This window comes from Actinomadura nitritigenes, assembly GCF_017573545.1.
Lineage (GTDB): Bacteria > Actinomycetota > Actinomycetes > Streptosporangiales > Streptosporangiaceae > Spirillospora > Spirillospora nitritigenes.
In genome coordinates this window covers 1-55,911 of record NZ_JAGEOK010000020.1, presented here as the reverse complement: position 1 = coordinate 55,911, position 55,911 = coordinate 1, and the positions used below count along the sequence as shown (strand labels likewise).

The window sequence follows — 55,911 nt, the reverse complement described above, 5'->3', positions numbered from 1 at the left end:
GGCGGTCGCGCCCATGAGGTTCCGAGGCCGCGCCAGGAGCGGAGTCTCCAACGGGACGGCGGCACCGCCCCCCGCCGAACCCGCCTGGCCTCCCCCGGCCCTGGTCATCGACGCGCTCGGCCGCAAGTGCCCGATCCCGATCATCATGCTGGCGGAGCGGATCCGCGAGGTCCCGGTCGGCGAGGTCATCGCGGTCCTCGCCGACGACGCCGCCGCGCGCACCGACGTTCCCGCCTGGTGCCGGATGAAGTCGCAGGACTTCGTCCGCGAGGAGACGCTCCCGCAGGGCGGCTGGGGCTTCCACATCCGCCGGACGTACTGACGCCACGCCGTCGCCGGGGGCCGCGCGGGCGCGGTCCCCTGCGACGCGCCGCTCACGCGTTGGGGCAGGTGAGGTGCGGCTCGACGTCGGCGGCCGCACCGGCGCCGTAGGCGGCGGAGAGCCGGTCGAGGAACGCCCGCCGCGACAGCGTGTACTCCTGCGGGCCGGCGGCCTCCAGAGCGTGGGCCGCGACGGTGCTGCCGACCTGCGCGGCGCGCTCCAGCGGCAGGCCCCAGGCCGTCGCCGACAGGAAGCCGGAGCGGAACGCGTCGCCGACGCCGGTCGGGTCCACGACGTTCTGGACGGGGACGCAGGGCACGTGCAGGCCCTCCTCCCCCTGCCGGTCGATGACGACGCCCTTGGCGCCGAGGGTGGTGACGCGGATCCCGACCCGGGACAGCACCTCCTCGCCCGACCAGCCGGTCTTCTCCTCGAACAGCGCCTTCTCGTACTCGTTGCTGAACAGGTACGCGGCGCCGTCCAGGAGGCGGCGGACGTCCGCGCCGTCCATCCGGGCGAGCTGCTGGGACGGGTCGGCGGCGAACGGGATGCCGCGCGAGCGGCACTCGTCGGTGTGCCGGAGCATGGCCTCCGGGTCGTTCGCGCTGATCAGCACGAGGTCGAGGCCGCCGACGCGATCGGCGACCGGGCCGAGCTCGATGGAGCGGGCCTCGCTCATCGCGCCGGTGTAGAAGGAGGCGATCTGGTTCTGGTCCTGGTCGGTGGTGCACAGGAACCGGGCGGTGTGGTGCAGCTCGGACACGTGCACGGAGGCGGTGTCGACGCCGTGCCGGTCCAGCCAGGAGCGGTAGTCGGCGAAGTCGTCGCCGACGGAGCCGACGAGGATGGACTCCTTGCCGAGGCTCCCCATCCCGAAGCAGATGTTCGCGGCGACGCCGCCGCGGCGGATCTCCAGCTCGTCCACCAGGAAGGACAGCGAGACCCGGTCGAGCTGGTCGGGCAGGAGCTGGTCGGAGAACCTTCCGGGGAAGGTCATCAGATGGTCGGTCGCAATGGAGCCAGTCACGGCGATGCGCACGCGTCGCTCTCCTCGTCGTGGTCGTCCGGCTTGTCACCGGCTGTTTCAACCCGGAAAGACTACTTCCCATCGGACCACACGACGCGGCGGGTGCGCATCCCGGCGGTGCGGGGCGGGCATGCGAAAGGGGCGGCCCGGACGTCTCGTCCGGCCGCCCCTCCGCCGGCCCGCGGGCCGGCGGTGCTCCGTCAGTTGAAGGAGTCGCCGCAGGCGCAGGAGCCCGACGCGTTCGGGTTGTCGATCGTGAAGCCCTGCTTCTCGATCGTGTCGACGAAGTCGATGGTGGCGCCGGTCAGGTAGGGCGCGCTCATCCGGTCGACGCGCACGTTCAGCCCGCCGAAGTCCTGGATCTGGTCGCCGTCCATCTCCCGCTCGTCGAAGAAGAGCTGGTAGATCAGGCCGGAGCAGCCGCCCGGCTGCACGGCGACACGCAGCGCAAGGTCGTCGCGGCCCTCCTGCTCGAGCAGGCCCCTGGCCTTCTCGGCGGCGGCGTCGGTGAGGATGACGCCCTGCTGCGTGGTCTCCTGCGTGGTCTCGCCTGAAACCGTCATGTGTTCAGCTCCCGGGTCTCGCTGCGCCGCGATGCGGCGGACTGTCGCTTGTCCTCGAGGACGACTTACGCCTCTTCCCGTAGGACAACGTACCTCGCCACAAGCCCATTCCGCGTATCGCCCGTGTTTAACGCCGCAGGGCGGTGCGGCCTACGTCACACCTCCCCCGCGGCGATGGTGTGCCATCATTAGTCGTCAGAGCGACGATAAGTCCCGTCGCAGGAGGGAGACTCCCGTGACCACCCCAGTGCGCGACCTTCCGCTGCTGCTCCTGGGCGAGGGCTCCGACCCGGCCAGCGAGCGCGGCGTGGACTGCCCGGGCGAGCTGCCCCCGGCGTCCGACCCCGCGCTGGTCGAGCGGGCCCGCGCCGCCAAGGCGGCCCTCGGCGACTCGGTGTTCGTCCTCGGCCACCACTACCAGCGCGACGAGGTCATCCAGTTCGCCGACGTCACCGGCGACTCGTTCAAGCTCGCGCAGAAGGCCGCCGCGCGCCCGGAGGCGCCCTACATCGTGTTCTGCGGCGTGCACTTCATGGCCGAGTCCGCCGACATCCTCACCGCGCCGCACCAGAAGGTGATCCTGCCCGACCTCGGCGCCGGCTGCTCCATGGCCGACATGGCGACCTTCGACCAGGTCGAGGAGTGCTGGGACGTCCTGGAGGACGCGGGCGTCGCCGACGACGTCGTCCCGGTCACGTACATGAACTCCTCGGCCGACATCAAGGGCTTCGTCGGCCGGCACGGCGGCGTGGTGTGCACCTCGTCCAACGCCAAGCGCGCCCTCGACTGGGCGTACTCCAAGGGCAAGAAGGTGCTGTTCCTGCCCGACCAGCACCTCGGCCGCAACACCGCCGTCCTGGAGATGGGCTTCTCGCTGGACGACTGCGTCGTCTACAGCCCGCACCGCCGCGAGGGCGGCCTCACCCACGAGCAGCTGCGCGACGCCAGGATGATCCTGTGGCGCGGCCACTGCTCGGTGCACGGCCGGTTCACCAAGGAGTCGGTGGACGAGGTCCGGGCGCGCGTGCCCGGCGTCAACGTGCTCGTCCACCCCGAGTGCCGGCACGAGGTCGTCACGGCCGCCGACCAGATCGGCTCCACCGAGTACATCATCAAGGCGATCGAGGCCGCCGACCCCGGCACGTCCTGGGCGGTCGGCACCGAACTGAACCTCGTCCGGCGCCTCGCGAACGCCCACCCGGACAAGAACGTCATGTTCCTCGACAAGACCGTCTGCTACTGCTCCACGATGAACCGCATCGACCTGCCGCACCTGGTGTGGTCGCTGGAGTCGCTGGTGCGCGGCGAGGTGGAGAACGTGATCACGGTCGACGAGGACACCGCCCGCAACGCCAGAGCCGCACTCGACCAGATGCTCGCTCTGCCTTGACAAACCTGGCCCAGGGGGCTCGCCTGGCGGCTCGCCCCCTGACCAGGCTTGGGCGAGCGCGACCTCGCTTCGCGAGCTTCCCGGCGGGGCTCGCCTCCGGCGTCGCCCCGCCGGTCAGATAGCGCGCTCGCGCGATGGCCGCGGCCTTGCCCCGGTCAGATCGCAGAGTTTTCGACCCAGTGGACGAGCAGGTCGTCGTTGCCGGAGAACTCCAGGGCGGAGTCGCCGAGCTTGCGGCGGCCCCACAGGAACAGGAAGACGTCCGAGGCAGCGCCGCGGACGGTCGCGTCGGCGGCGCCGGGCTCGCCGGGTCCGTCCGGGGCGTCGTGGCGGCTCCACTCGAAGCGGTCCGGCAGGAGGCGGAACAGCCAGCGGGAGCCGAGGTCGGCGGCCTCGAACGCCAGCACCTCGCCGTCGCCGCGCAGGTTCTCCACCTTCGGCGCGAACGCGGCGGCCCGCTCCAGGTTCTCCAGCAGCTCGTCCATCCCGTCGGCGGCCGTGTCGGGGGCGACGGCGGGCGTCCGGCCGCAGGCGATCTCCAGGTCGGCGCGGTGCACGGCGGTCTCGAACAGCATCCGCCGGGACCAGAAGCGGACGTGCTGGTCGACGCCCCACGCCCACACGGGGGCGTCCGGGTCGGCCGCCCGCAGGATCTCCAGGAGCCGTCCGGCGCCCTCGGTGTACCAGGGCAGGTGGTCGCCCGGCACCACCGGGAACGAGACGCCCAGCTCGCGCAGGCTGAGCCGGCGCGGGGCACCCACCCGGACGGTGCCGCCCGCCCACCGGTGCATGGCGCCGAGATGGCGGACCAGCTCGGCGACGGACCAGCCGGGGCAGGACGGCACGGGCTCCTCGAGGTCGGCGCCCGCGGCGATCTCGGCGAACGCGGCGGCCTCCGCCTCCAGCGCGTCGCAGTGGCGGGCGTGGTCCCAGGGACGTCCGGTCATTACGCCTCCCGCATGAGCCGACCGTGGACGTTCGATCACAGACATACCCCGCATCAGCCCACAGATCAGAGCGTCCCGGACCGGAGTGCGCGGGGGCGGCCCGTCACAGGCCGGGGGCGCCCCACACCGGGAACCAGCGGCCGAGGTCCGCCTCGAACGGCAGGTCGGCGCCGACCGCGCCGCGCACCTGCAGCTCCAGGGCGTTGTCCCGCTTGTCGCCGGGCAGCGGCGCGAACGGGTAGAAGGTGCCGCGCTTGTACAGGTAGACCAGCGCGAGCCGCTGCCCCTCCGGGCCGCGGAAGCCGGCGAGCGAGCACAGCAGGTGCGGGCCGAACCCGCCCGACTCCAGCGTGGAGTTCACCGCGTGCAGGTCGGTGACCAGGTCGGGCAGCTCCTCCGGCGGGTGCGTCGCCAGCAGCCACGTGTACCCGTAGGAGTCGGTGCTGATCTCGACCTTCGGCCCCTCGTCGGCGTCGAGCAACTCCTGGACGTCGGCCTGGAGCCGCGCGAACGCGCCGCCCTCGGCCGCCCGGAAGCAGACCGAGCCGAGCCCGGTCGGCTTGAACCCGGTCGCGGCCTCCAGTGTGATCGCCGCCGTGGACAGCCCGAAGAGCTGGTCGAGGTCCGGCTTGACCGGCTTGGACCGGCCGAGCAGCGTGTCCAGGAAACCCACGGGTCAGACTCCCCTGCTGAGCTGGTCGGAGATCTTCGACAGCTGCGCGAGCCGCTTGTCGAGCGACGGGTGCGTCGAGAACAGGTGCGAGATCGTGAAGCCCTTGCCGAACGCCGGGGCGAAGAAGAAGGCGTTGAACGCCTGCGCCGAGCGCAGGTCGTTGGTCGGGATCCGGGCGATCTCCCCGGACACCTTGGTCAGCGCGCTCGCCAGCGCGGACGGGCGGCCGGTCAGCAGCGCGGCGGCCCGGTCGGCCGACAGCTCCCGGTAGCGCGACAGCGCCCGGGTGAGCAGGAAGCTGACCGCGTAGGCCACGGCGCTCACCGCGACCACGGCGAGCAGGATCAGGCCGGTGTTCTGGTCGTTGTCGCGGCGGTTGAAGCCGCCCCACAGGCCCCACTCCAGGCCGAAGCGGGTGATGAGGCCGGCGCAGATGCCGAGGAACGAGGCGATCGTCATGACCGCGACGTCCTTGTGCGCGACGTGCGCCATCTCGTGGGCGAGCACGCCCTCCAGCTCGACCGGGTCGAGCCTGCGCAGCAGCCCGGTGGTCACGCAGACCACGGCCTTCTTCTGGTTGCGGCCGGTCGCGAACGCGTTCGGCACGTCGGTGTCGGCGACGGCGACGCGCGGCTTCGGCGCGTCCGACATGGCGCAGATGCGGTCGATCACGCCGTGCAGCTCGGGCGCCTCCTCCGGCGAGACCTCCCGGCCGTGCATGGCGAACATCGTCAGCTTGTCGGAGAAGAAGTACTGCGCGAACAAGAACGCGAGCGCGATGACGAGAGCGACCACCCCGAACTTCGGAGCGATCACGAAGAAGGCCGTCACGAAGACGACGTAGACCAGTCCCAGCAGGAACATGGTCACGAGCATGCGTGACGTCAGCCCCCGGTCGGAGGCGTAACGCGTCGAGGCCATCCGGCAACCCCCAGTTTTCTTTCCCCGATTCACTTGTGAGAACGCGCGAGCCCCGGTTTTTGTGCCAGGCACCGCCGGAGTCCCGCGCGAATCGTCCTGGAGGACGACCGGCCCCTGGCCGCCCCGCCGGGCGGCCAGGGATCTAGTCCGGGATCAGCCCCTCGTCGCCGAGCATGGCGCGCACCTCGTCGATCGCCGCGTCCGCCGGCGGCAGGATGAGCTCGGACGGCGCCAGGCTGTCGGCCGGCAGCGGCTTGCCGACCTTGCGCACGCTCTCCAGCAGGGCGTGCAGCGCGGTGCGGAACGCCGTCTCGTCGCCGGCCTCGATGGCCGACTCGAGCTCGCCGTCGAGGGTGTTGAGCTCGGCCAGGTCGCCGTCGGCGACGTCCAGCTGCCCCTCGCCCATGAGGCGGACGATCACTGCGCACCCCCGGGCTGCTGCGGCCACGGGGCCTGCTGCGGGGTGTCGTGCTGCTGCTGGGGCTGCGCCGTGGGCGAGCCCTGGTTCAGCTCCTTGGGCGCCGGGCCCTGGCCGAGTTCGGCCTTCAGGCGCTCCAGCTCGAGGTCGACGCCGGGGCCGGAGCCCATCCGGTCGAGCTCCGCCTGGATGTCGTCGCGGGGGCCGGAGAAGTCCTCGAGCGCGCCGGAGGCGAGCAGCTCGTCGATGGCGCCGGCGCGCGCCTTCATGTTCTCGGTCTTCTCCTCGGCGCGCTGGATCGCCAGGCCGACGTCGCCCATCTCCTCGGAGATGCCGGAGAAGGCCTCGTTGATCTTGGTCTGCGCCTCGGCGGCGGTGTACGTCGCCTTGATCGTCTCCTTGCGGGTGCGGAAGGAGTCGACCTTGGCCTGCAGCCGCTGGGAGGCGAGCGTGAGCTTCTCCTCCTCGCCCTGCAGCTGCTGGTACTGCGCGCGCAGGTCGTTCAGCTGGGAGTCCAGCCCGGACCGGCGGGTCAGCGCCTCGCGGGCGAGGTCCTCGCGGCCCACCTGCAGCGCCTTCTTGCCCTGGTCCGTCAGCTTGTTCTGCTGCTGCTCGAGCTGGTTGATCTGCAGCTCGAGACGCTTGCGCGAGGTGGCGACGTCGGCGACCCCCCGACGGACCTTCTGCAGCATCTCCAGCTGGCGCTGGTAGGAGTAGTCGAGCGTCTCGCGAGGATCCTCAGCCCGGTCCAGGGCCTTGTTGGCCTTGGCCTTGAAGATCATCGACATTCTTTTCATCACGCTCATCGCGCGGCGCCGGTCCCTTCGTGCTGTGCCTCAGTCGCATACTGGGCTCAATGACCACTGCTGGGGTTCTTATCACCCTACGCGTTAACGCGCGAGGCAGCCACGATGTTCGCAGCCGGTAGGCTGACCCCGTGTTCAAGCGTCGTACCCCGGAAGCCCCGCCGAATCCTCCTCAGGTAGTAACGCCGAAGCCGGGAGGCAAGGGGCGGCCCACGCCGAAGCGGAGCGAGGCCGAGAAGCGCCGCCGCCAGCCGATCACCGCGCCCTCCACGCGCAAGGAGGCGTACAAGAAGGTGCGGGAGCGGCAGGCGACCGAGCGCGAGCGCGCCCGCGCCGGCATGGCCCGCGGGGACGAGAAGTACCTCCTCAAACGGGACAAGGGGCCGGTCCGGCGGCTCGCCCGCAACTACGTGGACGCGCGCCGCACCGTCGGCTCGTACCTCATGTACGGGATGTTCGCGATCGTGCTGCTGAGCCTGCTGCCGATCCCGGCGGCCAAGCTGCTGGTGCTGTTCGCGCCGCCGCTGCTGCTGATCGTGGTGTTCGGCGAGGGCCTGATGCTGAGCCGGGGCGTCAAGAAGCTCGCCGCCGAGCGGCACCCGGACGAGGACACCAAGGGCGTCGGGCTCTACGCGGCGATGCGCGCGATGCAGATCCGCCGGCTGCGGATGCCCGGCCCGCAGGTGAAGATCGGCGAGAAGGACAAGGTCTGACGCGACGCCCCCGGCGCCTCTCCGCGCCGGGAACGTTCCGCCGGCGGCGCACCCGCCGGGACCGGCGGTGATCTCCGCGGGGCTAGGGTCGTGGGCATGGAGTTCCGATACCTGGGCCGGAGCGGTCTGAAGATCAGCGAGATCGCGTACGGCAACTGGCTCACCCACGGCTCCCAGGTCGAGGAGGACGCGGCGCGCGCGTGCGTGCGCGCGGCCCTCGACGAGGGGATCACCACCTTCGACACCGCGGACGTCTACGCCGGGACGCGCGCCGAGGAGGTCCTCGGACGCGCCCTGAAGGGGCAGCGCCGCGAGGGGCTGGAGATCTTCACGAAGGTCTACTGGCCCACCGGGCCCGGCGTGAACGACCGGGGCCTGTCCCGCAAGCACATCATGGAGTCGATCAACGGCTCGCTGCGCCGCCTCGGCACCGACTACGTGGACCTCTACCAGGCCCACCGGTTCGACTACGAGACGCCGCTGGAGGAGACCCTCCGCGCGTTCGACGACCTCGTCCGGCAGGGCAAGGTGCTGTACGTCGGCGTGTCGGAGTGGCGCGCGGAGGAGATCGAGCGCGCCCTGAAGATCGCCGACGAGATGGGGTTCGACCGGATCGTGTCGAGCCAGCCGCAGTACTCGATGCTGTGGCGGGTCATCGAGGAGGAGGTCGTCCCGCTGTCCGAGCGCGAGGGGATCGGCCAGATCGTCTGGTCGCCGATCGCGCAGGGCGTGCTGACCGGCAAGTACAAGCCGGGGCAGGCGCTGCCGGAGGGGTCGCGCGCCACCGACGACAAGGGCGGCGCCGACATGATCAAGCGCTACCTGAACGACGACCTGCTGACCCGCGTGCAGAACCTGAAGCCGATCGCCGACGACCTCGGGCTGTCGATGGCGCAGCTGGCGATCGCGTGGACGCTGCAGAACCCGAACGTGTCGGCGGCGATCGTCGGCGCGTCGCGTCCGGAACAGGTCGCGGACAACGTGAAGGCGGCCGGGGTGAAGCTGGACGCCGACGTGCTGAAGCGCATCGACGACGTGCTCGGCGACGCGGTGATCCGCGACGCGTCCAAGACCGTCAGCCCGCGCACCCGCCCGTGAGCTGAGGCGCGCCGGACGGCGGAAGGGGCCGCGGGACGCCCGTCCCGCGGCCCCTTCCGCTCGGTGCGGGCCCTTCCGCCCCGGCGGGCCGTCCCACGTCACTCCGGGTCTTGCAGGCTCATCTCGTAGACGACGGTCTCGCCGTCCAGCAGCGTCACCTTGTCGACCTCGCCGGCGCGCAGGCTCCGCCAGTTCTCGCCCAGCCAGCTCTCCGCGTCCGACTGGGTGGTGAAGGTCTCCTCGGACGTGCCGACCGTCCGGCCGTCGGCCTTCTCCAAACGCCAGCTCCACGCCATCGCGCTCGACCTCCCTCGTCGCGGGTGAGACTAGCCGTTCCGGTCAGGACGCGGCCTCGATGGCGCGCCGCAGGGCGTCCGGCGTCTGGGTGTCGGACGAGGCGAGCAGCCTGCCGTTCACCCGCACGGACGGGGTCCCCTGGACGCCGGACGAGATGTAGGACTGGCTGACCCGGCCGACGTCGGAGGCGTACCGCTGCCCGGTGACGCAGTTCCTGAAGTCGTCGCCGGTGAGCCCGAGGGGCGCGGCCCAGGCGAGCAGGTCGGAGGTCGCGTACCCCTCGCTGCTCTCGGACGGCTGGTGCGCGTAGAGGGCGTCCTGGTAGGACAGCCAGCGCGCGCCCTCGCGGACGCACCGCAGCGCGGACGCGGCGCGCGTCGAGTTGCCGTGCTGCGGTTCGGTGCCCGCGCCGAAGATGACCATCGGGTGGAAGACGACCTTCGCCTCGCCCGCCACGGCGACCTGCTTGAGCATCGGGTCGTTGGTGCGGTCGAAGTTGCCGCAGGGCGGGCAGGAGAAGTCCTCGTAGATGTCGACGACCGGGGACGTGACGCCCGGCCTGGCCATGGTGAGGCTGCCGTCGGGGTTCGGGAGCGCCTCCGCGCCGCCGGCGATCCGCCCGGTCTGGTAGCCCGTCCCGTCCGAGCCGCCGTCGGCGCGGTCCCCGCCGTCCTTGCCGCCGCCTCGGGTGAGCAGGACGACGGCGGCGACCGCGACGAGAACGAGCACGAGACCGCCGCCGATCAGGGCGATCAGCAGGCCCGGGCCGCGGCGCGGCGGGGGCGGCGGGCCGGGCTGCCAGGGCCGCCCGCCGGGCGGGGGCACGGTGATCGGCGGCGCCGGCGGGGCGCCCGGGGGCACGGGCGCGGGGCCGTTCGGCGGCACGGGAGGGGGGCCGTAGGGCGGCTGCGGCCCCTGGTCCGGCCAGGGCGGGGTCGGGGGGTTGCCCACCGGGGGTCTCCTTCTGCCGGGAGGTCGTGATCCTTCCAGGTGAGCGTATCCAGGTGGGCCCGTAGAGTTTCGGACCGTTATGGACATCGAACTCCGCGGTATCGCCGCGCCGGGCGGCTGGCCTGGTGACGGCTGCCGCTGCGCGTCCTGCGGGCGGCTCCGGGCCGCCGGGGTGCGGCATGAGCCGGCCACCGTGCTCCTCGACGGCGTCCCGGCCGAGGACCTCCCCCGCACGCGGGTCCCCGGCGGGCTCGACGTGCGGGCCCCCGGCGGAGGGCGGGTCCTGATGGCGTCCGGGCCGGGCGCGCGGCCGGAGCCCGTGCCGGACGCGCGCTACGACGCCGTCCTGCTCGACCTGGCGGGCTCGCCCGAGCATCTCGGCCACCTGCGCCGCATCGGCGCGGTGACGGCCGATACGCGCGTCATGGCCGTCCACGTGGACCACCGGATGCCGTCGCCGGCGGAGCTGGCGCGGCGGACGGCGTTCTGGGCGCGGCCGCAGGACGGCCCGTTCCGGACGCTGCTGCTCGGCGGGTCGCGGTCGGGCAAGTCGGCGGAGGCCGAGCTGCGGCTCGCGGGCTCCCCCGACGTCCTCTACGTGGCGACCGGCCCGGTCCGCGACGACGATCCGGAGTGGGGCGCGCGGGTCGAGGCGCACCGGCGGCGCCGTCCGGCCTGGTGGCGGACGGCGGAGACGACCGACCTGGCGGGCGTGCTGGCGTCGGCGTCCGGGGCCGTCCTGGTGGACGGGATCGGGACGTGGCTGGCGGCGGCGATGGACGAGGCGGGCGCGTGGGACGACCCGCGGCGGGTGCTGCCGGCCCTGGACGCGGTGGTCGAGGCGTGGCGCGGCACCGCGGCCCGGGTGGTCGCGGTGTCCGACGAGGTCGGGCTGTCGCTGGTGCCCGCGACCCCGTCCGGGCGGGCGTTCCGCGACATGCTCGGGCTGGTGAACCAGCGGCTCGCCGCCGAGTCGGAGGAGGCGGCGCTGGTGGTGGCGGGCCGCGTCCTGGAGCTGCCGTGAGGGGCGCCTGGGCCGGGGCGCGGCTGGCGGTGACGCTGCTCACGATCGTTCCGCTGCGGACGCCCGAGGTGAACCGGGACACGGGCCGGGCCGCGATGCTGGCGGCGCCGCTCGTCGGGCTGCTCACCGGCGGCGCCGCCGCGCTGGTGCTGCTGCTGGGCGACGCGCTGGACCTGTCCGGGCTGCTCGCCGCCGCGCTCGCGGTGGGCGCGGCGGCGGTGCTCACCCGGGCGCTGCACCTGGACGGCCTCGCCGACCTCGCGGACGGCCTGGGCAGCGGGCGGCCCGCCGGGGACGCGCTCGCGATCATGAAGCGGTCGGACATCGGCCCGTTCGGCGTCGTGACGCTGCTGCTCGTCGTGCTGGCCCAGGTCGCGGCGCTGGCGTCGGCGCCGCACGCCGCCGTCGCCACGCTGATCGCCGGCGTGACGGGCCGGCTGGCGCTGCCGTGGGCGTGCCGGGAGGGGGTTCCGGCGGCCCGCCCGGGCGGGCTGGGCGCGCTGGTCGCGGGGACGGTCCCGGCGCGCGGCGCGCTCGTCGCGACCGTCGCGGTCCTGGCCGCCGCCGGGGCCGCCGGAGCGGCGTCCGGCGGCCTCGGCGGCGCCCTGCACGGGCTCGCGGCGGTGGTGGTCGGCCTGGCGGCCGCGCTGCTGATGCTCCGGCACGCCGTCCGGCGGCTCGGCGGCGTCACCGGCGACGTCTTCGGCGCGCTGGTGGAGATCGCCGCGACCGCCGCCCTGCTGGCCCTGGCCGCGCTCCCCTGACGGGTCAGGGGGCGCCCCGGCGGGTCAGGAGATGAGGGCCCGGCGGGCGTGGGCGCGGACGTCGGCGTCCGGGTCGGACCGCGCGGCGCTCAGCGCCTCGGTGGTCTCGGCGGTGCGCGGCTGGGCGGACAGCGCGATCACGGCGGCCTTGCGGACGTCGAGGTGCGGGTCGTCCAGGGCCTTGATCAGCGGGACGGACGCGGTGCCCGGGTCGGCGCCCGCGAGGCCCCGCGCGGCGCCGGCGCGGACCTGCCACGCCGGGTCGTGCAGCGCCGCCGCCGCGGCCGCGTCCAGCGGAGGCGGGCAGCCGACGCCCGCGAGGGCCTCGAAGGCGGCGGCGCGGACGAGGTCGTCGGCGTCGCCGGCGAGGCGGCCGAGGACGGCGGCGGACGCCGGGGCGCCGATCGTGCCGAGCCCGTGCGCGACGGCGATCCGCACCTCGCGGGACGCGTCGCCGGCCGCGCGCGCCACCCCGTCCGCCGCGTCGTGCGCGACCAGCCCGCGGACGGCCTGCAGCCGGACGCGGTGGTCGGGGTCGCCGAGCGCGGCGGCGAACACGTCCGCGCCGCCGAGGCGCAGCGCGCGCAGGACGTCCAGGACCGCGGCCCGCACCTGCGCGTCCGGGACGCCCAGGGCTCCGCTCAGCGCGTCCCGGACCTCCCCCGTCGCCGGCAGCACCTCGACGAGCTCGCGCAGCGCCGTCGCGGCGGCGTGCCGGACGGAGCCGTGCGCGTCGCCGAGCGCGGTGGCGAGCGCCCCGGCGACGTCGTCCGGGGCGACCTCGGTGAGGGTGGCGACGGCGGCGCGCCGCACCTTCGGGTCGGGGTCGGACAGGTAGGCGGCGACCGCGCCGACGTCCGGTTCGGTCTCGGCGAGCCGCTGCAGCTCCAGGAGCCGCGGGGACCGTCCGACCGCGGCCGTGCGACGGGGCCCCTCGGCCGGGCGGGCCGCGGCCGCGACCCGTGCGGCGGACCCCGCCCCGAGGACCTGCGGCTCGGCGCCCTCGGGGACGGTGAACTCCTCGACGGGCACGAGGTACGGGGCGACCGGCCGCTTGACGAACTCCATCGCGCCGTCGTCGCGGCGCCGCAGGTTGAGGTGGAACATCCACTCGGCGTCGTCGCGTTCGGGCAGGTCGGCGCGGTCGTGGTAGAGGCCCCAGCGGCTCTCGGTGCGGGTGAGGGACGACCGGGCGGCCATCTCGGCGCAGTCGCGGATGAAGGTGACCTCGGCGCAGCGCATCAGCTCGTGCGGGGTCCGCGCGCCCATCCCGGCGATCTCGGTCTCCATCCGCGCGAACGTCTCGACGGCGATGTCGAGCCTGGTCCGCGTCTTCGGCGGCGCGACGTAGTCGTTGACGAACCGGCGCAGCTTGTACTCGACCTGCGGCTGCGGCGGGCCGCCGGGGTTGCGCAGCGGGCGGTAGATCAGCTCGTGCGCGGCCCGGATCTGGTCCTCGGGCAGCTCGGCCGGCCCGCCCCGGCCGGCGGGCAGGTGGGCGGACGCGTGCGCGCCCGCGAGGTCGCCGAACACGAACGCGCCGATCATGTAGTTGTGCGGCACGCAGGCCAGGTCGCCCGCCGCGTACAGGCCGGGGACGGTGGTGCGGGCGTTCTCGTCCACCCAGACGCCGGACGCCGAGTGCCCGCCGCACAGCCCGATCTCGGAGATGTGCATCTCCACGTCGTGCGTGCGGTAGTCGTGGCCGCGGCCCGCGTGGAACGTGCCGCGCGTCGGCCGCTCGGTGCTGTGCAGGATGCCCTCGAGCGCGGTCAGCGTCTCGTCCGGCAGGTGCGTGAGCTTGAGGTAGATCGGCCCGCGCGCGGAGTCGATCTCCCGTTTGACCTCGGACATCATCTGCCCGGACCAGTAGTCGCAGTCGACGAACCGGGTGCCCTCGGCGTTGACCTGGTACCCGCCGAACGGGTTGGCGACGTAGGCGCAGGCGGGCCCGTTGTAGTCCTTGATGAGCGGGTTGATCTGGAAGCACTCGATGCCGCTCAGCTCGGCGCCCGCGTGGTAGGCCATCGCGTAGCCGTCGCCCGCGTTGGTCGGGTTCTCGTACGTCCCGTACAGGTAGCCGGACGCGGGCAGGCCGAGCCGGCCGCACGCCCCGGTCGCCAGGATCACCGCCCCGGCCGCCACGGTGACGAACTCGCCGCTGCGGGTGTCGAACCCCACCGCCCCGACGGCGCGCCCGCCCGACGTCAGGACGCGCACCGGCATCACGCGGTTCTCGATCCGCACCTTCTCCCGGATGGAGCGCTGCCGCAGCACCCGGTAGAGCACCTTCTTGACGTCCTTGCCCTCGGGCATCGGCAGCACGTAGGAGCCGGAGCGGTGGACGCGGCGCACCGCGTACTCGCCGTGCTCGTCCTTCTCGAACTTCACGCCGTACCTCTCGAGCCGCTTCACCATGGCGAACCCGCGCGTGGCGGTCTGGTGGACGGTCCGCTGGTCCACGATGCCGTCGTTGGCGCGGGTGATCTCGGCGACGTAGTCCTCCGGCGTGGCCTTGCCCGGGATGACCGCGTTGTTCACGCCGTCCATGCCCATGGCGAGCGCCCCGGAGTGCCGGACGTGCGCCTTCTCCAGCAGCAGCACGGACGCGCCGTGCTCGGCCGCGGTGATCGCGGCCATCGTCCCGGCGGTGCCGCCGCCGATCACCAGCACGTCGGCGGCCAGCTCGCGCCGCTCGGTCGCGGCGGGGATCTCCATCACACGATCTCCTTCATCTCGGTCTCCCGCGCATCGGTGTCCCGCGCACCGGTGTCCCGCGCATCGGTCTCCCGCGCCTCGGCACGCGCGCCCAGCGCCGCGAGGACCTCCTCGCGGGGCGCGCGCGCTGGGAACCGCGCGGTGACGCCGCCCGCGCCGAGGACGGCGATCCGGTGGCCGATCAGCAGCGCCTCGTCGACGTCGTGGGTGACGAACACGACGGTCGCGGGCGCGTCGGCGATCACGTCGAGGAGCAGCCGCTGCATGCTCGCGCGGGTCTGCGCGTCGAGCGCGCCGAACGGCTCGTCCATGAGGATCGCGCGGGGCCCGGCGGCGAGCGTCCGGGCGAGCTGGACGCGCTGGCGCATCCCGCCGGACAGCTCGCGCGGCAGCCGCCCGGCGGCGTCCCCGAGGCCGACCCGGGCCAGCCAGCGGTCCGCCGCCGCGCGCCGCTCCGCCCGCCGCACGCCGCGCAGCGACAGCGCCAGCTCGACGTTGCGGCGCGCGGTCCGCCACGGCAGCAGCGCGTCGTCCTGGAACATCAGCGCCCGGTCGGCGGACGGCCCGGTGACGGGCTCCCCGCCGGCGAGGACGCGCCCGGACGCGGCGGGCAGCAGCCCGGCGAACGCGCGCAGCAGCGTCGACTTCCCGCAGCCGGACGGGCCGAGCACGGCGAGGACCTCGCCCGCCTCGGCGGTCAGGTCGAGCCCGGTGACGACGGGCCGGCCGCCGTAGGCGAGCGTCACGCCCTCGGCCCGCAGCTCGATCGCGCTCCCGGCGCCGCGCGGGGAGGCGGGTCCCCGGGCCCTCCGGTCCGCTCCGCCCGTCATGAGCGCCCCTCCCTCGGCAGCCAGCGGGTCAGCCGGCGGCCCGCCAGCTCCACGGCGGCGGAGGTGAGGTAGCCGAGCAGCCCGATGGTGGCCATCCCGACGAGCACGCCGGGGTAGTCGACGATCGTGTACGCCTGCCAGGTCCGGTAGCCGACCCCGAAGTCGCCGGAGATCATCTCGGCGGAGATCACGCAGATCCACGCGACGCCCATCCCGATGGACAGCCCGCCGAACACGCCGGGCAGGATCCCCGGCAGCACGACCCCGGACAGGACCCGGACGCGGCTGCCGCCCAGCGTGCGGACGGCGTCCTCCCACACGAGCGGGAGGGCCTTCACCGCGTGCCGGGTGCCGACCAGGACGGGGAAGAACGCGGCGGCGAAGGTGATGAACACGATGCCCTGCTCGTTCGCGGGGAACAGCAGGATCGCGACCGGCACCAGCGCGATCGCCGGGATCGGCCGGGCCACCTCGAACAGCGGCTGCAGCAGGTCGCCCGCCCACCGGGACCGGGCGGTGGCGACGCCCGCGGCGACGCCGAGGACGGCGGCGAGCGCGAACCCGGTGAGGATGCGGACGAGGCTCTGCGCGACGTCCTGCCAGTACTGGGCGTGCTCGGCCTGCCGGCCGAACTCCCGCAGCACGTCGGCCGGGCCGGGGAACCGGTCGAACCGGACCCACAGCCTGACGTCCGCCGCGGTCAGCATCTGCCACACCGCGAGCGCCGCCAGGAGGGACGCGGCGCGGACGGGCCAGCGCAGGAGGCCGCTCACGCGCTCTTCACCGCCTCGTCATAGGTGACGACCTCGGCGCCGGAGTGCGCGGCGACGTACTCCCGCGCGCCCTCCTCCGTGGCGAACGGCTTGAACCTCTCCCCCGCCTTGGCGGCCGGGTCCTCGACCCAGACGTCCTTGTCGGCGAACCAGCGGGTGCCGGTCGTGGCGTCCGGGATGTAGACGGCCCTGAGCCGCTTGCCCTGGCCCTGGAGCGCGCGCACGTTCTTCAGCAGGCAGACCGGGTCGGCCACCGGGCGCGTGCTCTCTTCGCCCTGCACCCACACCTCGCCGGCGGTCTTCGGGTCGTCCACCCTGGTCTTGCACACCTCGTCGGTCCCGGTGATGGCGGCGGGGTTGGCGGTGGACGCGGCGTCGTGGTCGTAGGACGCGCCGTACGCCTTCCTGATGTAGGAGTCGTTGATGAAGGGCCCGACCTCCAAGGGGGTCTGGATGACCCCGATGGACTTCAGGAACGGGACGTCGTGCACGAAGGCGTCCTTCAGCCCCTGCTTGATGGTCGGGTCGAACGTGGCGACGCCGCCCGCGCCGTTGTAGAGGTACACGGTCTCGGCGGGCAGCCCGGTGGTGGACGCCACCGACTCGGCCGCCGCCAGCGGGTGCGCGTGCAGGTAGTCGGTCGCGTCGATCTGCGCGCGCAGGAACGCGTCCAGCACCTTGCCGTCCTTCTCGGCGAACTGGTCGCGCACCACCACGCCGTGGAACGTGGGCACGCCGAGCCGGCCGCCGTCGTACAGCAGCCGCGCCTGCCCCTTGTCCACCAGCAGGCCGGGCCAGGCGACGAACTGCGCGAACGCCGCCGCGCTGCCCGCCTGCAACGCCGACGCGCCCACCGTGGGCTGCTGGTTCTCGACCTTGACGTCCTTGGCGGGATCCAGCCCGTACTCGCGGGCCGCCTGGACGAAGGTGCCGTGCCCCGCTGAGCCGACGCTCGTCGAGACCGTCCGCCCCTTGAGGTCGCGCAGCGTCTTCGCCTTGGAGCCCGGGGCGACGACCACGCCGTTCAGGGAGCCGCGCATGTTGTAGCCGGTCACCGACACCCAGGAGGTCTTCGCGTCGCCGCCCTGGGCCTGCGCCCGCGACCCGTTGATCAGCAGCGGGTAGTCGCCCATCGAGCCGATGTCGATCTTCCCGGCGAGCATCTGCGCGGTGATGGGCGCGCCGGTGTCGTAGTCGCGCCACACCACCGAGTACTCCGTGCCGTCCTGCTTCCCGAGCGCCTTCAGCCGCTTCTCGAAGTAGCCGAGCGAGCGCAGCAGCGTCCCGGCGGTGACGGTGTTGATGGTCTTGGACTGGTACCCCACGACGATCCGCCCCGAGCCCCCGCCGCCGGCGGCGTTCCCGGCCACGGTGCAGCCGGCCAGGAAGGGGAGGAGGGCGGCGCCCGCGGCCAGTGTCGTCTTCATCGCGTTCATCGATGGCATCGCGTTCATCGGTCGGGTCCTCAGCGCAGCAGGTACGGCATGTCGATGGTCACGGCCCCGGTCGGGCAGCGGTCGGCGCACGGCCCGCAGTACCAGCACTCGTCCACGTGCATGTACGCCTTGCCGGTCTCCGGGTGGACCGCGAGGGCGTCCAGCGGGCAGACGTCGATGCACAGCGTGCAGCCGTCGATGCAGAGCGCCTCGTCCACCGTCACGGGGACGTCGGCGCGGTTCTCCACGAGGGACATGGGTTCTCCAGTGGTGGTGTGCGGGCATGCGGGACCCGCCGCGCGGCGCTGCGCGGCTTCGGCCGGACGGACGGAAGGGCTCAGGCGCGGCTCATGGAGCCGCTCATCGTGATGCGGTCGCCGCGGAATCGGATGAACTCCAGGTCCACGGGGCGCCCGTCCGACAGGTGGGTGAGGCGTTCGAGCATCAGCAGGGCGGCACCGCGCGGGGCGTCCAGGGTGGCGGCGGAGTGCGGGTCGGCGTTGACCGCCTCCAGCGTCACCTCGGCCCGGCCGAGCGGCCGGCCGGCGATGCGTTCGAGCAGGACGAAGATGTCGTTGCGGACCAGGTCCTCGGCCAGCAGCGGCTCGCCGAGGTCGCGCGGGACGTAGGTGAGGTCGAGGGAGAGCGGCAGCCCGTCCAGCCGCCGGATCCGCTCGATGTAGACGACCTGCTCCCCGGCCGGCAGCCGCAGCCGGGAGGACACCTCGCGGGACGGGGTGAGCAGGCCGGTCGTCCGGACCTCGTTGGCGACCTCGCCGTGCTCGCGCAGCGTCTCGGCGAGGCCGAGGAGCCGCTCCAGCCCGTGCGGGTACTTCTCGGCGACCGCGTGCGTGCCGACGCCGGGGCAGCGCTCGATGAGGCCCTCGGCGCGCAGGAGCGCCAGGGCCTCCCGGACGGTGTTGCGGGACGCGCCGAACTCGCGGACGAGCTCGGCCTCGGCGGGCAGCGCGCCGCTGCGCAGGTCGCCGTAGAGCACCTGGCGGCGCAGGACGTCCGCGACCCGGCGGGCCCGGTCGGCGCGCGGCCGGCGCGGTTCGGCGGCGGCCGGCGGGGCCGGCGCCGTCGCCGTCCCCGGGGCCGGCGCGGTCGCCGAGCGGGTGTCGTCTCTCCTGGTCACGGCCATAAACCTACTAAAACGGTGGGAATAGGTGAATAGCGAGGCCGTTGCGCCACCCCGAAAATCCGCGGCGCCCGCGTGACCTGCGCGAACGCGCCCCGCTTCCGGCGTCCCGCCACCTGCCGCGCCGCCTCCACGCCCCCTCCGCACCCTCTCCGAGCCGCCCCCGAGCCGTCCCCGAGCCGCCTCCGCGGGCCGGCCGGTCCGGCGCCCGGCCCCGCCCGGGCGCCGGGTGATCTTCCGGCGCCCCGCGCCCGCGTCCGCGCCCGCACGGCGATCGCGGCAGGCAGCGGCAAGGTTCCGGGCCCGGCAATGCTTGATCCAAAAGGGCGAAACCGGTCACCGGGAGGACTAACATCGGACTACGTGACGAGCATCGGACTTGACAGCGCAGACCTGGCCGGCCTCGACGTCGACGCCATCGTGATCGGAGCCGTCCCGGCGGACGCGGGGGCCGCGCCCGCCGCCGGCGCCGAGGACCTCGACCGCGCCATGGACGGGAGGCTCGCCGCGGCGCTCGGCGCCCTCGGCGCCACCGGCAAGCCCGGCGAGATCACCAAGCTGCCCACGCTCGGCGCCGTCACCGCCCCGGTGATCGTCGCCGCCGGGCTCGGCGAGGACCCCTCCGCCGAGGACCTGCGCCGCGCCGCCGGCGCCGCCGTCCGCGCGCTGGCCGGGTCCGGGAAGGTCGCGGTCGCGCTGCCCGCCCCGTCCGCCGCCGAGGCCGAGTCGGTCGCGCTCGGCGCGCTGCTCGGCGCCTACTCCTTCGACTCCTACCGGACCGGCGACGGCCACAAGAGCCCCGTCGCCGAGATCCGCCTCGCCGCCCCCGCCGCCACCGACGTGGCCGTGGAGCGCGCCCGCGTGCTGGCCGACGCCGTCAACCTGGTCCGCGACCTGGTGAACACCCCGCCGTCCGACCTCACCCCCGAGGACCTCGCCAACGAGGCCGAGCGGGTCGCCCGCGAGAGCGGCCTCGGCATCGAGGTCCTCGACGAGAAGGCGCTCGTCGACGGCGGCTACGGCGGCCTCACCGGCGTCGGGCAGGGCTCGGTGAACCCGCCGCGCCTCGTCCGGCTCGCCTACTCCCACCCCGAGGCGTCCAAGACGCTCGCGCTGGTCGGCAAGGGCATCACGTTCGACTCCGGCGGCCTCTCCCTGAAGCCGTCCGGCTCCATGGACTGGATGAAGTCCGACATGGGCGGCGCCGGCGCCGTCCTCGGCGCGATGGCCGCCATCGCCGAGCTGGCCCCGCGGGTCAACGTCGTCGGCTACCTGGCCATCGCCGAGAACATGCCGAGCGGCAGCGCCCAGCGCCCGTCCGACGTGCTGCGCATCTACGGCGGCAAGACCGTCGAGGTCCTCAACACCGACGCCGAGGGCCGCCTCGTGCTCGCCGACGCGCTGGTCCGCTCCGGCGAGGACTCCCCGGACCTGATCGTGGACGTGGCGACGCTGACCGGCGCGCAGCTGGTCGCGCTCGGCAGCCGCACCGCCGGGGTCATGGCCAACGACGACGACGTCCGTGAGAAGGTGGTGGCGGCGGCCGAGCGCGCCGGGGAGGCCTCCTGGGGCATGCCGCTGCCGGCCGAGCTGCGCAAGGGGCTCGACTCGGCGGTGGCCGACCTGGCGAACATCAGCGGCGACCGCTGGGGCGGGATGCTGGTCGCCGGCGTCTTCCTGAAGGAGTTCGTGCCGGACGGCGTGAAGTGGGCGCACCTCGACATCGCCGGTCCCTCGTTCCAGCAGGGCGAGCCCTACGGCTACACCCCGAAGGGCGGCACCGGGGCGGCGACCCGCACGCTCGTGCAGATCGCCGAGGACCTCGCGGCCGGGATCCTGTAGCGGCCGGAGGGGATTCCCCGGGGGCCGCCCGGCGGCGCCCGGAGCAGGACACAATAGATTTCTCGTGGCGGTGGGGGCCGTTGCCAGGCCGTCCCGCCCGAGGGCGCCGCGGCCCGCGCGGCGCCGTCTCCGGGAAAGGGAGCGTCCAGTGGCGAATAACGGCCCCTACGACATCGTGGTCCTGGGTGCCGGCAGCGGTGGCTACGCGTGCGCGCTGCGCGCCGCCGAACTCGGCAGGTCGGTCGCGCTCGTCGAGCGGGACGAGTCGCTCGGCGGGACGTGCCTCAACCGGGGCTGCATCCCCACCAAGGCGCTGCTGCACGCGGCCGAGGTGGCGGACCAGACCCGCGAGGCGGCGAAGTTCGGCGTCAACGCGGTGTTCGAGGGCATCGACGTCGCCGGCGTGAACGCCTACAAGGACAAGGTCGTCTCCACGACGGTCAAGGGCCTCACCGGGCTGATCAAGTCGCGCGGCATCGAGGTCGTGCACGGCGAGGGCCGGCTGACCGGCCCGACGACCGTCGAGGTCCGCACGCCCTCCGGCGAGACCCGCGCGCTGGAGGGCCAGCACATCGTGCTCGGCACCGGGTCGGCGCCGAAGTCGCTGCCCGGCCTGGAGATCGACGGCGAGCGCGTCATCTCCAGCGACCACGCGCTGCGGCTCCAGCACGTGCCCGGCTCGGTGGTCATCCTCGGCGGCGGCGTCATCGGCGTGGAGTTCGCCAGCGTGTGGCGCTCGTTCGGCGCCGACGTCACCATCGTCGAGGCCCTCCCCCACCTGCTGCCGCTGGAGGAGGAGTCCAGCTCCAAGCGGCTCGAGCGGGCGTTCCGCAAGCGCGGCATCAAGTTCGAGGTCGGCACCCGGTACGAGAGCGCCAAGATCACCCAGGGCGGCATCTCCGTCACGCTGGAGGGCGGCAAGGTCGTCGACGCGGAGCTGCTGCTCGTGGCGGTGGGCCGCGGGCCGGTCTCCGACGGCATCGGCCTCGCGGAGGTCGGCGTCGAGCTGGAGCGCGGCTACGTCAAGGTCGACGAGTACTGCCGCACCAGCGTCCCCACCATCTCGGCCGTCGGCGACCTGGTCGCCACGCCGCAGCTGGCCCACGTCGGCTTCGCCGAGGGCATCCTCGTCGCCGAGCGGCTCGGCGGGCTCGCCCCCGCGCCGATCGACTACGACGGCGTGCCGCGCATCACCTACTCCGATCCCGAGGTCGCCTCGGTGGGCATCACCTCCGCGGTGGCCCGCGAGCGCGGGTACGAGATCAACGAGGTCACCTACGACCTGGCCGGCAACCCCAAGAGCAAGATCCTGGGCACGCAGGGCGAGGTCAAGGTGATCGCGGCCGTGGACGGGCCGGTCCTCGGCCTGCACATGGTCGGCGCGCGCGTCGGCGAGCTGATCGCCGAGGGCCAGCTCATCTACAACTGGGAGGCCCTCCCGAGCGAGGTCGCCCAGCTGATCCACCCCCACCCGACCCAGTCCGAGGCGATCGGCGAGGCGCATCTCGCGCTCGCCGGCAAGCCGTTGCACGTGCACGGCTGAACAACCGCGCACAGTATTTCTCTAAGGAGTCGCTGAGAGCCATGCCGGTCTCCGTCACTATGCCCCAGCTCGGCGAGAGCGTCACCGAGGGCACCGTCACCCGCTGGCTGAAGAAGGAGGGTGAGCGCGTCGAGACCGACGAGCCGCTTCTCGAAGTGTCGACCGACAAGGTCGACACCGAGATCCCCTCGCCCGCCTCGGGCATCCTGACCAGCATCACCGTCGCCGAGGACGAGACCGTCGAGGTCGGCGCCGAACTGGCCGTCATCGGGGACGAGGGCGACGCCCCGTCCGGCGCCCCCGCCCAGGCGCCCGCCGCGCAGGAGGCCCCCGCGCAGGAGCAGCAGGCGCCGGCGCAGCCGGAGCCGCAGCAGGAGGCTCCGCAGCAGCAGGCGCCGCCGCCCGCCGCGTGGCCGCCGCCCGCGCAGCAGCAGCCCGCCGCGCCGCCCGCACCGGCGCCCGCGCCGCAGCAGCCCGCCGCCCCCGCTCCGGCCCCGTCGTCGCAGCAGGCCCCGCAGCAGGCCCCCCAGCCGGCGCAGGAAGCCGCTCCCGCCGGCGAGGGCCCGTACGTGACGCCGCTGGTGCGCAAGCTCGCCGCCGAGCACGACGTGGACCTGTCCGCGGTGAAGGGCACCGGCGTCGGCGGCCGCATCCGCAAGCAGGACGTCCTGGAGGCCGCGCGCGCCGCGCAGCAGGCCGCGGAGGCCGCCCGGCAGCAGGCGCAGCAGGCCCCGGCCGCCGCGCCCGCCGCCGCCCCGGCCCGCCCGGCCGGCCGGCACGCGGCCCCCGCGCCCGAGGGCGCCCCGGCCGAGCAGCTCGCGCTGCGCGGCCGCACCGAGAAGATGTCCCGCATCCGGCAGACGATCGCCCGCCGCATGGTGGAGTCGCTGCAGGTGTCGGCGCAGCTGACCACTGTGGTCGAGGTGGACATCACCAAGATCGCGCGGCTGCGCGGGCAGGCCAAGGCCGACTTCGAGGCCCGCGAGGGCGTCAAGCTGTCCTTCCTGCCGTTCTTCGCGCTCGCCACGATCGAGGCGCTGAAGGCGCACCCGAAGGTCAACGCGGTCATCGACAGCGAGACCAACGAGGTCACCTACCACGACGTGGAGAACCTCGGCATCGCGGTGGACGTGCCCGAGCGGGGCCTGATGGTCCCGGTCGTGCACAACGCGGGGCAGCTGAACCTGGGCGGCCTGGCGCAGCGGATCGCCGACCTCGCCGAGCGGACCCGCACCAACAAGGTGAGCCCGGACGAGCTGTCCGGCGGCACGTTCACCCTCACCAACACCGGCAGCCGCGGCGCGCTGTTCGACACCCCGATCCTCAACCAGCCGCAGGTCGGCATGCTCGGCACCGGCGCCGTCGTCAAGCGCCCCGCCGTCATCGACGACCCGGAGCTGGGCGAGGTCATCGCGGTGCGGTCGATGGTCTACCTCGCGCTGACCTACGACCACCGGCTGATCGACGGCGCGGACGCCGCCCGCTTCCTCGGCACCATCAAGCACCGCCTGGAGGAGGGCAACTTCGAGGCCGACCTCGGCCTCTGACCCGCCCGCGGCCGCTGCACCGCACGCCGCACCGGACCCCGCCGCCCGCCCGGGCGGCGGGGTCCCGCGCGTTCCCGGGGAAACCCGGTCCCCGGCCCGGCGGAAACACGGGACCGGGATGAGAATCTCAACGTTCGCCGGCACCGTCCCCGTAGGCTGGGGACATGAGGGTGACCGTGACGGGCTCGTCGGGCCTGATCGGATCGGCGCTGGTGCGGGCGCTGCGGGAGGACGGGCACGACGTCGTGCGGCTGGTGCGCCGCGAGCCGTCGGCACCGGACGAGGCGCGCTGGTCCCCCGCGGACGGGTGCGTCGAGGCCGCGGCGCTGGAGAGCGCGGACGCCGTCGTGCACCTGGCGGGCGCGGGCGTCGGCGACCGGCCGTGGACCAGGGCGTACAAGCGCCGGATCAGGGACAGCCGGCTCGACGGCACCCGGACGCTCGCGGAGGCGATCGCCGCGGCGGACCGCCGCCCGCCGGTGCTCGTGTGCGGGTCCGCGATCGGGTTCTACGGCGACACCGGCGACCGGGAGGCCGACGAGAAGTCCCCGGTGGGCACCGGGTTCATGGCCGCGCTCGTGCGGGACTGGGAGGCGGCCGCCGCACCGGCCCGCGAGGCGGGCGTCCGGGTCGTCCACCCGCGCACCGGCGTGGTGCTGGCGCGCGGCGGCGGGGCCCTCGGGCGGACGCTGCCGCTGTTCCGGCTCGGGCTCGGCGGCCGGCTCGGCGACGGGACGCAGTGGACGAGCTGGATCTCGCTCCCCGACGAGGTCGCGGCCCTGCGGTTCCTGATCGAGCACGAGGTGTCGGGGCCGGTGAACCTGACCGCCCCGGCCCCGGTGACCAACGCCGCGTACACCGAGGCGGTGGCGCGGGCGCTGCACCGCCCGGCGCGGCTGCCCGTCCCGAAGGCGGTGCTGCGGGCCGCGCTGCGCGACTTCGCCGACGAGGTCCCGCTGGCCAGCCAGCGGGTGCTGCCGCGGCGGCTGGAGCACGCCGGCTTCCGGTTCCGGCACCCCGACGTGGACTCCGCCCTGGCCGCCGTCCTGTGACCGGGGGCCGTCGCCGACGCGCCGAGGCCAAGATTCGCTAAAGTCACGGACGCTCCCGCTCGGTGGCCATACGGTGACTTTGAGAGAGCTTGCCGACATGGAGGGCGAATGAGCACCGACGGACAGCCGCACATCCTCGCCATCGGCGGGGGCACGTTCGTCCCGGACGGCCGGGAGGGCATCGCACCGAGCCCGCTGATGCGCTACGCGCTCGACCTGACCGGGCAGGACCGCCCCCGGATGTGCTTCCTGACGACGGCGGTGGGCGACGGCGCCGAGTACGTCGCGCGCTTCTACGCCGGGTTCTCCCAGCTGGACGCCGAGGTCAGCCACCTGTCGCTGTTCCCGATGCCGAGCGTCGCCGACATGCGCGCGCACCTGCTCACCCAGGACCTGATCTACGTGTCCGGCGGCAGCGTCGCGAACCTGCTGGCGCTGTGGCGGCTGCACGGCCTGGACGAGATCATGCGGGAGGCGTGGCAGGAGGGCGTGGTGCTGTCCGGGCAGAGCGCGGGCGCGCTGTGCTGGCACGTCGGCGGCAACACCGACTCCTTCGGCCCGCAGCTGCGGCCGCTCACCGACGGGCTGGGCTTCCTGCCGTACTCGTGCGGGGTGCACTACGACAGCGACCCGCAGCGCCGCCCGCTGCTGCAGCAGCTCGTCGGCGAGGGCACGCTGCCCGGCGGGTACGCGGCGGACGAGTCGGTCGGCCTGCACTACGTCGGCACCGAGTTCGTCCAGGCCGTGTCGTACCGGCAGGACGCGGGCGCCTACCGGGTCGAGCCGGACGGCCCCGGCACCGCGAAGGAGACCCGGCTGGAGCCCCGCCGGCTGGCGTCCCTCTGAGGAAGCGGTCGGTGGGCGGCATAGGCTGGCGGGCGTGAGTGATCTGGACGTGCGGGGGGCCGCACCCGAGACGCCCCCCGGAGAAGCGCCGGCGACCGGCCGGCTGGTGATCGTCCACGCGGGCTTCGGCACCGCGGCCGTCCCCTACCTGGACGGCTGGGAGCTGCAGAAGCGCACGCACGCCCGGCGCGTGGACGACCTGATCCCCGACACCGTCCTGCTGATGGAGCACCGGCCGGTGTACACGGCGGGCAAGCGGACCGAGGCGCTCGACCGGCCGTTCGGCGACGCCGGCGCCCCGGTCGTGGACGTCGACCGCGGCGGCAAGATCACCTGGCACGGCCCGGGGCAGCTCACCGGCTACCCGATCGTCCGGCTGCCCGATCCGGCCGACGTCGTCTCCTACGTGCGGCTGCTGGAGCGGATGATGATGGCGGTCTGCGCCGAGTTCGGCCTGGAGACCACCACGGTCGAGGGCCGCAGCGGGCTGTGGGTGCCCGGCTCCCCCGACCGCAAGATCGGCTCGATCGGGATCCGGGTGGCGCGCGGCGTGGCGATGCACGGGTTCATGCTGAACTGCGACAACGACATGGGCTGGTTCGACCGGATCGTGCCGTGCGGCATCCGGGACGCCGGGTCCACCAACCTCAGCCTCGAGGTCGGCCGGGACGTCCCGGTCGCCGAGGTGACCCCGCTGGTGGAGCGCCACCTCGCGGAGGCGCTCGGCGCGCGGGAGACCTTCCACCGGACGAGGGCGCAGCTCGACGCCTGATCCGTTCGGTCAGCCGTTCGGGAACATCACCTTGTAGACGGCGTGGCCCTCGTCCGCCGCGGCCCGGTAGAACGCGACCAGCGCCTCGTAGGCGGGCTTCAGGACGCGGTCGCGGGCCGCGGCGTCCATCCGGCCCGCGTCCTGCACGCCGGCCTGCACCATCACCGCCGGCTCGAAGCGGCCCGCGACGCCGCCGAACGGCGTCGCGGCCAGGTGGTCGGCGGCCGGCTTCACCCGGTCGGGCGCCAGGTAGATCACGTCCATCCCCAGCTCGTCGGCGCCGTCCTCGGTGAGCAGCCGGCCGCCGCACACGACGTCCGCCTCCGGCTGGCGCCCCTCCCACGGGTCGCCGGTCACGAGGTAGTGCAGCGCCTGCCACGTCCCGCCGATGTCCAGCGGCGCGAACGGCACGCGGCGCCGCCAGTCCCGTTCGCCGAACACGCGCCGGGCGATCCGGGTGGGATCCGGCTCACCCTCCAGCACCGGCGGCACCCTGAGGTACGACATTGCCAGACCCACTGCGGTCCTCCATGCGAACGCTGTTGCGTGACGACAGGGAGTCACCCTAGAGAGAACCGCCGGTGGTCATGGAGCGAAACACGCGAATCGACGGTGTGAGCGGGGTAACGTCATACGTTCGAGATACGTCCGATACTGCCGCGTTAACTGTGCCGGGCCGGTGGTGGCGGCTTCCCCCGGAGCCCCCGTCCCGAGGCGCGCGATGTGCCGGTCCGCTGATCGCGACGTACCCTGAACAGGTGACGACGGTGACACCTGAGGGGCGCAAGCTCCTGCGCATAGAGGCCCGCAACAGCCAGACCCCGATCGAGCGCAAGCCCGAGTGGATCAAGACGCGGCTGAAGATGGGCCCGCAGTACAAGGAGCTCATCGGCCTGGTGAAGTCCGAGGGCCTGCACACGGTGTGCCAGGAGGCGGGCTGCCCCAACATCTTCGAATGCTGGGAGGACCGCGAGGCCACCTTCCTCATCGGCGGCGACCAGTGCACCCGGCGCTGCGACTTCTGCCAGATCGACACCGGCAAGCCCGCCGCGTTCGACCGGGACGAGCCCCGCCGCGTCGCCGAGTCCGTCGCCACGATGGGCCTGAAGTACGCCACCGTCACCGGCGTCGCCCGCGACGACCTGGAGGACGGCGGCGCCTGGCTGTACGCCGAGACGGTCCGGAAGATCCACGCGGCCGTGCCCGGCTGCGGCGTCGAGCTGCTGATCCCGGACTTCAACGCCGTCCCCGAGCAGCTCGCCGAGGTCTTCTCGTCCCGTCCCGAGGTCCTGGCGCACAACGTCGAGACCGTCCCGCGGATCTTCAAGCGGATCCGGCCCGGGTTCCGCTACGAGCGGTCCCTCGAGGTGATCACCAGGGCGCGCGAGGACGGCCTGGTCACCAAGTCGAACCTGATCCTCGGCATGGGCGAGACCCGCGAGGAGGTCTCCGCGGCGCTGCGCGACCTGCACGAGGCGGGCTGCGAGCTGATCACCATCACCCAGTACCTGCGGCCGAGCCCCCGCCACCACCCGGTGGAGCGGTGGGTGAAGCCCGAGGAGTTCGTCGAGCTGAACGCCGAGGCCGAGGAGATCGGCTTCGCGGGCGTCATGTCCGGGCCGCTCGTCCGCTCCAGCTACCGCGCCGGGCGCCTCTACAAGCAGGCGATCGAGGCGCGGCAGGGCTGATCCGGCGTACCGTGCGAGGACGGTGTCGGGCCGGGGTCCCCGGCCGACTATCCTTGGGTTCATGTCGAAAACGCCCGCGGACGGGAGCCAGGAGCGTCCGGGCCGCCTCAAGCAGATCCGCATGGTCGCCCAGGTGCTCCGCCAGGCCGACCCGAAGGCCCTTCCGATCGTCGCCGCGTCGGCGATCGGCACCCTGATCGTCGTCATCCTGATCGGGCTGGTGATCGGCCGGCTGTGGTTCTTCGTCCCGCTGGGCGTCCTCGCCGGCGCGGCCGTCGGCTTGATCGTTTTCGGTCAGCTGGCGCAGCGCGCGCAGTACAAGGTCATCGCCGGGCAGCCCGGCGCGGCCGCCGCGGTGCTGAAGAACATGCGCGGTGACTGGACGGTCACCGAGGCGGTCAGCGGCAACCGCAACCTCGACATGGTGCACCGCGTCGTGGGCCGTCCCGGCGTCATCCTCGTCTCCGAGGGCCCGCGCAACCGGGTCGGGCAGCTGCTGGGCGCGGAGAAGAGGCGGATCTCCCGCGCCGCGCAGCAGGTGCCGATCTACGACGTGCAGGTCGGCGACGACGAGGACCAGATCGCCGTCGGCAAGCTGCAGCGGCACCTGATGAAGCTGCCCCGCAACCTCACCAAGGCGCAGGTCGGGGAGCTGAACGACCGGCTCCAGGCGCTGCCCCGGTCCATGCAGATGCCGAAGGGCCCGATGCCGAAGGGCGCGAAGATGCCGAAGGGCCCCAAGCCCAAGATGCGGTGATCGCGCCGCCGGATGAGCGCCCCTTCGGGGGCGCTTTCCCGTTTCCGGGTCAGATGTTGACGACGGCGGTGTTGGACGCGCGGTCGTGCATGCCGCGGTAGTCGCGGTCCCAGATCAGCGCCGGGACGACGAGGACCAGCAGGAGCGACCGGGCGAACCCCATGAGGAACCCGACGGGCCGGCCGTCCAGCCGCACGACCCGGATGCCGCACAGCCGCTTGCCGATCGTGGTGCCGATCGTCGCGGTGAGCAGCCACGCCTGGACCCCGAAGATCACCAGCGTCCACAGGCTGCGCCGCGGCGCCGACCAGTCGAGGGCGGCGGCCAGCCCGCTCGCGACCAGCGTCGACAGCGCCCAGTCGATGAACAGCGCGAGCAGCCGGCGGCCGTAGGAGGCGACGGCGCCGCTCCCGCTCTCCGGCAGCCCGAGGCGCTCGCCGGGACGGCCGAGGTCGGCGCCCGCCGCGCGCGCCCCGCCGAGCCACGTCTGCGTCCATCGCGGCCGTGCGGCCTGCTGCTCTTTACCACCGCTCATGGCCTCTACGCTATCCGCTCCCCCGGTGGGTTCCGACCCGGCTCCCCCGGGGAGGGAAGCATGGTGGGGGCAGGGCGCCGGTGCCCGCTTAACACAGCCGAAACATATGGGACACGGCCGGGAAACGGCCCGGCCGTAGGCTGCGAGACGCCCAAAAGCGCACCAAGGAGGCTGGATGTTCAGCAGCGCCGAAGAGGTCCTGAGCTATCTCGAGAACGAGGATGTCAAGTTCGTCGACTGCCGGTTCGTGGACCTGCCGGGCAAGATGCAGCACGTCACGATCCCGACCGGCAACTTCGGGCGGCGCGCCTTCGAAGACGGCATGATGTTCGACGGTTCGTCGGTCCGCGGGTTCCAGGAGATCCACGAGTCGGACATGCTGCTGCTCCCGGACCCGGCCACGGCCGTCCTGGACCCGTTCCGGCAGCACAAGACGCTGATCCTGAACTTCTTCGTGCACGACCCGCTGACGGGAGAGCCGTACAGCCGCGACCCCCGCAACGTCGCCAAGAAGGCCCAGGACTACCTGCGCGGGACCGGTATCGCCGACACCGCCTACTGCGGTCCCGAGGCCGAGTTCTACATCTTCGACGACGTCCGCTTCGAGACGAAGCAGAACGCCGGCTACTACTTCCTGGACTCGGTGGAGGGCGCCTGGAACACCGGCCGGGAGGAGCCCGGCGGCAACCTCGGCGCCAAGCCCGGCTACAAGGGCGGCTACTTCCCCGTCCCGCCGATGGACCACTACACCGACCTGCGCTCGGAGATGGCGACTCAGCTGCTCGCCTCCGGCATCGAGGTCGAGCTGCAGCACCACGAGGTCGGCACGGCGGGCCAGTCGGAGATCGGCGTCCGGTTCGACACGCTGCTGAAGGCCGCCGACAACCTGCTGCTGTACAAGTACATCGTCAAGAACGTGGCGCGCGGCGCCGGCAAGACCGTGACGTTCATGCCGAAGCCGATCTTCGGTGACAACGGGTCGGGCATGCACGTCCACCAGTCGCTGTGGAAGGACGGCTCGCCGCTGTTCTACGACGAGGTCGGCTACGCGGGCCTGTCGGACACGGCGCGGCACTACATCGGCGGCCTGCTCCGGCACGCCCCGTCCCTGCTGGCCTTCACGAACCCGACGGTCAACAGCTACCACCGGCTCGTGCCGGGCTACGAGGCGCCGGTCAACCTGGTGTACTCGCAGCGCAACCGGTCGGCGTGCATCCGCGTCCCGATCACCGGTTCGAACCCGAAGGCCAAGCGCATCGAGTTCCGCGTGCCGGACCCGTCCTGCAACCCCTACCTCGCCTTCTCGGCGATGCTGATGGCGGGCCTGGACGGCATCAAGAACAAGATCGAGCCGCCGGAGCCGATCGACAAGGACCTCTACGAGCTGCCGCCGGAGGAGGCCCGCTCGATCCCGCAGGTCCCCGGCTCGCTGCCGGCGGTGCTGGCCGCGCTCGAGTCGGACCACGACTACCTGTTGGAGGGCGGCGTCTTCACCCCGGACCTCATCGAGACCTACATCGCGATGAAGAACGAGTTCGAGATCGACCCGATCCGCCTGCGCCCCCACCCGCACGAGTTCGAGCTGTACTACGACGTGTGATCGTCGCCGGAAGGCCCGCGAGGACGCCTCGCGGGCCTTCCGCGTTCCCGGGGTCAGGCGATCCTGCGGGTGTGGACGACGCGGTCGGCGAGCCGCTCCCCCTGGCCGGGCGGGGTGAAGTGGAGGTCGAAGCGCGGATGGGCGCCGAGCGTGCCTTCGGTCCGCTCCTGGAGGAACCGGCCGCCGGTCTCGGCGATCCAGCTCGTCCGGACGGTGATGTCGATCGGTCTCCTCGGGTCACGCGAAGGACGCGGCGTGCGCGGCGGCCCACTGCTCGAAGGTGCGGGGCGGGCGGCCCGTCACGTCGCGCACGGTGGTGGTGACGACCGATTCGTCCAGCGAACCGGCGACGTAGAAGTCGAAGAACGCGTCCACGTACTTCTCGGGCATGTTCCGGAGCATCTCCTTGCGGGCCTCGTCGTCCGGCTGGGCGTCCAGCCGCAGGTCGCGGCCCAGCACGCCGCCCAGGGTCCGCAGCCGGTCGGCGGGCCGCAGCGGCTCGGGGCCGGTGACGCGGAGCACCCGGCCGCGGTGCTCCTCCCCCAGCAGCGCGGCCGCGACGACGGCGCCGATGTCGGCCGGGTCGATCACCGCGATCGGCACTCCGGCGAACGGGGCGCGCACCACGTCACCGGCCTCGAGCTGCGGGATCCACTCGAACGTGTTGGACATGAACCCGCTCGGCCGCACGATCGTCCAGGCGAGCCCGGACGCGCGGACCGCCGCCTCCGACTCGATCATGTAGCGGCTGACCGCGTTGGCCGTGTCGCCGGACTCCGCCGAGGATCCCGACAGCAGCACCACGTGCTCGGCCCCGGCGCGTCCCGCCTCGGCCAGCAGTTCCGCCGTCCCGTCATAGCCGGGCAGCAGGAACAGCCCGCGCACGCCCTGGAGGGCCGGCGCGAGCGTGTCCGGCCTGTTCAGGTCGCCGGTGACGTACTCGACGCCGTCCGGCGCGTCCGCCGGGGCCCCGCTCCGCGCCAGCGCCCGTACCGGCTCCCCGGCCGCGGCGAGCGCCGCCGCCACCTCCCGCCCGACGTTGCCCGTCCCGCCCGTCACCAAGAACATCGCTCCGCACTCCCCTCTTTGTTAGGGAACGTTCCCTAACAACCCGGTACGCTAGAGCCATGCGTCGGATTCGGCAAGGGGTCCGGTGATGCGCCGCAGCGCCGCCGAGACCCGGGAGCACCTCCTCGAGGTCGCCCACGACCTGTTCTACTGGCAGGGCATCAAGGGCGTCGGCGTGGACAAGATCGCGGCCGCCGCCGGGGTCGCGCCCACGACCCTCTACCGGCTGTTCGCGTCCAAGGACGACCTGATCACCGCCTACGTCACCCGCGCGGACGGCCTGTACAAGGAGTGGTTCGACGCCGCCGCCGGCGACGAGGGGCGGCCCGCGCGCGCCCGGATCCTCGCGCTGTTCGACGCGCAGACCGAGCAGATCCAGCCGGCCCGCTGCCGCGGCTGCCCGTTCCTGATGGCGCTCGCCGAGATCCCCGACGCCGCCCATCCCGCCCACCAGGCCGCCGCCGGGACGAAGCGGTGGGTCCGCGCCCGCTTCGCCGCCCTCGCGGCGTCCGCCGGGGTCGCCTCCCCCGACGACGTCGCGGACCAGTTGGCGCTGGCCTTCGAGGGCGCCTACGCGTCCGTCCAGGCCCTCGGCACCGGCGGCCCGGCCCGCCATGCCCGCCGCCTCGCCGAACTCGTCTTCGACGCCGCGTCCCCGCCCGCCTGACGGCGCTTCGGCACGGCGCACAGCGGCGGGTACGCATCGACCTGTGCACCGCCGCGCTGCGCATGGCGGTGCACAGGTCGAGCAGCCCGGGCGCCGCCGGCCCGCGCTACGCCGGAACGCCTAGCTGGTGCGGGTGGTGTGGGTCCACTTGTAGTACTTGTCGGCGACGTGGGCGTGGGTGATGTGGGACGAGTAGACGGCGGCGCTTCCGGACGGGGAGGTGCGGAGGCGGTAGAACCAGATGTCGCCGAGGCTGTCGTAGGCGCCGATGTAGCCGTCGCCGTAGCCGAACAGCTGGCGCGCGGGACGGGACGAGCTGCACTTGCTCAGCCAGACGGCGTTGTTGGAGGTCTTCCAGTCCGTGGTGAGGCAGGTGCCGGTGGCGCGGTTCTTCAGCTCGTTGTAGGTCCTGCCGCCGCCGATCCAGTCCCACTGCTGCGTGTGGCCGCCGGTGCAGCGGGCGACCCAGACCTTCCCGGTCGAGGAGCCGGTGAGGCACTTGCCGCTCTGGCCGCTCTTGAACGTCCAGTAGACGGCGGCGGCCGAGGCCGGGGTGAGCGAGCCGGAGACGGCGACGAGGGAGGCGGCGAGACCGGTGGTCAGCGCGAGGCGCGCGGGCCGCGAGGTGATCTTCATGGCCCGGGAGCATGGCGAGGGCGGGCCAACGCCCGCGATCACGATCGTTGAGCGCGGCGGGACGGAGGATGAACGCTGGGTGTACGGAAGGCGTCCTGGGCCCTAAGACCCACTGACGTCCGGGGCCTGAGGCCTCGCCCGTCCGGAAGGCGAGCCGCCGCGGGCCGGAAGGCCCGGGACCCTAGGACCACCCGTCCGCCGCCCCCCGAACGAGCGCGGCCCACCAGGTCGCCATCTCGCTGACCGCGCGCTCAGCGTCGTGACATGGAGCGAGGGGATTCCCGGTGGACGAGACGAACCAGGGCACGCCGTTCACGCCCGGTTTCACCCGGATGCTTTCGCCGACCTCCCCTGACAGGAACACCCTCAGCAGCGGCGGTGTCCCGTTGTAGCGCTTCTGCGTGATCCAGCCCGCCCGTGCCAAGGCCGCGGCCAGCCGGTCCAGGTGCCCCGCATCCTGGCCGGTCATGCCTCGCGCCAGGTGACGGTGCCGGACGCGGTGTCGCGGCACGCCTCGGCGACTGGACCGAGGTCCACGTAGACCGCGCGGCCGAGCGGGCAGAGCGCCACGCGGCGCACGCGCCCCCACGTACCCGGCGGCGCCTCGGCCAGCCCTTCGCGAACGTGCCGCCGAGCGGCGTCGCGGTCGTCGGTGACCCCGCCCGCCCCACCGTCCGCGAAAACGTCCCAGGTGAAGAGTTCGCAGACCTTGCGATGCCGTTGTGTGTTCGTCATGCAACGCAGAGTGCACAAGGGACGAACGCGGAGCGGACAGGGTTTCTGTCCCCCGCCTCAGACGAGGAGGCCGATGCGGTTTGCGAGGTTGCGGGCGCCGCGCCGCACGTCGGCCGAGCCTTCTGAGGCGAGCTCGACGGTCATGCGGCGGGCGTAGCCGTTGTAGCGGACGGTCTCGGGTGCGGTGGCATGGGCGTCGTCGAGCGCGGCGAGCGTCTCCACCGGGTCGCCGGTCAACTGCCACGCGCGCGCTACCTCGACGAGGTGTCGGCCACGGCGGGGTTGCGAGGGGATGGTGGCGTGGGACGCGCGGACGGCGTGCCTGCGCGACTCGCCGCCCTGGCGGAGCTCGACGGCGATCGTGACCGCGTGAGCACCCATGATGACCTGTGAGAACGAGGTCATCGGGTCGTAGTGCGCGGGTGGAAGCGACCGGGCGATGCGGTCGGCCTCGTCCCACCAGCGCCACGCGGTGCCGGCCTGCCCGGCGCGCGCGGCGGTGTAGGCGACCTCGTGGTGGAGGGCGCCCCACATGGCCCGCAGGGGGACGTCGTCGTCGGTGATGCGGGGCCGCAGCCACTCGAGGCCCTCGCGGTTGACCGCCTCGGCCGCGTCGAAGTCGCAGGCGTCCCGGTGCGCCTGGGCGGCGAGCCACACGGCGCCGCCGAACGCCTTCGGGTCCTCCGACTCCTCGGCCGCCATGATGCTGCGCTCGACGACGCGCCAGAGGAGGTCGGCGGACGGCTGGTAGGCGAGGAAGAACTGGGCGAGGTTGTAGATCTGCGCGAGCAGCGACAGGGCACGGCGCCGCTGCGCTCCCTCATAGGTCCGGACGGCGCGCTTGGCGTCCCGGATCAGGTCCGGCAGCAGGGCGCCGAGCACGGTGCGGTGGTCGGGTGCGGCGTGCCGGGCGCGCCACGCCGCGTCCAGCCTGGCCTGGAGGTGGGTGAGCGGCGGGGGCGGGCCGGTCATCGATACGGCGACGGCGTTGATCGCGTCGCGGACGGCCCCGAGCGCGGGGTGCCCGGGGCCCCGGAACATCCTCGTGGGCATCGGGCCGCCGCCGGTGAGGCGCGCGACGTCCCGGAGCTTCAGGGCCTCGGCGAGGTTCAGGAGGGTGGGGAGCTTGGGCTCGCCGATCTCGCCGCGCTCGACGGCTTTGACCCACCGGCCGTTCCTGCCGATGAGGCCGCCGAGCACCTCTCGGGACATCCCTCGCCGTTCCCGGAAGTAGCGGATGCGCTGCCCGACGGTCAGGTCGGGGTCGGCCGGATCGATGCCTCGTTCGTCCATGGTCCCGCCGCCTTTCGAGGGGTGTTGGGTTCAGGTTAGGCGGGGTGGGCACCGTGGACGGGGGTGTCCAGCACGAAGTCCTGGTGGTGGGTGCGGCCGGCGGTGAGCAGGACGCGGGACACGGCGGGCGTATGCCCCCGGGCGAGGAGGAGGACGGCGACGAAGTCCTCCGGGAGTCCGGCGGCGGCGTAGCGGCCCTCGTCGTCGGTGCGGGTGCGCATGAGCTGGCGGCCGCCGGTGGCGAGGACCGTGACCAGGGCGTCGGCGACGGGCTCGCCGGAGGTGGTGCGGACGGCGCCGACGAGGCCGGGGATCACGTCGCCGAAGTGCTCGTGGTGGGCGGGGCTGACGGCGTGCGGGGCGGGGGCCTCGAAGGTAGGGTCCTCGACCGTCTCCTCTCCGGCGGCGGCGCCGGCTTCGGCCTGCGCGCCCTTGCGGTGCTGGAGGTAGGCGCCGACGCCGACCAGGGCGAGTCCGGCGGCGGTCCAGCCGCACAGGACGAGGGTGGGCCGCAGCAGCCCCTCGTAGTCGAAGTAGAAGACGCCGTGCAGGGCGTCCAGGAGGTTCCCGAGCGGCATGACGGGATGCAGGGCGCGGAAGAAGCCGGGGACGAGCTGGTACGGGATGGCGCCGCCGCTGGACGGGATCGACAGGAGCACGAACAGGGTGATCGCGACACCCGGGATGAACTGCCGGACGAACGGGACGAGGCCGTAGGTGAACTGGGCGACCGCCTGCGTGATCAGGAAGCCGTAGGCGATGGCGACGGGGTCGTTCGGGACGACGTCCATGGCGAGCGCCACGTAGAACCCGACCACCGCCATGAACGCGCCCATGGCGGCGAGGGTGAGCACCTTGGCGCGGCGGCTGAGGGTGACGGCGCGCATCAGCATCATGACGGCGATGTAGGGCGCGATGTTCCAGGCCATGGCGAGGTAGAACAGGCCGGTGCCGGTGAGGTCGCCCTCGGCGGTGGGGACGAGTTCGACGGTCCGGATGGCCTGCCCGCCCTGCTTCGCGACGCCGGTGAAGGTGCTGGTGGCGGCCTGTTCGAGGAAGGTGCCGTCGGCCTTGGCGATGTAGAGGGTGGCCTGGGCGGGGCCTTCGACGCTGTAGGCGGCGACGGCCTGGCGGGTGAGGATCTTCTTGCGGGCGTCCGCCGCGTCCCTGACCGGGATGACCTCGAACGCGCCGGGCGCCTTCCGGTCGAGCGCGGGTCCGAGGCTTGCCGCGACCGCCGGCGGGGACACCGCGACCCGCACGTCGTGGGGCGCCGGCGAGTGGAACGGCAGCATGTAGCAGATCAGGAAGCCGAAGAAGAACAGCAGCGGGAACCACAGGCTTCCGGCGAGCGCGATGAGCAGGGTCGGCTCGTCGTCGGACTCGTCGGTCACGCTCGGGGACCTTTCTGGACGGATCGGGCGCCGCGGGCGTGGAGCACGGGCGCGGCGCTGGCATCATGTGCCGGGAGATCGCGGCGGAGGGAGCGGCGGGCGGGATGGCGGGCGACCCCAGGGAGGTCCTGCGGAGCGGGCTGGCTCTGCTGGACGCCGCCCATGCCCTGGTCGCCGATCACCGCCGCGCGGTCGCCGAGGTGCACGAGGCGCTGGGGCCGCTGCGCGCGGACGCGGCGCGCGGTCAGCTCGCGGAGATCCCGGTCGCCCGGCTGAAGGACGTGACGGACGGCCGGCTGCGCCTGACACCGCTGGAGCAGGCCGGGCTGACGACCGTCCTGGACGTGCTGGACGCGACGCAGTACCGGCTCCAGCTGGTCCCGGGCGTCGGGCCGCAGACGGCGGCGCAGATCCAGGCGGCGGCGCGCAGCCTGGCGGAGGCGGCGGAGCGGGCGGCGGGGATCCGGATCGACGCCGGGCGGCGTGATCCCGCGACGACCGCGCTGGTCGTGGCGCTGCACCGGCTGGTGAACGCGGGTCCCGACCTGCGCCGCGCCCGCAAGGAGGCCGACGGGCTGGCCGAGCGGCTGAGCCCGCTGGCGCACGACGCGCGGCCCGCGGCGTCGTGGTGGCGGCGCGTCGTCGCGCTCCCGGCGCGCCGGGAGCGCGCCCGCCGCGCGCTCGCGGAGCTGGCGGACGCGGTGGAGCACGCCCGCGAGGCGCACCTGCTGATCTCGCAGGCGTCGGTGGATCTGCTGCGTCCGGGCGCGTCCGCCGACGAGGCGTGGATCGACTACGAGCTGCGCGGGTCGGACTACCAGACGCTGCTGGCGGAGCTGGCCGCCGTGGGCCCCGAGCGGGCGGCGGCGGAGGGGTTCCTGCCGGACGACCTGGCCGCGCGGGTCAAGGCGCAGCCGCTCGACGAGACGCACCGGCGGGTGTCGCTGCGCGGCTACCAGTCGTTCGGGGCGCGGTTCGCGCTCGTCCAGCGGCGGGTGCTCCTGGGCGACGAGATGGGGCTGGGCAAGACGGTCCAGGCGATCGCGGCGATCGCGCATCTGCGCGCGGAGGGCGCGACGCACTTCCTGGTGGCGTGCCCGGCCAGCGTGGTGATCAACTGGGTGCGGGAGATCGAGGACCGCAGCCGGCTCGCGGCGCGCCCCGTGCACGGGCCCGGCCGGGCGGCGGCGCTCGCGGAGTGGGCGGGCACGGGCGGCATCGCGGTGACGACCCTCGACACGCTCCACGCGCTGGACGTCCCGGACGAGGTGCCCGTCGCGATGTTCGTGGTGGACGAGGCGCACTACGCCAAGAACCCGGAGACGCGGCGCGCGAAGGCGGTGGCCGCGTGGTGCGCGCGGGTCGAGCGGGTGCTGTTCCTCACCGGCACGCCGATGGAGAACCGCGTCGAGGAGTTCCGCAGCCTGGTCGGGCACCTGCGGCCCGACCTCGTCCCGGCGATCAGGCCGAGCGACGCGGCGGTGGGGCCGCGGGCGTTCCGGCGGGCGGTCGCGCCCGCGTACCTGCGCCGCAACCAGCGGGACGTGCTGGTCGAGCTGCCCGAGGTGCAGGAGATCGAGGAGTGGGAGGAGTTCAGCGCCGCCGACGAGGCCGCCTACCGGCGGGCCGTCGCGGACGGCAACTTCATGGCCATGCGCCGCGCCGCGTACGCCGACCCGAAGCGGTCGGCGAAGCTGGCCCGGCTCGTCGAGCTGGTCGACGAGGCGGACCGCAGCGGGCTGAAGGTCGTGGTGTTCTCCTACTTCCGGGACGTGCTGGCGGCCGTGGAGCTCATGGTGGGCCCGGCGGCGCGCGGGCCCATCTCCGGCTCGATGTCGGCGGCGCGGCGCCAGCAGCTCGTGGACGACTTCACGGCCGAGCCGGGGCACGCGGTGCTGCTGGCGCAGATCCAGGCGGGCGGCGTCGGGCTGAACCTGCAGGCCGCCTCGGTGGTGATCATCTGCGAGCCGCAGGTGAAACCGACCATGGAGGAGCAGGCGATCGCCCGCGCGCACCGCATGGGGCAGGCCCGGACCGTCCAGGTCCACCGGCTGCTCACTCCGCGCGGGGTGGACGAGCGCATGCTGGGGATCCTGCGGGGCAAGGCCCGGTTGTTCGACGAGTACGCGCGCCGCAGCGACCTCGCGGAGCGGACGCCGGACGCGGTCGACGTGTCCGAGCAGGCCCTCGCGCGGCAGATCGTCCAGGAGGAGCAGGAGCGGCTCGGCACCGCGCCGCGAGGGCGCGACGCGGCGCCGTGAGGACGGGAAGAAGCGCCGTGTCCGGCGCGTTCGGGCAGGCGGGCCCGGTTCGGGCCGCCGACGATCGGAGGGTATGACATGGCCGAGGTCAGGGTGGAGCGCACCGAGGACGGTTTCCAGGCCGTCAACGGGCGGGGCGCCCGCGTCGCCATCGGGGACGGGGACACCGAGGGGGCCTTCACGCCGGTCGAGCTGCTGCTGGCGGCGCTCGGCGGCTGCGAGCTCGTGACCGTGGAGCCGCTGACGGCGCAGCGCGGGCACCGGATGGCGCGGCTCGCCGCGACCGTCCAGGCGGAGAAGGTCGAGACCAGCAAGCTCGGCACCATCACGGTGACCTACGACGTCGAGCTGCCCGAGGGCGACGACAAGGCGGAGGACGTCCTGAAGGCCGTCGCCAAGCGCGTCCACGAGCGGTACTGCACGGTCGGGAACGCGCTGAAGGAGCCGATGAAGGTCGACCAGATCGTCTGACACCGGGCCGGGCGGCGGCGGGTCAGTCACACGTCGCGCCGTTCGCCGGGAGCAGCCCGTCCAGCAGGTAGGAGTCCACGACGCGGCGGACGCAGGCGTCGCCGGAGTCGTACGCGCCGTGCCCCTCCCCCTTGAGGGTGAGGAGCGCGGCGCCGCCGCCGAGCGACCTCACCAGCGCGGACGCCCACGCGTACGGGGTGGCGGGGTCGCCGGTGTTGCCGACGACCAGGATCGGCGCGGCGGTCGGCGCGGACACCTCGCGCGCGGCGTCGTCGCCCTTGACGGGCCACCCGGTGCACTGCAGCAGGCCCCACGCCATCGACGGCCCGAACACCGGTGACGCCTTGCGGAACCGCGGCATCATCCGGCGGACGTCCGCGACGGTGTAGCGGTCGGTGCCGTCCGCGCAGGTGATCGCGGTGTTCGCGGCCGTCAGGTTGTCGTAGGCGCCGTCGGGCTTGCGGCCGTTCTGCAGGTCGGCGAGCATCAGCAGGAGCGTCCCGTCGTGGCGCTTGACGGCGTCGACGAGGCCCTGGGCGAGGTACGGCCACGCCTGCTTGCTGTAGAGGCCCGCGGCGGCGCCGGTGTCGCCGAGGCTCTGGGTGAGCATGCGGCCCCCGGCCGTCTTGAGCGGCTTGCGGTCGAGGCCGGCGAGGATCTTCCGGGCGGCCGCCGCCACGGACTCGCCGTCGCCGCCGAGCGGGCACGCCTTCGGGCCGAGCCGGGCGCAGGCCGCGCCGAAGTCGACCAGGGCGTGCTGGAACCCGGCGGCCTGCTGGAGGCCGAGCTCCGCGTTGGTCAGCCGCGTGTCGACGGCCCCGTCCAGCACGGCGCGCCCGACGTTGCCGGAGAACTGGTGCGCGTAGCTGCCGCCGAGCCACGTCCCGTAGGAGATCCCGAAGTAGTTCAGCTTCGGGTCGCCGACCGCGGCGCGGATCGCGTCCAGGTCGCGGGCGGCGTCGAGCGTCCCGACGTGGGGCAGCAGCCGCCCCGACGCGGCCTGGCACGCCTTGGCGTAGGACGCCCGCCGCGCGAGGTAGGCGGTCTCCTCGGCGGAGGTGTCGGGGGTGTCGTCCTCCGCGGTGATCTGGTCCATGGTCCGGTCGTCCACGCAGGTGACCGGCGCGCTGCGGCCGACGCCGCGCGGGTCGAAGCCGATCAGGTCGTAGCGGGCGTTGAGGGTCGCGTACTGGGGCGCGGCCTGCGCGAGGGCGTCGACGCCGTCGCCGCCGGGGCCGCCGAAGTTGAGCAGCAGCGAGCCGATCCGGTGGCCGGGGCCCGTGGCCGGGATCTTCAGCAGCGCGAGCTCGATCGTCCCTGAGGAGGGGGCGGTGCGGTCCAGGGGGACTTCCAGGGTCGCGCACCGGTACCGGGACTGCGACGCGCCGGACGCGGAGGCGGGCAGGCCGGCGCAGCGCCTCCATTCCGGCTTCGGGACGGTGCGGTCCGTCACGGCCGCCGCGGCGCGGAAGGCCGCCGCCCTGCCCGGGCGGTCCGTCCATCCGGAGCATGAGAGCAGTCCGAAAGCGGCCAGCGTCGCCGTACCTGCCGTCGCAATGCCGGGTATGGACCTGATCAAGGTCATTCGTCCCCCTGCTCGTTCCTGGGGGGCCGAACGTGATCTACCCATCGCCTCCTATGCTGATTCCTGATCAAGTTCACAGGCTCCGAACGGAGGCAGGACCCCGGCTTCCCCGGGGCCCCTCCCCCGAAAGTCCGGATGCCGCGTCAGGGTCGTACTACTCAGGTCTGAGACGAAGACCATTCGCGGCGGTGATCTCAAATGGGGGCCGCGAGGCAAAGATAGGTAACATGGCTCATTCCGCCCCCCCAGCAGCGCACCAAGGCCGGTCCGGCACCGGCCGCGGTGAGCCGCGACGCAGCGCCGCGACGAGGCGGCCCCGGGTGCTCACGGCGCCGCCGGTGTGGCGCGAGCTGCTCCTGCTCGTGCTCTTCTACACGGGCTATACGCTCACGCGCATGGTCCTGGTTCAGGACGGCACCGGCGCGGCGTTCGCGCACGCCTACCAGATCCTGCACGTGGAGAAGGTGCTGGGCCTGGACGTGGAGCTGGGCCTGAACAAGACGCTGATCAACGCGCCGTGGCTGGCCCGCACCGCCAACATGTTCTACGCCACCATGCACTTCATCCTGACGGCGCTGGTCGTCGTCTGGCTGTACCGGTACCGGCCGCGGGAGTACCGCTGGCTGCGCACCGGGATCATGGCGGCGACCGCGCTCGCCCTGATCGGCTTCTGGCTCTACCCCCTCGCGCCGCCGCGGTTCCTGGACACCGTCGGGTTCGTCGACCCGGTGACCTACCTGCACTCGTTCGGGCTGTACTCCAGCGACGCGTCCGGCAGCCTCACCAACCAGTACGCGGCGATGCCGTCGATGCACGCCGGCTGGGCGCTGTGGTGCGGGTTCGTGCTGGTCAAGTTCGTCTCGCAGCGCTGGGCGAAGGTCCTCGGGGTGATCTACCCGGCCACCACCGTGTTCGTGATCCTGTCGACCGCCAACCACTACGTGCTGGACGCCGTGATCGGGATGGCGCTGATCGGCGGATCGCTCGGGGTCGCCTGGCTGGCCTACACCCGCTGCCCGCAGCCGGTCATCGACCTGCGGGACCGGGCCGTCCAGCGGATCCGGCACCCGCACGGCGCGGCCCGCCGCGCCGACTCCGCCGCCGGCTCGCGCTGCTGACCGTTAGTCCGCGCCGTAGAAGACCCGGTCCACCACGGCGCGGGCGCGGCGGGCGTGCCGGCGGTAGTCCTCCAGCATGTCGCCCGTCCCCGGGTAGCCGAGGACGCGGCTGACGGCCGTGCGCTCCCGGTGGTGGTCGGTGGGCAGCAGGTCCGACGCCCGGCCCCGCACCAGCATGAGGGAGCCGCGGATCCGGGTCGCCAGGCACCACGCGTCCGTCAGCACCTCCGCGTCGCCGCGGTCGAGCAGCCCGGCCTCCACCGCCGCCTCCAGCGCCGCGAGGGTCCGGGTGGTGCGCAGCGCGGGGACGTCGTGGGCGTGCCGCATCTGCAGCAGCTGCGCGACCCACTCCACGTCCGACAGGCCGCCCGGGCCGAGCTTGATGTGCAGCCGGCGGTCGACGCCGCGCGGCAGCCGCTCGGACTCCATCCGCGCCTTCAGCCTCCTGATCTGCCGCAGCGCGTCGTCGCCGACGCCGTCCTCCGGCCAGCGGATCGGATCGATCAGCGCGCGGAACCGCTCGCACAGCCCCGGGTCGCCGATGACGGGGTCGGCGCGCAGCAGCGCCTGCGCCTCCCATGGCTGCGACCAGCGCCGGTAGTACGCGGCGTACGAGGCGAGGGTGCGGACGAGCGGTCCCTGCCGTCCCTCCGGGCGCAGGTTCGGGTCGATCTCCAGCGGCGGGTCGGGGGCGGGCAGCGCGAGCAGCCGGCGCAGCTCCTCGGCGACGGCGTGCGCGGCGCGGCCGGCGGCCCGCTCGTCGGCGCCGGGGCGCGGGTCGTGCACGAACATCACGTCGGCGTCGCTGCCGTAGCCGAGCTCGTGGCCGCCGAACCGGCCCATCGCGACCACCGCCACCCGGGTCGGCAGCGGCTCCCGCGCCTCCATCTCGATCTTGCTGACGGCGGCCCGCAGCGCGGCCTCGATCGTGACGGCGGCGATGTCGGTGAGGGCCCCGCCGACCGTCTCCACGCCGGTGAGGCCGAGCAGGTCGGCGACCGACACGCGGAACAGCTCGCGGCGGCGCAGCCCGCGCACGACCGCGACCGCCTCCTCCGCGGGCCCGCCGCCCTCGGCGTGCCGGCGGGCCGCGGCGAGCATCTCGGCCCGCAGCGCCTCCAGCGGGCGGGGCGCCAGCCCGTCGGTGGTGCCGAGCAGCGCCACCGCCTCCGGGGCGCGCAGCAGCAGGTCGGTGGCGTACCGGCTGGACCCGAGCACCCACGCCATCCGCTCGGCGACCGTCACCTCGTCGCGCAGCAGCCGCAGGTACCAGGGGGTGGTGCCGAGCGCGTCGCTGACCTGCCGGAAGCCCAGCAGCCCGGCGTCCGGGTCGGGGGCGTCGGCGAACCACCCGAGCATCACCGGCAGCAGCGTCCGCTGGATCGCGGCGCGGCGCGACACGCCCGAGGTGAGCGCCTCGATGTGCCGGAGGGCGCCCGCGGGGTCGGCGTAGCCGAGCGCCTCCAGCCGCGTGCGGGCGGCCTCCGGGGTGAGCCGGGCCTCCTCCCCTGGGAGCCGCGCGACGGCGCGCAGCAGCGGCCGGTAGAACAGCTTCTCGTGGATGCGGCGGACCTCGCGGGCGTGCCGCCGCCACAGCGCGGTGAACTCGCCGACCGGGTCGGTGCGCAGGCCGAGGGCCCGGCCGAGCCGCCGCAGGTCCGCCTCGTCGTCCGGGACGAGGTGGGTGCGGCGCAGGTGGTGCAGCTGGATCAGGTGCTCGACGCGCCGGAGGAACCGGTACGCGGAGGTCAGCGCCGCCGCGTCGTCGCGCCCGACGTACCCGCCCTGGGACAGCTCGGCGAGGGCGTCCAGGGTGTTCGGGCTGCGCAGGGTGTCGTCGGCGCGGCCGTGCACGAGCTGCAGCAACTGGACCGCGAACTCGACGTCGCGCAGCCCGCCGGGGCCGAGCTTGAGCTGCCGCTCGGAGTCGCCGGTGCGGCGGTCCAGGTCCTTCTCGACGCGGCGCCGCATGTCCTGGACGTCCTGGACGAAGCCCTCGCCCTCGGCGGCCTGCCAGACGACCGGGGTGATCGCGTCCATGTACCGGGCGCCGAGCCCCGCGTCCCCGGCGACGGGACGGGCCTTCAGCAGCGCCTGGAACTCCCAGGTCTTGGCCCACCGCTCGTAGTAGGCGCGGTGGCTGGCGAGGGTCCGCACCAGCGGGCCGGCCTTGCCCTCGGGACGCAGCGCCGCGTCCACGTCCCAGAGGGCGCCCTCCTCCGTCGAGGCCGAGCAGGCCCGCATCACCGCCGAGGCGAGCCGGGTCGCGGTGCGCAGCGCGGCGTCCTCGTCCTCGCCCTCGCCGCCTTCACCGGCGTCCCGCGCTTCCGCCACGAAGATCACGTCGACGTCGCTGACGTAGTTGAGCTCGCGGCCGCCGCACTTGCCCATGCCGATCACCGCGAGGCGGCAGGCGGCGTGCCCGCCGACCTCGGCGCGGGCGATCGCCAGGCCGGCCTCCAGCGCGGCGGCGGCCAGGTCGGCCAGCTCGGCGGCGACCTCGGCGACGTCCGCGACGCCGATCAGGTCGCGGCCCGCCAGCGACAGCAGCCGCGCCCGGTACGCGGCGCGCAGCGCGACGAGCGTCTCCGGGCCCGCGCCGGACGCCACCGGGGCCTCGGCGGCCGGGTCGGCGCCCACCGCCTCCAGCAGGGCCGTGCGCAGCGCGCCCGCGGACGGGCGCTCCGGCTCGCCGGGCACGCCGTCGTCGCGAAGGACCCGCCAGTGCTCGGGATGCCGGACGAGATGGTCGCCGAGGGCGTCGCTGACCCCGAGGACGGCGGCGACCCGCTCCCGCGTGCCCGGTTCGGCGCGCAGCGCGGCGCGCAGGTCCGCGCCGGCGCCGCGCTCGTCCGCCGACGCGAGCACGCGCAGCAGCCCGCTCAGCGCGAGATCGGGATCGGCGGTGCCGCCGAGGGCGTCGAGGAGATCGTCACCGATCCCCGCCCCGGCGTCCCGCTCGGCCTCCAGCAGCAGCCGCTCGGCCCGCCCGGCGTCGGTGAACCCGAGCCGCGCGAGCCGGCCGGCGAGAGAGGGACGGCGACGGTCGGTGGTCCAGGGCTCGCTCACGTTCCAACCGTATTCCGGTCAGAGCACCGCCAGCAGCCTCTTGCGCTCGAACTCGGTCACCTGCCGCCGGTAGTCCTCCCATTCCTGGCGCTTGTTGCGCAGGAAGAAGTCGAACACGTGCTCGCCCAGGACGTCCGCCATCAGCTCGCTGCGCTCCATCGCGCGGACGGCCTCGTCCAGGTTCTGCGGAAGCGGCTCGATGCCGAGCGCGCGCCGCTCGGCCGGGGTGAGCGCCCACACGTCGTCCTCGGCGCCCTGCGGCAGCTCGTAGCCCTCCTCGATGCCCTTGAGCCCGGCGCCGAGGATCGCCGCGAACGCCAGGTAGGGGTTGGCGGCGGTGTCCAGCGACCGGAACTCGATGCGGGTCGAGTGGCCCTTTTGCGGCTTGTACATCGGGACGCGGACGAGCGCCGACCGGTTGTTGTGGCCCCAGCAGATGTAGGACGGGGCCTCTCCCCCGGCGCCCGCCGCGGAGCCGACGTTGCCCCACAGCCGCTTGTAGGAGTTCACCCACTGGTTGCAGACCGCGGTGATCTCGGCGGAGTGCCGCAGCAGGCCCGCGATGAACGCGCGGCCGACCTTGGAGAGCTTGAACTCCGCGCCGGGCTCGTAGAAGGCGTTGCGATCGCCCTCGAACAGCGACATGTGGGTGTGCATGCCGGAGCCGGGGTGCTCGGTGAACGGCTTCGGCATGAACGTGGCGTGCACGCCCTGGTCGAGCGCGACCTCCTTCATCACCAGCCGGAACGTCATGATGTTGTCGGCGGTGGTGAGCGCGTCGGCGTACCGCAGGTCGATCTCCTGCTGGCCCGGGGCGCCCTCGTGGTGGCTGAACTCCACCGAGATGCCCATGGACTCCAGCATCATGATCGCGTTGCGCCGGAAGTCGTGCGCCGCGCTGTGCGGGGTGTGGTCGAAGTAGCCGCCCGCGTCCGCCGGGTCGGGCTCGCGGCCGTCCTCCGGCTTGTCGTTGAGCAGGAAGAACTCGATCTCGGGGTGGGTGTAGAAGGTGAACCCGAGGTCGGCGGCGCGTGCCAGCGACCGCTTGAGCACGTACCTCGGGTCGGCGAAGCTCGGCGTGCCGTCCGGCATCAGGATGTCGCAGAACATCCGGCCGACGCCGGGCGACTCCGAGCGCCACGGCAGCACCTGGAACGTGGACGGGTCCGGTTTGGCGATCATGTCGGCCTCGTACACGCGGGCGAAGCCCTCGATCGCCGACCCGTCGAAGCCGATTCCCTCGCCGAAGGCGCCCTCCAGTTCGGCGGGCGCCACGGCCACCGACTTGAGGAACCCGAGCACGTCGGTGAACCACAGCCGGATGAAGCGGATGTCGCGCTCCTCCAGCGTGCGGAGCACGAACTCCTGCTGACGGTCCAAAGCCCTCTCCCTCGGTGACGCGGTGCCGGCCGACTCGTCCGGCCCGACCTGCAGTATGCCCGGACGCTGTTACCGCGACGTTACGCGTTCGCCCCGTCAGAACCGAACTTATCCGACGGAACGGAGCCTTCCACCCGGGCGGCCGCCGGATCGAGCACCCGGGACAGGAACGCGCGGGTCCGCTCGTGCTCCGGATCGGCGATCACCCGGGACGGCGGGCCCTCCTCGACGACCACGCCGCCGTCCATGAACACCACCCGGTCGGCGACCTCGCGGGCGAACGACATCTCGTGCGTGACGACGAGCATGGTCATCCCGGTCTCGGCGAGACCCCGCATGACGCCCAGCACGTCGCCGACGAGCTCGGGGTCCAGCGCGGAGGTCGGCTCGTCGAACAGCATCACCTCGGGGCCCATCGCGAGCGCGCGGGCGATCGCCACGCGCTGCTGCTGCCCGCCGGACAGCTTGCCCGGGTAGGCGTCCACCTTGTCGGCGAGCCCGACCCGCTCCAGGTTCCGCCGGGCGATCCGCTCGGCCTCCGCCTTGTCCCGCTTGAGCACCTTCCGCTGCGCGATCGTGACGTTGCCGAGCGCGGTCAGGTGCGGGAACAGGTTGAACGACTGGAACACCATGCCGATCCGGCGGCGCACTGCGTCGATGTCGACGTCCGGGTCGGTGACCTCCACGCCGGCGACCCTGACCGTGCCCGCGGTCGGCTCCTCCAGCAGGTTCACGCAGCGCAGCAGCGTCGACTTGCCCGACCCGGAGGGGCCGATGACGCACACCACCTCGCCGCGCTCCACGTGGAAGTCGATGCCGCGCAGCACCTCGTTCGCGCCGAACGACTTGCGCAGCCCGCTGATCTCGACGGCCCGGCCGGTGCCGCCCGGCGCGTCCATGCCCTTGTCCGGGATCGTCATCGCTGCTCCCTGCGCTGCCGCGCCTCCAGCCGCCTGGCCAGCAGGCTCAGCGGGATCGTGATGATCAGATAGCAGATGCCCGCCACGATGATCGGCGTGGTGTTGCCCTGCTGGCCGGCGAGGTCCCGGCCGAACTTGGTGAGCTCGCGCTGCTCCAGCGTGATGCCGAGGAACAGCACCAGCGAGGAGTCCTTGCACAGCAGCACCAGCTCGTTGGTGAGCGGCGGGATGATGATCCGGAACGCCTGCGGCAGGATGATCGACCGCATCGCCCGGCCCTGCGACATGCCGAGCGAGCGCGCCGCCTCCAGCTGCCCCTTCGGGACGGCCTCGATGCCGGCCCGGATCGTCTCGGCCATGTACGCGGCGGCGGCCAGCCCGAGCGCGAGGCCGGCCTGCCCGACCGCGCCGCCCGGGATGGTCGTGCCGGGGAACGCCAGCGGCACGCCGACGCCGACGAAGATGAAGATCAGCAGCAGCGGCAGGCCGCGGAACATCTCGATGTAGGCCGTCGCGAACCAGCGGTACGGCAGCACCGGCGACAGCCGCATCAGCGCGATGACCAGGCCCAGCACCAGCCCGATGCCGAACCCGACCGCGGTGTAGACGGCGGTGTTGCGCAGCCCGACGGTGATGATGTCGGGGAACAGGGCCTTGGCGACCCTCCAGTTGGCGAAGTTCGCGTGCAGCTGGGACCAGTTCGCGAGCGCCGCGATCAGCACCACGATGACGATGAACAGCCCGTACTGGCTCCCGAGCGACAGCCGCCGGCGGGCCCGGCGGGACATCCCGCCGGGCGCCGCCACGGGCGTCACCTGCTCCGCGGTCACGACGGCTTACCGGCGGCGGCCGGCATGGGACCGATCCACTTCTCATAGATCTTCTTGTACGTGCCGTCCCGCTTGGCCTGCTCGATCGCCTGGTTCGTCAGCTCGACCAGCTTCTTGTTGTAGTCCTTGCGGATCCAGAAGCCGTACTGCTCGCCGGTGTTGAGGTTGGCGACGATCTCGTACTTGCTGTTCGCCGGGTCCTTCAGCCAGCCCTTGACGACCGGGTCGTCCTGCACGATCACGTCCACCTGGCCGGTGCGCAGCCCGTCCAGCTCGGCGTTGGAGTTGTCGAAGGACGACGGGTCGAAGCCCTTGCCCTTGACGAAGTCCTCGCCGGTGGTGCTGGCCTGCGAGCCGAGCTTCAGCTTCCGGGCCTTGACGTCGTCCAGGCTCGTGATGCCGCTGCCCTTCTTCGCCATCAGCGACTGCGTGGCGTCGAAGTACGGCTCGGAGACGTCCATGAACTTGACCCGGTCCGGCTTGATCGTCATGCCGCCCATGACGATGTCGCACTTGCCGGCGTTCAGCGCCGCGCCCGTCTTCATCGTCTCGAACGGGGTGTCGACGACCTTCTGGGTCACGCCCAGCTTCTTGGCGACGAGGTCGATCATGTCGACGTCGAAGCCGACCACCTTGCCGTCCTTCTCCACCTGGAACGGCGGGTAGGGCAGGTGGGTGCACGACGTCAGCGCGCCCTTCTTGATGAGCTTGACGCCCTGCACGGTCGCGCCGTCGCTGCCGCCGCACGCCGAAGCGGTCAGCGCAAGGGCGGCGACGCCCGCGCCCAGTGCCCACCGTGTGGTCCGTCTGGACACGTTTCCTCCTGAGTCGAGCTCTTCGCGATCACCGAACTATGCCATGCCGGCCGGGGCGCCCGGCATACCCCACGCTGACCCTCCGCGTCCGGCGTTTCCCGAGAATTGACGTTGCGATCATGGTTCCACCGGACGTTGATCATTAGCGTGGGCCGTGTCGTGGACATCTCTCTTCTTCTCTCGATGAGCGACCGGGCCGCCGCGCTGGCCGCCCCGTCGGCCATGCACCCGGAGTCCTGGCAGCTGGGCGCGCAGGTGGAGGCCTGGGCGCGCGGCCGCGGCCTGGTGCTCGGAGATCCGGACACCTCGCCGCTCGGCCGCGCCCGCTGCGAGCGACTGGCCGCCCGCGTCTTCCCGGACGCGGAACTGGCCGCCGTCGACCTGTTCGCGCGCTGGCTCACCTGGGCGCTCGCGCTGGACGACACCCTCGACCATCCGCCGCTCGCCGACAGCGGCAGCGCCGTGCACGCCCTGTACGACGACCTGCTGCGCGCGATGCGGCGCGGCCACGCCCGGCCCGGCGCCCGTCCGCTGGAGTCGGCGCTGGTCGAGCTCTGGCAGGCCACGTCCAAGGGCATGAGCCGGGACTGGCGGCGCCGCTTCATCCTGCGGCTGGAGGCGCACCGCGACGGCTGCGCGGAGGAGGCCGTCAACCGGCGCATCGGGCACGTCCCGACGCCGGCGGAGTTCCCCGCGCTGCGCCGCCGGGCCTGCGGGCCGTTCCTGTACGACCTCGTCGAGCCGGTGCTCGGCGTCGAGCTGCCCGCGCGGCTGCTGCGCACGCCCCGCTGGCTGACGGTCGCCGAGAGCGTCGCCGACGTGGTCGCCTGGTCCAACGACCTCGCGTCGCACGAGATGGAGACGGCCCGGGGCGACATGCACGGCCTGCCCGCCGTCCTCGCCTCGGCCCACCACCTGGCCCCGGAGCAGGCGGCCGCCGTGGTCACCGAACGGATCGCGGGGCGGCTGGAGCAGGCGTGGAAGGCGGCCCGGCGGCTGCCCGAGATGCTCGACCGGCTGGAACTGACGGTCGCGCAGCGCGCCGCCGCCGCGCAGGTCGTCAAGGTCCTGCTGGACACCCCGCGCGCGCACATGGACTGGCTCGCCGAGTCCGGCCGGTACGAGTCCGCCGCACCCGCCCAGCTCCGCCTCGACGCCCTCGCCTCACTCCGCTGACCCGCCGCTCAGCGGTGGGCGGGGGCGGCCAGGGCGTCGCCCGAGGGCGTGCGTGCGTAGAGGACGCGGCGGCCGAGGCGGTGGCCGGTGACCAGGCCGCACGCGCGGAGGACGCCGAGGTGCTGGCTGACCGCGCCGGCGGTCACGCCCATCCGGGCGGCCAGCTCCGTCGTGGACGCGGGCGTGGCGAGCGCGGTGAGCAGCTCGGCGCGGCGGCGCCCGATCAGCGCGGCGAGCGCGTGCGAGCCCGCTCCCTGGTCACGGCCCGTCTCCCACAGCGTCCCGACGCCGTTCGGCGGATAGCTGAGCATGGGCTGGTAGGGCGGCACCATCACCGACACGTTCGGCCACACGAACGCGCTCGGGACCAGCAGCAGGCCGCGGCCCAGCAGCTCGCCGCGGAACTCCCACCGCCGGTCGACCCTGAGGGTCCCCGAACGCCACGAGACGTCGTCGTGCAGGTCGCCGAACACCCCGGCGGTGCCGTGGGCCGCGAGGGCGCGGGCGCGGCGCAGGACGTCCCCTTCGAGGAGGTCGCGCAGCCGCGGCCAGTACGGTTCGACGGCCGCGGCCCAGTACCGCTCCAGCAGGCCGACGAGGGTCTCCAGGGTGCGTTCGGGCTCGGCCGCCATCGCCAGGCGCTCGGGCCCGGCCCGGCCGCCGCGCTCGGTCCACAGCAGCTCGGCGGCGACGACCTCCGGCGGCGTGCTCCGGACGATCTCCAGCTCGGCGTCCAGGTCGGGAAGCGGGGTGCCCGGCGGCGGCGTGAGGAAGTCGGGGATGTACCCCCACGCCGGGACGGCCGCGAGCAGCGGCGCCATGTCGAGCCCGCGCAGCCGGGGCCGGACGCCGTGCACCCACGGCAGGTGCAGGGCGTGACCGGACGGGTCGGCGAGCACCCGCAGGCTGCGCACCAGCTCCAGCAGCGGCGAGAACGCGAACCGGACGCGGGCGGCGTCGTCCGGCGCGAACACGAACTCGATCACGGCACGACCTCGGTCATTTAGCCCAGACTAAATCAATGCCGCGGTCCGCGGCGTTCCCGGAGCATCGTGCAAGTGACCACATTGGACGACACTCCTGTCGGTCCCCCGCCGGGCCGGATCGCGGCGTTCCTTCGGCCCCGCGTCGGCGGCCTCCCCCGGACGTTCTGGGTGCTGTGGGCGGGCACCCTGCTCAACCGGCTCGGCACGATGGTCGAGCCGTTCCTCGGCCTGTACCTGACCACGGCGCGGGGCCTGTCGCTCGGCCAGGCGGGCGCCGTGATGGCCGTGCTCGGCGCCGGCTCGTTCGCCGGGCAGCTCGCGGGCGGCGCGCTCGCGGACCGGATCGGCCGGCGCGCCACGCTGACCTGCGCGACCGTCGGCACGGGCGCGGCGATGCTGGCGCTCGGCTACGCGCACGGGATCGTGACGATCATCGTGGCGGCGCTCGTCCTCGGCCTGCTCCTCGACATGTACCGGCCCGCGGCCCAGGCGATGGTCGCCGACATCATCTCCCCGGCGGAGCGGCCGCGCGCGTTCGGGCTGCTGTTCTGGGCGATCAACCTCGGCTGGGCGTTCTCGATGGTGCTCGGCGGCACCCTCGCCCGCGAGGGCTTCCAGCTGCTGTTCTGGATCGACGCCGCCACCTGCGCCGCGTTCGGGCTGCTGGTGTGGCGCGCCGTCCCCGAGACCCGGGTGCGCGGCGCCGGCCGGGACGCCGGGCCCGGCGGGTTCGCCCGGGTGCTGCGCGACCGGGTGATGGTCGGCTACGCGACGGTCATGCTGTGCTACACGTTCGTGCTGATGCAGGGCATGACCACGATGCCGCTCGCGATGAAGGAGGCGGGGCTCGGCCCGCAGGACTACGGCATCGCCATCGCCGCCAACGGCGTGCTGATCATCATCGTCCAGCCGCTGGTCAACGCGTGGCTGAGCCGGCGCGATCACAGCCTGGTGATGGCGGCCGGGTTCACGCTGGTCGGCGCCGGCTACGGGCTGACCGCCCTGGCGTCCTCGCTGCCCGGCTTCACCGCGACGATCCTGGTCTGGACGCTCGGCGAGATCACCGCCGCGTCCGTGCTCCAGGCCGTCGTCGCCGACCTCGCGCCGCCGCACCTGCGCGGCCGCTACAGCGGCCTGTACGGGATGGCGTGGTCGGGCGGGTTCCTGCTGGCACCGCTCGGCGGCACCCAGCTGCTCGGCGCCGGCGGGCCGGCGCTGCTCTGGCTGAGCTGCACCGGCCTGGCGCTCGCCGCCGCCGCCGGGCAGCTCGCGCTCGCGCCGGCGATCCGGCGGCGGCGCGCCACGGTGATCGAGCCCACCTTTTCGTCATAGTGACGAAACTAGGGCCGCCGAACTAGGCTGGAGCCGTGGCACAGCTCAGGATCGCGCTCGCGCAGGTGAACCCGACCGTCGGCGACCTCGGCGGCAACGCCGACCTGATCGTGGAATGGGCCGGGCGCGCCGCCGCCGCGGGCGCCCACCTGGTCGCGTTCCCGGAGATGATGCTCACCGGATACCCGGTCGAGGACCTCGCCCTCCGCGGCTCCTTCGTCGAGGCGTCCCGCCGCGCCCTGGAACGCGTCGCCGTCCGGCTCGCCGACGAGGGCCTCGGCGACCTCCCCGTCGTCACCGGCCACCTCGACCGCCCGCCCGTCGGCCTCGTCCGCGCCGGGCAGCCGTCCGGCCTGCCGCTGAACGCCGCCGCGTGGCTGCACGGCGGCGAGGTCCTCGTCCGGTCCGCCAAGCACCACCTGCCCAACTACGGGGTGTTCGACGAGTACCGCGTCTTCGTCCGCGGCGACCGGCTCCCCGTCGTCCGCGTCCACGGCGTCGACGTCGCCACCGCCATCTGCGAGGACCTCTGGCAGGACGGCGGCCCCGTCAGCGTCGCCGGCGAGGCCGGCGCCGGGCTCCTGCTCGTCCTCAACGCCTCCCCCTACGAGCGCGACAAGGACGACGTCCGCCTCGACCTGTGCGCCGGGCGCGCCCGCGAGGCGGGCTGCACGCTCGCCTACGTCAACATGGTCGGCGGCCAGGACGAGCTCGTGTTCGACGGCGACTCCGTCATCGTCGGCCCGGACGGCTCGCTGCTCGCGCGCGCCCCCCAGTTCGTCGAGCACCTCCTCGTGGCCGACGTCGCGCTGCCGGCCGCCGACCCCGCCGCCGAGCCCGGCCGCACCCCGGTCGACGCCCACGACGGCACGACCATCACCATCGACCGGCTCTCGCTGTCCGCCGACCCGTTGCCCGCCTACCCCGTCGAACCGCAGACCGTCGCCGAGCCCCTCGACGCCCTGGCCGAGATCTACGCCGCGCTGGTCCTCGGCACCCGCGACTACGTCCGCAAGAACGGCTTCCGCTCGGTCATCCTCGGGCTCTCCGGCGGCATCGACTCCGCCCTCGTCGCCACCATCGCCTCCGACGCCCTCGGCCCGGAGAACGTGCACGCGGTCCTGCTGCCGAGCCGCTACTCCTCCGAGGGCTCGGTCACCGACGCCGAGGACCTCGTCAAGCGGCAGGGGATCGGCTCCCGGATCGTGCCGATCGCCGGGATGGTCGAGGCGTTCGAGGCCGAACTGGACCTGCACGGCCTCGCCGCCGAGAACCTGCAGGCCCGCATCCGCGCGAACGTCTGGATGGGGCTGTCCAACGAGCACGGCCACCTCGTCCTGACCGGCGGCAACAAGAGCGAGCTGGCCACCGGCTACTCCACCCTCTACGGCGACTCCGCGGGCGGCTTCGGCCCCATCAAGGACGTCTTCAAGACCACCGTGTGGGACCTCGCCCGCTGGCGCAACACCCAGGCCGGCGTGGACCTGCCGTTCCTGCACCCGTTCGCGCAGGAGCCGATCCCGCAGGTGATCATCGACAAGGAGCCGTCCGCCGAACTGCGCCCCGGCCAGCGCGACAGCGACAGCCTCCCCGACTACTCCGTCCTCGACCCGCTCCTCGCCGACTACGTCGAGCACGACATGGGCCGCGACGCCCTCGTCGCCGCCGGCCACGACCCCGCCCTCGTGGACCGCGTCATCCGCCTCGTCGACCTCGCCGAGTACAAACGCCGCCAGTACCCGCCCGGCCCCAAGATCACCCCGAAGAACTTCGGCCGCGACCGCCGCCTCCCCATCACCACCCGCTGGCGCGAGGGCGGCTGACGGCCACCTCCGGACCGCGCGTCACGGCCGAGCGGGGACCGCTCGCCGGTGCGTCGCTCAGGACGCGAGATCGCGCGCGGAGGCCGTCAGGCTCACCGCCAGTTCCCCGAGCATGCCCGCGAGGGCCCCGGTCTGCTCGGGCGCCGGACGGAAGCGCCCGTCCTCCCCGACGTGCTCGTCGATGAACCGGAGGGACAGCGTCGTCGCGACCGGGCGGAGGTCCACGCGCTTCAGCACCGGGCGGAGCATCTCGATGGCGGGGGCGCCGCCGGACGCGCCGGCGCTGTAGCTGATCAGCCCGACCGGCTTGCCCGCCCATTCGCGCTGGAGGTGGTCGACGGCGTTCTTCAGCGGGGCGCTGAAGCCGCCGTTGTGCATCGGCATCACGAAGACGAACGCGTCCGCGGCCGCGATGGTGGCGCTCCACTCCCTGGTGTGCCGGTGGACGTAGCGTCCGGTCGACGGGTGCTCCTCCTCGTCGAGGAAGGGCAGCGCGACGTCGCGGAGATCGACGAGCCCGGCGTCGAATCCGGTGGAAGCCCGGGCGAGGCCGGTCGCCCAGCGGGCGACGGAGCGCCCCCGGGACGTCCGGCGCACGCTCGCGGAGATGACGTGCAGACGGGGCATCGGTCCTCCCTTGAGCGGTGGCGAGACGGCGGCCACGGCCACCTCGTTTGTTGACATGTCACCAAAGAAGGTAGCGAGCGACTAGGTGACATGTCAACGAACCCTGGATAGGCTGGCGGCATGGCAGCGGAGCAGCGGTGGCTGACCGACGGCGAGCAGCGCGCGTGGCAGGCGTACCGCCGGATGTTCCTGCTGCTCAACGCCCGGCTCTCGCGCGACCTGGCGAAGGACGGGCTCTCCGACCCGGACTACGACGTGCTGTCCAACCTCGGCGCGAGCCCGGACCGCCGCCGCCGGGTCAGCGAGCTCGCCGACCGGATGCTGTGGTCCACGAGCCGGCTGTCGCACCAGATCACCCGGATGCAGCGGCGCGGCCTGGTCGTCCGCGAGGAGTGCGCGACCGACGGGAGGGGCGCGGTCGTCGCCCTCACCGACGCGGGCATGCGCACCCTGGAGGACGCGGCCGTCCACCACGTCGAGTCCGTCCGCGCGTACTTCATCGACCTGCTGACGCCCGCGCAGCTCGACGCGTTCACCGAGATCGGCGAGGCCGTCGTCCGCAACCTCGGCGGGGACCGGCGCTGAGCCGGACCCCGGTCACTCCCGGTGGTGGCTCTCGCCGGGCCAGCTGGAGTCGAGGTCGACCGGGTCGGGGTCGATGCCGGGGACGATCTGCTCGCACCAGACGACCTTGCCGGCGGCGGTGCGGCGGGTGCCCCAGCGGTGCGCGA

The 55,911-nt window shown here is 73.5% G+C and carries 54 protein-coding genes; 23 read left to right on the top strand and 31 right to left on the bottom strand.

Going from position 1 to position 55,911, the window contains the following annotated elements; all coding sequences use genetic code 11:
* Positions 1-13: 13 nt before the first annotated feature.
* Positions 14-322, top strand: a complete 309-nt coding sequence (locus J4557_RS28975; RefSeq protein ID WP_208269919.1) for a sulfurtransferase TusA family protein — start codon at positions 14-16, stop codon at positions 320-322.
* A gap of 52 nt (positions 323-374) precedes the next feature.
* Here the strand turns inward: J4557_RS28975 and J4557_RS28970 are convergent, their stop codons facing one another.
* A complete protein-coding gene (locus J4557_RS28970) occupies positions 375-1,361 on the bottom strand; it encodes a carbohydrate kinase family protein (protein ID WP_208269918.1) in 987 nt (328 codons plus the stop codon).
* 188 nt (positions 1,362-1,549) lie between these two features.
* Positions 1,550-1,912 (bottom strand): HesB/IscA family protein, encoded by a 363-nt coding sequence (locus J4557_RS28965; protein WP_190868582.1) that lies wholly within the window; start codon positions 1,910-1,912, stop codon positions 1,550-1,552.
* A gap of 235 nt (positions 1,913-2,147) precedes the next feature.
* Between J4557_RS28965 and nadA the strand changes: the two genes are divergently transcribed.
* Positions 2,148-3,302, top strand: coding sequence for a quinolinate synthase NadA (gene nadA / locus J4557_RS28960; RefSeq protein ID WP_208269917.1), 1,155 nt, complete (start codon positions 2,148-2,150; stop codon positions 3,300-3,302).
* Positions 3,303-3,457: 155 nt separating this feature from the next.
* Here the strand turns inward: nadA and J4557_RS28955 are convergent, their stop codons facing one another.
* From J4557_RS28955 to J4557_RS28935, 5 genes are all read right to left on the bottom strand, one after another.
* Complete coding sequence (locus tag J4557_RS28955; RefSeq protein ID WP_208269916.1) at positions 3,458-4,249, bottom strand: maleylpyruvate isomerase family mycothiol-dependent enzyme; 792 nt, start codon at positions 4,247-4,249, stop codon at positions 3,458-3,460.
* A gap of 103 nt (positions 4,250-4,352) precedes the next feature.
* On the bottom strand, positions 4,353-4,922 hold the full coding sequence (pspAB, locus tag J4557_RS28950; RefSeq protein WP_208269915.1) for a PspA-associated protein PspAB: 570 nt from the start codon (positions 4,920-4,922) through the stop codon (positions 4,353-4,355).
* 3 nt (positions 4,923-4,925) lie between these two features.
* Positions 4,926-5,843: a zinc metalloprotease HtpX gene (gene htpX / locus J4557_RS28945; RefSeq protein ID WP_208269914.1), complete on the bottom strand. Its 918-nt coding sequence runs from the start codon at positions 5,841-5,843 to the stop codon at positions 4,926-4,928.
* A 142-nt stretch (positions 5,844-5,985) separates the two neighbouring features.
* Positions 5,986-6,264: a PspA-associated protein PspAA gene (gene pspAA / locus J4557_RS28940; RefSeq protein ID WP_208269913.1), complete on the bottom strand. Its 279-nt coding sequence runs from the start codon at positions 6,262-6,264 to the stop codon at positions 5,986-5,988.
* Positions 6,261-7,067 carry a PspA/IM30 family protein gene (locus J4557_RS28935; RefSeq protein WP_206700381.1) on the bottom strand — a complete coding sequence of 269 codons (807 nt, stop codon included), beginning with the start codon at positions 7,065-7,067 and terminating at the stop codon, positions 6,261-6,263. The genes pspAA and J4557_RS28935 overlap by 4 nt, the downstream gene beginning before the upstream one ends.
* Positions 7,068-7,198: 131 nt before the next feature.
* On the opposite strand from J4557_RS28935, the gene J4557_RS28930 reads away from it, so the two are divergent.
* Positions 7,199-7,780, top strand: coding sequence for a DUF3043 domain-containing protein (locus J4557_RS28930; protein WP_208269912.1), 582 nt, complete (start codon positions 7,199-7,201; stop codon positions 7,778-7,780).
* Between the two features lie 96 nt (positions 7,781-7,876).
* Positions 7,877-8,878, top strand: coding sequence for an aldo/keto reductase family protein (locus tag J4557_RS28925; protein WP_208269911.1), 1,002 nt, complete (start codon positions 7,877-7,879; stop codon positions 8,876-8,878).
* Between the two features lie 98 nt (positions 8,879-8,976).
* Here the strand turns inward: J4557_RS28925 and J4557_RS28920 are convergent, their stop codons facing one another.
* Positions 8,977-9,174 (bottom strand): hypothetical protein, encoded by a 198-nt coding sequence (locus J4557_RS28920; protein WP_208269910.1) that lies wholly within the window; start codon positions 9,172-9,174, stop codon positions 8,977-8,979.
* 43 nt (positions 9,175-9,217) lie between these two features.
* Positions 9,218-10,126, bottom strand: a complete 909-nt coding sequence (locus tag J4557_RS51750) for a DsbA family protein (protein ID WP_208269909.1) — start codon at positions 10,124-10,126, stop codon at positions 9,218-9,220.
* Positions 10,127-10,205: 79 nt separating this feature from the next.
* Between J4557_RS51750 and J4557_RS49930 the strand changes: the two genes are divergently transcribed.
* Positions 10,206-11,150 (top strand): bifunctional adenosylcobinamide kinase/adenosylcobinamide-phosphate guanylyltransferase, encoded by a 945-nt coding sequence (locus tag J4557_RS49930; protein WP_243776507.1) that lies wholly within the window; start codon positions 10,206-10,208, stop codon positions 11,148-11,150.
* Positions 11,147-11,914 carry an adenosylcobinamide-GDP ribazoletransferase gene (locus J4557_RS28910; protein ID WP_307800267.1) on the top strand — a complete coding sequence of 256 codons (768 nt, stop codon included), beginning with the start codon at positions 11,147-11,149 and terminating at the stop codon, positions 11,912-11,914. Before J4557_RS49930 ends, J4557_RS28910 begins: the two co-directional genes overlap by 4 nt.
* A 24-nt stretch (positions 11,915-11,938) precedes the next feature.
* Here J4557_RS28910 and J4557_RS28905 read toward each other — a convergent pair whose 3' ends face one another.
* From J4557_RS28905 to J4557_RS28880, 6 genes are all read right to left on the bottom strand, one after another.
* Complete coding sequence (locus J4557_RS28905; protein WP_208269908.1) at positions 11,939-14,632, bottom strand: fumarate reductase/succinate dehydrogenase flavoprotein subunit; 2,694 nt, start codon at positions 14,630-14,632, stop codon at positions 11,939-11,941.
* Complete coding sequence (locus J4557_RS28900) at positions 14,632-15,462, bottom strand: ABC transporter ATP-binding protein (RefSeq protein WP_208269907.1); 831 nt, start codon at positions 15,460-15,462, stop codon at positions 14,632-14,634. Before J4557_RS28900 ends, J4557_RS28905 begins: the two co-directional genes overlap by 1 nt.
* A complete protein-coding gene (locus J4557_RS28895) occupies positions 15,459-16,235 on the bottom strand; it encodes an ABC transporter permease (protein WP_307800266.1) in 777 nt (258 codons plus the stop codon). Before J4557_RS28895 ends, J4557_RS28900 begins: the two co-directional genes overlap by 4 nt.
* Positions 16,232-17,689, bottom strand: a complete 1,458-nt coding sequence (locus J4557_RS28890; RefSeq protein ID WP_243776506.1) for an ABC transporter substrate-binding protein — start codon at positions 17,687-17,689, stop codon at positions 16,232-16,234. The genes J4557_RS28895 and J4557_RS28890 overlap by 4 nt, the downstream gene beginning before the upstream one ends.
* A gap of 11 nt (positions 17,690-17,700) precedes the next feature.
* A complete protein-coding gene (locus tag J4557_RS28885; RefSeq protein ID WP_151593689.1) occupies positions 17,701-17,928 on the bottom strand; it encodes a 4Fe-4S dicluster domain-containing protein in 228 nt (75 codons plus the stop codon).
* Between the two features lie 80 nt (positions 17,929-18,008).
* Entirely contained in the window at positions 18,009-18,809 is an 801-nt protein-coding gene (locus tag J4557_RS28880; RefSeq protein WP_307800265.1) for a GntR family transcriptional regulator, read from the bottom strand.
* A gap of 312 nt (positions 18,810-19,121) precedes the next feature.
* On the opposite strand from J4557_RS28880, the gene J4557_RS28875 reads away from it, so the two are divergent.
* The 6 genes from J4557_RS28875 to lipB all read left to right on the top strand — a co-directional run bounded on the left by J4557_RS28875 (position 19,122) and on the right by lipB (position 26,414).
* Positions 19,122-20,654, top strand: coding sequence for a leucyl aminopeptidase (locus J4557_RS28875; protein ID WP_208269905.1), 1,533 nt, complete (start codon positions 19,122-19,124; stop codon positions 20,652-20,654).
* Between the two features lie 148 nt (positions 20,655-20,802).
* Positions 20,803-22,197 (top strand): dihydrolipoyl dehydrogenase, encoded by a 1,395-nt coding sequence (gene lpdA, locus J4557_RS28870; protein WP_208269904.1) that lies wholly within the window; start codon positions 20,803-20,805, stop codon positions 22,195-22,197.
* A gap of 41 nt (positions 22,198-22,238) precedes the next feature.
* Positions 22,239-23,744, top strand: a complete 1,506-nt coding sequence (sucB, locus tag J4557_RS28865; RefSeq protein ID WP_208269903.1) for a 2-oxoglutarate dehydrogenase, E2 component, dihydrolipoamide succinyltransferase — start codon at positions 22,239-22,241, stop codon at positions 23,742-23,744.
* A 164-nt stretch (positions 23,745-23,908) separates the two neighbouring features.
* The gene (locus J4557_RS28860) at positions 23,909-24,796 is read left to right on the top strand and encodes a TIGR01777 family oxidoreductase (protein WP_208269902.1); all 888 of its coding nucleotides are present in this window, start codon (positions 23,909-23,911) and stop codon (positions 24,794-24,796) included.
* 108 nt (positions 24,797-24,904) lie between these two features.
* Positions 24,905-25,642, top strand: a complete 738-nt coding sequence (locus J4557_RS28855) for a Type 1 glutamine amidotransferase-like domain-containing protein (RefSeq protein ID WP_151540528.1) — start codon at positions 24,905-24,907, stop codon at positions 25,640-25,642.
* A 49-nt stretch (positions 25,643-25,691) separates the two neighbouring features.
* A complete protein-coding gene (lipB, locus tag J4557_RS28850; protein ID WP_307800279.1) occupies positions 25,692-26,414 on the top strand; it encodes a lipoyl(octanoyl) transferase LipB in 723 nt (240 codons plus the stop codon).
* Between the two features lie 9 nt (positions 26,415-26,423).
* Here the strand turns inward: lipB and J4557_RS28845 are convergent, their stop codons facing one another.
* Positions 26,424-26,921 carry a YfbM family protein gene (locus tag J4557_RS28845; protein WP_243776505.1) on the bottom strand — a complete coding sequence of 166 codons (498 nt, stop codon included), beginning with the start codon at positions 26,919-26,921 and terminating at the stop codon, positions 26,424-26,426.
* 251 nt (positions 26,922-27,172) lie between these two features.
* Between J4557_RS28845 and lipA the strand changes: the two genes are divergently transcribed.
* Positions 27,173-28,102, top strand: a complete 930-nt coding sequence (gene lipA, locus J4557_RS28840) for a lipoyl synthase (protein WP_208269899.1) — start codon at positions 27,173-27,175, stop codon at positions 28,100-28,102.
* A gap of 61 nt (positions 28,103-28,163) precedes the next feature.
* Complete coding sequence (locus tag J4557_RS28835) at positions 28,164-28,859, top strand: DUF4191 domain-containing protein (protein ID WP_208269898.1); 696 nt, start codon at positions 28,164-28,166, stop codon at positions 28,857-28,859.
* A 49-nt stretch (positions 28,860-28,908) separates the two neighbouring features.
* Here J4557_RS28835 and J4557_RS28830 read toward each other — a convergent pair whose 3' ends face one another.
* A complete protein-coding gene (locus J4557_RS28830; RefSeq protein WP_208269897.1) occupies positions 28,909-29,394 on the bottom strand; it encodes an RDD family protein in 486 nt (161 codons plus the stop codon).
* Between the two features lie 175 nt (positions 29,395-29,569).
* On the opposite strand from J4557_RS28830, the gene glnA reads away from it, so the two are divergent.
* A complete protein-coding gene (glnA, locus tag J4557_RS28825; protein ID WP_208269896.1) occupies positions 29,570-30,994 on the top strand; it encodes a type I glutamate--ammonia ligase in 1,425 nt (474 codons plus the stop codon).
* Between the two features lie 237 nt (positions 30,995-31,231).
* Here the strand turns inward: glnA and J4557_RS28820 are convergent, their stop codons facing one another.
* Positions 31,232-32,062: an SDR family oxidoreductase gene (locus J4557_RS28820; protein WP_208269895.1), complete on the bottom strand. Its 831-nt coding sequence runs from the start codon at positions 32,060-32,062 to the stop codon at positions 31,232-31,234.
* An 88-nt stretch (positions 32,063-32,150) separates the two neighbouring features.
* Between J4557_RS28820 and J4557_RS28815 the strand changes: the two genes are divergently transcribed.
* The gene (locus J4557_RS28815; protein ID WP_208269894.1) at positions 32,151-32,729 is read left to right on the top strand and encodes a TetR/AcrR family transcriptional regulator; all 579 of its coding nucleotides are present in this window, start codon (positions 32,151-32,153) and stop codon (positions 32,727-32,729) included.
* Between the two features lie 120 nt (positions 32,730-32,849).
* On the opposite strand, the gene J4557_RS28810 is transcribed toward J4557_RS28815, so the two are convergent.
* From J4557_RS28810 to J4557_RS51745, 5 genes are all read right to left on the bottom strand, one after another.
* On the bottom strand, positions 32,850-33,365 hold the full coding sequence (locus tag J4557_RS28810; RefSeq protein ID WP_208269893.1) for an RICIN domain-containing protein: 516 nt from the start codon (positions 33,363-33,365) through the stop codon (positions 32,850-32,852).
* A 181-nt stretch (positions 33,366-33,546) separates the two neighbouring features.
* Positions 33,547-33,834, bottom strand: a complete 288-nt coding sequence (locus tag J4557_RS28805; protein WP_208269892.1) for a hypothetical protein — start codon at positions 33,832-33,834, stop codon at positions 33,547-33,549.
* Entirely contained in the window at positions 33,831-34,100 is a 270-nt protein-coding gene (locus J4557_RS28800; protein ID WP_208269891.1) for a hypothetical protein, read from the bottom strand. Before J4557_RS28800 ends, J4557_RS28805 begins: the two co-directional genes overlap by 4 nt.
* 57 nt (positions 34,101-34,157) lie before the next feature.
* Complete coding sequence (locus tag J4557_RS28795; protein WP_208269890.1) at positions 34,158-35,393, bottom strand: helix-turn-helix domain-containing protein; 1,236 nt, start codon at positions 35,391-35,393, stop codon at positions 34,158-34,160.
* 35 nt (positions 35,394-35,428) lie between these two features.
* Positions 35,429-36,787 (bottom strand): carboxypeptidase regulatory-like domain-containing protein, encoded by a 1,359-nt coding sequence (locus J4557_RS51745; protein WP_208269889.1) that lies wholly within the window; start codon positions 36,785-36,787, stop codon positions 35,429-35,431.
* A 65-nt stretch (positions 36,788-36,852) separates the two neighbouring features.
* Between J4557_RS51745 and J4557_RS28785 the strand changes: the two genes are divergently transcribed.
* Positions 36,853-39,048: a DEAD/DEAH box helicase gene (locus J4557_RS28785; RefSeq protein WP_243776504.1), complete on the top strand. Its 2,196-nt coding sequence runs from the start codon at positions 36,853-36,855 to the stop codon at positions 39,046-39,048.
* Positions 39,049-39,126: 78 nt separating this feature from the next.
* On the top strand, positions 39,127-39,519 hold the full coding sequence (locus J4557_RS28780; RefSeq protein WP_208269888.1) for an OsmC family protein: 393 nt from the start codon (positions 39,127-39,129) through the stop codon (positions 39,517-39,519).
* A gap of 22 nt (positions 39,520-39,541) precedes the next feature.
* Here the strand turns inward: J4557_RS28780 and J4557_RS28775 are convergent, their stop codons facing one another.
* Positions 39,542-40,972 (bottom strand): alpha/beta hydrolase, encoded by a 1,431-nt coding sequence (locus tag J4557_RS28775; RefSeq protein WP_208269887.1) that lies wholly within the window; start codon positions 40,970-40,972, stop codon positions 39,542-39,544.
* 527 nt (positions 40,973-41,499) lie between these two features.
* Between J4557_RS28775 and J4557_RS28770 the strand changes: the two genes are divergently transcribed.
* Positions 41,500-42,222 carry a phosphatase PAP2 family protein gene (locus J4557_RS28770; protein ID WP_243776502.1) on the top strand — a complete coding sequence of 241 codons (723 nt, stop codon included), beginning with the start codon at positions 41,500-41,502 and terminating at the stop codon, positions 42,220-42,222.
* Positions 42,223-42,225: 3 nt separating this feature from the next.
* Here J4557_RS28770 and J4557_RS28765 read toward each other — a convergent pair whose 3' ends face one another.
* From J4557_RS28765 to J4557_RS28745, 5 genes are all read right to left on the bottom strand, one after another.
* Positions 42,226-45,291, bottom strand: a complete 3,066-nt coding sequence (locus tag J4557_RS28765) for a bifunctional [glutamine synthetase] adenylyltransferase/[glutamine synthetase]-adenylyl-L-tyrosine phosphorylase (protein ID WP_208269886.1) — start codon at positions 45,289-45,291, stop codon at positions 42,226-42,228.
* Between the two features lie 18 nt (positions 45,292-45,309).
* Positions 45,310-46,671 (bottom strand): gamma-glutamylpolyamine synthetase GlnA2, encoded by a 1,362-nt coding sequence (glnA2, locus tag J4557_RS28760; protein WP_208269885.1) that lies wholly within the window; start codon positions 46,669-46,671, stop codon positions 45,310-45,312.
* 80 nt (positions 46,672-46,751) lie between these two features.
* The gene (locus J4557_RS28755) at positions 46,752-47,591 is read right to left on the bottom strand and encodes an amino acid ABC transporter ATP-binding protein (RefSeq protein ID WP_372442536.1); all 840 of its coding nucleotides are present in this window, start codon (positions 47,589-47,591) and stop codon (positions 46,752-46,754) included.
* Positions 47,588-48,421, bottom strand: a complete 834-nt coding sequence (locus tag J4557_RS28750; protein WP_307800262.1) for an amino acid ABC transporter permease — start codon at positions 48,419-48,421, stop codon at positions 47,588-47,590. The genes J4557_RS28755 and J4557_RS28750 overlap by 4 nt, the downstream gene beginning before the upstream one ends.
* Positions 48,418-49,236 (bottom strand): transporter substrate-binding domain-containing protein, encoded by an 819-nt coding sequence (locus J4557_RS28745; protein WP_208269884.1) that lies wholly within the window; start codon positions 49,234-49,236, stop codon positions 48,418-48,420. The genes J4557_RS28750 and J4557_RS28745 overlap by 4 nt, the downstream gene beginning before the upstream one ends.
* Positions 49,237-49,419: 183 nt before the next feature.
* Here J4557_RS28745 and J4557_RS28740 point away from each other — a divergent pair, with 183 nt between their 5' ends.
* Positions 49,420-50,412 carry a terpene synthase family protein gene (locus tag J4557_RS28740; RefSeq protein ID WP_243776501.1) on the top strand — a complete coding sequence of 331 codons (993 nt, stop codon included), beginning with the start codon at positions 49,420-49,422 and terminating at the stop codon, positions 50,410-50,412.
* 8 nt (positions 50,413-50,420) lie between these two features.
* Here J4557_RS28740 and J4557_RS28735 read toward each other — a convergent pair whose 3' ends face one another.
* Positions 50,421-51,398, bottom strand: coding sequence for an ArsR/SmtB family transcription factor (locus J4557_RS28735; protein ID WP_208269882.1), 978 nt, complete (start codon positions 51,396-51,398; stop codon positions 50,421-50,423).
* A 72-nt stretch (positions 51,399-51,470) separates the two neighbouring features.
* Here J4557_RS28735 and J4557_RS28730 point away from each other — a divergent pair, with 72 nt between their 5' ends.
* Together J4557_RS28730 and J4557_RS28725 are read left to right on the top strand one after the other, a co-directional pair.
* A complete protein-coding gene (locus J4557_RS28730) occupies positions 51,471-52,730 on the top strand; it encodes an MDR family MFS transporter (RefSeq protein ID WP_307800261.1) in 1,260 nt (419 codons plus the stop codon).
* Between the two features lie 35 nt (positions 52,731-52,765).
* Positions 52,766-54,553: an NAD+ synthase gene (locus tag J4557_RS28725; RefSeq protein WP_208269881.1), complete on the top strand. Its 1,788-nt coding sequence runs from the start codon at positions 52,766-52,768 to the stop codon at positions 54,551-54,553.
* Between the two features lie 57 nt (positions 54,554-54,610).
* On the opposite strand, the gene J4557_RS28720 is transcribed toward J4557_RS28725, so the two are convergent.
* A complete protein-coding gene (locus J4557_RS28720; RefSeq protein ID WP_208269880.1) occupies positions 54,611-55,180 on the bottom strand; it encodes an NADPH-dependent FMN reductase in 570 nt (189 codons plus the stop codon).
* A gap of 120 nt (positions 55,181-55,300) precedes the next feature.
* On the opposite strand from J4557_RS28720, the gene J4557_RS28715 reads away from it, so the two are divergent.
* Complete coding sequence (locus J4557_RS28715; RefSeq protein ID WP_208269879.1) at positions 55,301-55,765, top strand: MarR family winged helix-turn-helix transcriptional regulator; 465 nt, start codon at positions 55,301-55,303, stop codon at positions 55,763-55,765.
* Positions 55,766-55,911 lie beyond the last annotated feature (146 nt).

Excerpts from the sequence above, each read along its gene's own strand:
- sucB (WP_208269903.1), top strand. The coding sequence starts at position 22,239 with ATGCCGGTCTCCGTCACTATGCCCCAGCTCGGCGAGAGCGTCACCGAG.
- J4557_RS28920 (WP_208269910.1), bottom strand. The coding sequence starts at position 9,174 with ATGGCGTGGAGCTGGCGTTTGGAGAAGGCCGACGGCCGGACGGTCGGC.
- J4557_RS28955 (WP_208269916.1), bottom strand. The coding sequence starts at position 4,249 with ATGACCGGACGTCCCTGGGACCACGCCCGCCACTGCGACGCGCTGGAG.
- J4557_RS28810 (WP_208269893.1), bottom strand. The coding sequence starts at position 33,365 with ATGAAGATCACCTCGCGGCCCGCGCGCCTCGCGCTGACCACCGGTCTC.
- J4557_RS28830 (WP_208269897.1), bottom strand. The coding sequence starts at position 29,394 with ATGAGCGGTGGTAAAGAGCAGCAGGCCGCACGGCCGCGATGGACGCAG.
- J4557_RS28935 (WP_206700381.1), bottom strand. The coding sequence starts at position 7,067 with ATGAGCGTGATGAAAAGAATGTCGATGATCTTCAAGGCCAAGGCCAAC.
- J4557_RS28965 (WP_190868582.1), bottom strand. The coding sequence starts at position 1,912 with ATGACGGTTTCAGGCGAGACCACGCAGGAGACCACGCAGCAGGGCGTC.
- J4557_RS28835 (WP_208269898.1), top strand. The coding sequence starts at position 28,164 with ATGTCGAAAACGCCCGCGGACGGGAGCCAGGAGCGTCCGGGCCGCCTC.
- J4557_RS28905 (WP_208269908.1), bottom strand. The coding sequence starts at position 14,632 with ATGGAGATCCCCGCCGCGACCGAGCGGCGCGAGCTGGCCGCCGACGTG.
- J4557_RS28805 (WP_208269892.1), bottom strand. The coding sequence starts at position 33,834 with ATGACCGGCCAGGATGCGGGGCACCTGGACCGGCTGGCCGCGGCCTTG.
- J4557_RS28845 (WP_243776505.1), bottom strand. The coding sequence starts at position 26,921 with ATGTCGTACCTCAGGGTGCCGCCGGTGCTGGAGGGTGAGCCGGATCCC.
- J4557_RS28900 (WP_208269907.1), bottom strand. The coding sequence starts at position 15,462 with ATGACGGGCGGAGCGGACCGGAGGGCCCGGGGACCCGCCTCCCCGCGC.
- J4557_RS28925 (WP_208269911.1), top strand. The coding sequence starts at position 7,877 with ATGGAGTTCCGATACCTGGGCCGGAGCGGTCTGAAGATCAGCGAGATC.
- J4557_RS28875 (WP_208269905.1), top strand. The coding sequence starts at position 19,122 with ATGCTTGATCCAAAAGGGCGAAACCGGTCACCGGGAGGACTAACATCG.
- J4557_RS28780 (WP_208269888.1), top strand. The coding sequence starts at position 39,127 with ATGGCCGAGGTCAGGGTGGAGCGCACCGAGGACGGTTTCCAGGCCGTC.
- J4557_RS28815 (WP_208269894.1), top strand. The coding sequence starts at position 32,151 with ATGCGCCGCAGCGCCGCCGAGACCCGGGAGCACCTCCTCGAGGTCGCC.
- htpX (WP_208269914.1), bottom strand. The coding sequence starts at position 5,843 with ATGGCCTCGACGCGTTACGCCTCCGACCGGGGGCTGACGTCACGCATG.
- J4557_RS28855 (WP_151540528.1), top strand. The coding sequence starts at position 24,905 with ATGAGCACCGACGGACAGCCGCACATCCTCGCCATCGGCGGGGGCACG.
- J4557_RS28785 (WP_243776504.1), top strand. The coding sequence starts at position 36,853 with ATGTGCCGGGAGATCGCGGCGGAGGGAGCGGCGGGCGGGATGGCGGGC.
- J4557_RS28975 (WP_208269919.1), top strand. The coding sequence starts at position 14 with ATGAGGTTCCGAGGCCGCGCCAGGAGCGGAGTCTCCAACGGGACGGCG.
- glnA (WP_208269896.1), top strand. The coding sequence starts at position 29,570 with ATGTTCAGCAGCGCCGAAGAGGTCCTGAGCTATCTCGAGAACGAGGAT.
- J4557_RS28800 (WP_208269891.1), bottom strand. The coding sequence starts at position 34,100 with ATGACGAACACACAACGGCATCGCAAGGTCTGCGAACTCTTCACCTGG.
- J4557_RS28755 (WP_372442536.1), bottom strand. The coding sequence starts at position 47,591 with ATGACGATCCCGGACAAGGGCATGGACGCGCCGGGCGGCACCGGCCGG.
- J4557_RS28885 (WP_151593689.1), bottom strand. The coding sequence starts at position 17,928 with ATGTCCCTCGTGGAGAACCGCGCCGACGTCCCCGTGACGGTGGACGAG.
- J4557_RS28820 (WP_208269895.1), bottom strand. The coding sequence starts at position 32,062 with ATGTTCTTGGTGACGGGCGGGACGGGCAACGTCGGGCGGGAGGTGGCG.
- J4557_RS28720 (WP_208269880.1), bottom strand. The coding sequence starts at position 55,180 with ATGCCCCGTCTGCACGTCATCTCCGCGAGCGTGCGCCGGACGTCCCGG.
- J4557_RS49930 (WP_243776507.1), top strand. The coding sequence starts at position 10,206 with ATGGACATCGAACTCCGCGGTATCGCCGCGCCGGGCGGCTGGCCTGGT.
- J4557_RS28740 (WP_243776501.1), top strand. The coding sequence starts at position 49,420 with ATGAGCGACCGGGCCGCCGCGCTGGCCGCCCCGTCGGCCATGCACCCG.
- J4557_RS28860 (WP_208269902.1), top strand. The coding sequence starts at position 23,909 with ATGAGGGTGACCGTGACGGGCTCGTCGGGCCTGATCGGATCGGCGCTG.
- J4557_RS28770 (WP_243776502.1), top strand. The coding sequence starts at position 41,500 with ATGGTCCTGGTTCAGGACGGCACCGGCGCGGCGTTCGCGCACGCCTAC.
- J4557_RS28795 (WP_208269890.1), bottom strand. The coding sequence starts at position 35,393 with ATGGACGAACGAGGCATCGATCCGGCCGACCCCGACCTGACCGTCGGG.
- J4557_RS28890 (WP_243776506.1), bottom strand. The coding sequence starts at position 17,689 with ATGAACGCGATGCCATCGATGAACGCGATGAAGACGACACTGGCCGCG.
- J4557_RS28715 (WP_208269879.1), top strand. The coding sequence starts at position 55,301 with ATGGCAGCGGAGCAGCGGTGGCTGACCGACGGCGAGCAGCGCGCGTGG.